The sequence below is a fragment of the Flavicella sediminum genome (assembly GCF_006381105.1).
In the GTDB taxonomy this organism is placed as follows: Bacteria; Bacteroidota; Bacteroidia; order Flavobacteriales; family Flavobacteriaceae; genus Flavicella; species Flavicella sediminum.
Map to the genome: position 1 here is coordinate 346029 of NZ_VDET01000002.1, position 57671 is coordinate 403699.

Genomic DNA, 57671 nt, shown 5'->3' on the forward strand with positions numbered 1-57671 from the left:
GTGCTTTGGCATTTTCTCTATTATCATCCGACAATAAGTCAAATGCTAATGCTAACAAATAGGAAGTTTGAGTTGCTGTAACTTCTTTCACTTTTCCTTTGTTAAAAAATGTATTTTCAAAGGCTTGCGCTACATTTTGATACAAAGCTTCGTATTTTTCTTGATCTTCCTTTTTTCCTAAAACGGCAGCCGTTTTTGCTGTTAACTTGGCTGAATGTGCAAAAAATGCAGTCCCTATTAAATCATGAGATGTGTCTCCTTTATTTTTTCCGTTTTTAGGATACGGTTGTAACCAATCGGCAAACGAATTCATATGAGAAATATATTTTTTTGACGTTTCCTGATGATGTTGTACCCATTTTTTCATCATGTCATAATTTTCTTCTAAAACACTTATATCTCCCGATCTAAAATAAATTTTCCAAGGAATAATTGTACAAACATCTCCCCAACCTGAGCTCACTTTTTTATTATTCAAAACGTCAGGTACAACCCAAGGTATTCCACCATTATCATATTGAGATTCGCGAACACTTTGCAACCAACTTGCCCAAAAATTATGAACTTTGGCATTAAACATGGATGTAGGTCCAAAAACCTGCGCATCACCCGTCCATCCCATACGTTCATCTCGTTGCGGACAATCTGTTGGAATGTCGAAAAAATTACCTCTTAGTCCCCAAACGATATTACTTTGCAACTGGTTTAATTTTTCATGCGACGATGTAAACGTCCCGTTATCTTCAAAATTAGAATACTGAACCAGACCTGTTACCCATTCTTTTGTTGGCTTTTTAGATGTATCAAACCCACTTAATTCTACATAACGAAATCCGTGGAAAGTAAATTTAGGCATCCATTCTACAAGGCCATCTTCAGCCGCCGTATAATAATTTGTAGACTGAGCGCTTCTATAATTTTTTGTATAAAAAGAACCATCAGGAGCTAACATTTCTGCAAATCTAATTTTCAATGTTTCCCCTTTTTTCATCGGTACTTTTACTAAGGGCACACCTACCATATTTTGTTTTAAATCGAAAATAACAGTTTTGCCTTTTTCAATTATTTCTTTGGAGGTTACTCTAATTTTTGTTTTTACAGTGGCATGCCTTTTTGGCTCAAGTTTAATTTTATCGGTCACCACATAAGTATTTACCGATGCCCAATTTTTGTCATCAAAATTATTTGTTGTCCATTCTGGCATTTCAAAATTGGCATCATAGGTTTCTCCATCATAAATTTCTGAAAGTCTAATTGGTCCCTTTGTGCTTCCCTTCCAAGTATCATCAGAAAGAATCAATTCTTTAGCACCATCTTTCATCGTCAACTCTAGCTGACAAAGTACTTTTGGCGATTCTGTATCACTCCAATAAGACTTCATCCATCCCAACCTTCCTGAGTGCCAAGCAGCGGCTAACTCTATTCCAATTGTATTTTGTCCAGATTCTATCAAATCGGTCACATCATAAGTAATGGTTTCTATTCGTTTTTTATAGGGTGTATATCCAGGTGGCATTACATCATCACTTACATCTTCTCCATTAATAGTTACATCAAAAGCACCTTTAGCAGTTATGTACAACCTTGCTAAAATCACATCATCAGACAATTCAAAACCTTTTCTTAGGTACTGGGGTCTGTGAATAATATTATCTTGACTTCCTAAAACCTTTTCTTCTTTAGTTGGCAGGCCTATCCATTTTGCCTTCCAATCACTATTGTTTAACAAACCTAATTCAAAATGATTGACATCACTCCATTTAGAAGCCTCATTATCTTGATTCCAGTATTTTACTTGCCAATATACCTTTTGGCGAGACGTTAATTTCTTTCCATTGTATTTTACCCAAGATGATTGATTAGAACTCTGCTTCTTAGAGTCCCACAAGTCAGCATTATTTGGTAAAAGTTTCGGATTACTTGCTACGATGATTTGATATGACTGTTGATCTTTAACGTTTTTAGAAACTGGCAATTTCCAAGAAAATGTTGGTTTAGAATCGTAAAATCCTAACGGATTTTTAAACCCTTCAGAGACGGTTAAATCTTCAGCTTGTTTTAGTATTTCTTTTTCTTTGCAGGAAACAAAACTAAAAAAAGTAAAGCACCCAACGGCGAATAAGATATATCTGAAATTTATTTTTTTAAACATGTTTTAAAATTTAGTTTGAAATTTATAGGTACCAGGCTCTGCTACTATTTTGTTTGATTGATCAGATTTTATCATTTTTAAATTTACTGTTTTCTTGAAAGCATTTCCGTTTACCAATAAATCATCTAATTTACCAAATGGTATATAGATTTCTGCAGATGTATTTGGTGGAATTACCACTTCTAAATAAAAGATACCTTCTTCTATTTTCCAGGATGATAAAGCCTCACCAAAAGATGTTTCAACACTTGCTGAAGCCGATGTTAATCTTTCATTTAGAACAGGTGCAATTTTAATTTTTTTATACCCAGGCGAAAGTGGTGAGAGTCCAGCGATACGTTCATACATCCACTGCCCTATTGCTCCATAAGCATAATGATTCAAGCTATTCATACTTTGCGGATTGAAACCATCTTTTTTACTAAAACTATTCCAACGTTCCCACATAGTTGTAGCCCCTTGATTGATCGAATAAAACCAGGACGGGTAAGTTTCCTTAAATAAAATTTTATACATTAAATCAATTTCTCCCATCGCATCTAAAACCTTTGGCAATATAGGCGTTCCTAAAAAGCCTGTTCCTAAATGATAATTTGCTTTCTTAATTTCGGCAAGTAAATGTTTTTGTGCTTTTCGTTTTGTTTCTGGTTTTAATAAATCAAAATGTATCGCAAGTAAATAGCTAGTTTGAGTTTGTATTTTATTTTTGAATTTTCCATTTTCATCAAAAAACTTATTTTCAAAAGCAGACGCAATAGACTCGTATAGGTTTTGGTATTTTTTTTGATCTTCCGTTTTGCCAAGTACTTTTGCTATTTTAGAAACCAAATGTGCAGAATGTGCAAAATAAGCTGTATTGATTAGTGGTTTTGGCGTATCTCCTCTATTTCCAATTTTCCCGTCTTTCTCAGGATAAGGCTGTAACCAATCGGCAAAGGAATACATGTTAGGAATATAATTTTTAGACTTGGATTGGTAATAAGCAACCCATTTTTTTGCCATTTCATAATTTTCTTCCAAGACATTTATATCACCCGTAATATTGTAAAGATCCCAAGGAATGATTACACAGGCATCACCCCAACCCGAACTTGCATTGTTGTTTTGAAGTACATCGGGTATAATAAAAGGAACTAAACCATTACTATGTTCCGATTGTGTTTCACGCATACTTTGCAACCAAGCTGTCCAAAAAGAATGGGTATCATAATTAAACATAGCTGTTGGTGAAATTACTTGTGCATCACCAGTCCAACCCAAACGCTCATCACGTTGTGGGCAATCAGTAGGCACATCGAAAAAATTATCTCTTAGGCCCCAAGTAATATTGCTTTGTAATTGATTTAACTTTTGATGAGACGATGTAAAAGCCCCATTTTTCTCAAAATTAGAATGTTGCACCAAACCTTTTACCCATGTTCCGTCTGGGGTAGCCTTTTTATCATAGCCACTCAACTCAACAAATTGAAACCCATGAAATGTAAATTTAGGTGTATACTCAATAATACCATTTTTAGCGGCGATATAATAATCTGTAGATTTTGCAGAACGGTAATTTTTTGTATAAAAAGTTCCATCGGATAATAACATTTCAGAAAAGCGAATTTTTAAAGTGTCTCCTTTTTTCATTGGTACGCTTACTTTTGGCACCCCCACCATATTCTGTTTTAAATTAAAAACAGCTGCAGTATTCGTTACTGAAACTACTTCTGCGTGCTCAATAATTGCTTTTACTTTAACTGTATTATGCCGCTTTGGCCTTAGCTCAACAGCAGCTTCAATAGCCTCAACCTCCACATTTTCCCATGTTGTATCGTCAAAATTAGAAGTCGCCCAATTTGGCATTTCAAAATTTGCATCATAGGTTTCTCCATCATAAATTCCCGAAAATCTTATAGGACCAGAAGTACTTCCTTTCCAACTTTCATCAGAAACAATTGTTTGTTTAGAACCATCATTCAGAACTACTTCCAATTGGCATAATATTTTTGGTGATGCAAAATTTTGATACAAAGCCTTCCCTCTACTAATTCTACCAGAATGCCAACCAGAAGCCAATTCCACGGCTAAAACATTTTTTTTTGAAGTTAGCAAATGAGTTACATCATAGGTCATCGTTTCAATCCGATGATTGTAGGGCGTCCAGCCTGGGGTCATTACATCATCACTAACATCTTTTCCGTTTAAATGCACGTCAAAAACACCTTTAGCCGTGATGTATAATCTTGCCGAGGCCACATCAGCAGACAGGTCAAATCCTTTTCTTAAATACTGAGGTTTGTGTATTAAAAACTTCCGAACACCTTTGATACTATCTTTAGCCGTATCTAATCCAGTCCATTTGGCTTTCCAATCGCTATTATGAAGCAAGCCTAATTCAAAAGTATTTACTGTGCTCCATGTTGAAACATTTTTATCCTGATTCCAATACCGAACTTGCCAAAATACTTTTTGTTTTGACTCTAATGCTTTTCCTTTATATTTTACAAAAGTAGATTGTGGACTTTCTTGTTTACCCGAATCCCATAAATCGGCCTTATTTGGTAATAATGCTAAAGAACTAGCCACAACGATTTGATACGCTGTTTGCTTTTTAATATCATTAGAAACAGGTAGTTTCCATGAAAATGTTGGTTTAGCATTGTAAAATCCGATCGGATTTTTAAAATTTTCTGAAACAGTTAGTTCTTCTGGTTTTAATTGTTCATTTATGGAGCAAGCGCTTAAAACTGATAAAGCAAGAATACTAAATGTTAAAAAAAAATATTGAATCTTCATGGTATGGATAACTTAAATTTCTATTCTCTTGTAATATTGGTTACGGTATTACTTAAATTCTTTATCATTTTATTATTGGAATATACTCCCCATCTAAAATGATAAAGTGCCGCTGTGTTTCCTTTTGTACTTTCTTCAGAAATCCCAGTAAACTTTAGTTCATCATTGAAATACACCTCCATTTCTTTTCCGTTACTCCTTATTTTTATTTTGAAACTTTTATTACCTGTTGCCCAATCTTCATCCGTAGAAATTCGACTATTACCATTGGCCCTAGACCCAACATTGATTCTTCCATTGGTTCTAACTTCCACTCTAAGTTGTGGTCCACAACAGCCTGCAAATAATTGTGCAATAGTATAAGTCTCATCTAGCTTACCACTTGGTTTCATTGTAGCTTCTAAAATATGCCACTCTGCTCCTTCTTTCCATTTTAAGCCCTGACCTGCTTCCGTTCTAGCATGTTTTCGTTCTCCAATATATTCATCACCATCAAAAAGTTTGAATATTTGTTTATTTGCTTCTTCTTCGTACCATTTTGCAACTTTATTAAAGTTTTTTCGCTCAACATCATCATCTATAACAGTAAATAAATTGAAAGGGTTGGGAATACCTTCATTTGGAATGAGTGGAATTGTATTTCCTTCTTCTTGCACTTGTTCTTCTTCTAAAATAACATGATCACTGTTACCTGAACAACTGAAAAGCACAAAACAACCATAAATATAAAACACGATTTTTTTCATAAGAAAAAGTTTAAAATAGAAAAGCAAGATTCCTTTTTTTTATAGAAAAACAATCCTGCTCTGTACTGATAAATATGATTAATCAAATTATTTGTAGCGTACAAATAACTTCTTTGTAATTTTTTGGAAAGTCCACCATTACTGGAAGTGCTTCCATTCCTGGCACCTGATTAAAAACCCTAGCTTTTTCAGATTCTTTTATTCGCAATGGCACACTTGTTTCTACCACTACAACTCCTTCTTTTTTATGAATTTCTATAATTTTAGAGGAGACCTGAACCACCTTTTCTCCTGTTGATGAAATTATTGGCAATACTAAGACATCTCCATTGTCTTTTTTTGAAGTTCTTTTTGCCCTTATTATGGTTTTTTCTGTATCAAAAATATAGTTCAACTTAAAATTAGCCTCCTCATTTAAGGCTTTCTTTTCTCTATTTGTTAAAGTGGTGTCAATTTCAAAATTAATCCTATCATTTATATCCTTGTAGCTTACTTTCGCTTTTAAATCATAGATATTCGTAAACCACTCCCCCTCAACAATACGCTCAACTCTTGGTGTCAAACAAAAATCTTCACCCGGTTGTGGTTGCTGATTATTAGGCTCAACCAATAAATACTCAGCCATACTCGCAGTAAATATAGGCCCTACTTTTTCATGCCATAATACATTTAACGCACCTCCTGTTCCTGCTACAGAATATTTTTTCTTCCATATTTGATCGTAAGAAGACACAGTACTTTTCCATGGCCCCCTTGCACCCAACCAAACATCTAATTCCGGAAAATGCTTTACGCCATTATTGGAACTTCTAGGCAACGACTGCTCTTTATTTACACTCATTATTTTTTCACTGTTATCTAATACAAAAGCTAAATTTTTTGCATGAGAAAAAGTGTGATGTATACATGGTTTTTCTCCATGTGTTTCATAATGCAATCCTCCTGACAAAAGTCCATTTACGGTACAACGTGCTAACAACTCCGTATTCATAACTGCAGCCGTACCAAAAGTAGGGTTTCTATCTGCCATTAATGAAAACGCAGGCTGACAACCATCCGTAGTTCTACTTCCCCAATAAGTCCATTTATTTTGCCTAGTTCCCCAGCTATTGTCCCATGCTCCATCTGGCAACATAAACTCCAAATGTCCATTCATAGACTCCGTAAGCAATTGCAATAATGCTTCATCTTTTTCTATAAGAGCATACTGAACCACTCCATTTAATGTTTCTTCTACATTATAGCCCAAATCTATAGGATACAAACCTTTAATGCTTTTATCATTATCTGGCTTATCTTCACCAAAAATGAGTTTATTTGGCTCAGTCAAATATTCTGGAATAAGTGCCGCAAATTCTTTACTTCTTACAATATATTTTTCTTCATTAAAGTATGCTCCTAAAAAACGAAGTGCATAAATAGCTGTAAATCTATAATTAATATGACTAAAATGCATGTCAAATTTCCGATAAACAAATTCTATTCCAGATTTCAAACGTTCTTCCCACTTCTTTTTCATTTTCTTAGTCAAAAGATGACCATGATGATGCAAGGCTTCACCCAAGGCAATTGCCGTAAAAACGGTAATACCATTCCATGATTTAGGGTTTATATCATTTGTCCAACTTCCGCTTCCGTCTGGTTTGTCAACATTTTTAGACCAATCCATTAATTTGATTGCTGCATCTAAATATTTTTGATCTCCCGTTGCATCAGCCATATACATTAAAGGGTAAATAGCATCATTGCAACGTCCATGAATTGTACTACATGCATGGCAATACAAAGCGCCATCTTCTACAGACTTGCTTTTATCATGAATTTGATCGCGTAGCATTGCATCGCACCAAACTTTTAAAAGTTGGAAGGATTGCTTTTGAAATGCTGTCATATCATTAAGAGATACAACTTTATACTTATTGCCTGCCCCGACACAAGCATGCATAGGTAATAGTAAACCTAAACTTCCAATTGCCGAAATATTTATAAACGAACGTCTTTTCATTTTTATTTTGATTTTTGAATTGTTTTATAAAAAGCGGTTAGAAGCCTCAGGAACTCAGTAATTGTTCAGATATACTGTGGCCACCTGATATGGTTCTTATTATTTAATTTCTGTAGTTTTTATTGATATGGCCGCTAAAAACTTCCAGTAATCTTAAACAAATGATTATTTATTATAAACCAACCTAAGTATTGATATATGCCATACACTGTTTCTAAAACTCAACCATTCTAGAAACATTTTAAAATTATAAAAATGTAACTGCTTTTTAATAAATACTCACATTACAAACACCATCCTCCTCTTTAAGGTAAAAAGTAGGAAACATGAATTTAATTCGTTCAAAAAAAAACTTTTTTTAGAAGTAGTTTTTCAGCTTTAATCAATTTTTAACAACTTTTATAAATGTAGGTAGCATTGAATTTAATTTAACAAAATAGATTCCATTAGGTTGGTCTGACATATCCATAAAAACTTTACCACGATTCACGGAATATTCATTAGCAGTTATTAGCTGAGATTGAACATTGTAAATTTCTATAAAAATACTTTTCAAATTTTCAGGAACAAACAATTCAAAATTACCATTTGAAGGATTTGGATATGCGGTAATCTCTTCATACAAATTAATAGATTTAGTCATAACACCTTGACAAGCACTTTTACTTTTCACTTCAACCTCATCCCCATGATGTACAGCAACTGAGAAATTTATATCATAGGTTTCCAAAACTTCTTCTCCGTTTTTGAAAACTCTAAAAGGACCATTCCCTGTAGCTACAGAAACAATTGCAGATTGTTCCGAAATTTGTATCCCTCCACTTAAACTTACGTATCCATCAATAACAACTTCATAGCATTGCTCATGATCCTCTCCAATAACTTCTATACACAGATTATAGGTCCCTGGATTAAGATTTTCAATTGTTTTATTTTTTGTGAAATCATAATCTACCCCATTAATTGTAGCCACATAATCATGAGTGGCCTTTGCATTGATAATTAATATGCCATTATTCTTGTTTTCACAAGTTTCTCCTATAGCTTGTATCGTAAAATTATTTTCCTCTTTAGGATCTTCATCAACAATTCCTAAGTCAATTATCTGTAGATAAATAGGTTGCGAATTACCCGTTTTTTTCTCCATTAAATAGTAATAAAGTTTCCCTTTATTAATATGCACCCTACCGTGATCAAATACTCTACCCGATGTTGCTTCATAAACCCGTGTAAATTTATTGGTTCCACCAACAGCTTTATCTACAAAAACACGTCTACTACTTGTTAACCCAATAATATAAACATTCTCTCCAGAAGTATAAATTGATGTTCCTCCAGCAAAGTCTTCCGATGTTATAAATTCCGTAGCTCCTGCAGGTTTATAGGTGTGTAAAGATTTTGTTACATTATTTTCATTGTCTTTTACTTTGCTTATAATATGTACATCACCTTTAGCTGTAACTGTCCAATCAAAATCGGCTACAATATATACTTTATCTGTTTGAGTGGTTTGCACATAATCACCAGGCTCCATCACTTTTATGAAATCGGCGTCGTAAAGTGGTAAACTAAACGATGTTCCTGAATGACTTTTCCAACTATCTGTTCCATTTTGATTGTCTGAATATGCATAATACACACCATTTTGGTATTGATATTTGTCTAAATGATTTTCTCTGCGCTGAAAACCTATTCTAATTTTCCCATCAATATATTTCATGTTCCCATAAAGTCCCCAATTATAGGAAACCGAAGCATGATTCTTAGCATTTAAAACATTAAAGTGCGTGAAATTTGACCAAGACGAAGAACTAGCATTGTACTTAGAAAATTTATACGCGCCATTATTATTCCCCCCTTCTCGCATGTACATAAATAAGTCACCGGCATCATTCAAGAAAAACTGAGGATAGGTTAACCCTTGAAAATTTGAATATTCAACTCCTCCATTTAAACTCAAATGCTTATAGCCTCCAGAACTATTTTTCACAAATTTATCCAAGGTAAATTCAGAATCAGGTACTATTGTAAGATTCTTAACAGAGTGAGAATATCTAAAATAGTCGTTTGCTAGACTGCCATCTGTAGGCCGTGTTTTATGATAGGCGTGCATATCATATAATAAATGAATTGTACCGTCTAATGGACTAATTCCAATACCTATCGTATTATGAGATTCTCCGATCCACCATTGATTATTAAACCCTGTATGTCTATGCGGAAATTCTATTGTAGCCATAGAACCCGTTAACGTATTGTAGCGTGTCAACATCACATGACGATCGTCTTTACCTCCTCGATACCATGTCATAAAGACATAATCTCCATAAGTTTTAATACAATCTCCATGCGCCGATATATTACGTCCATAAAAATAATCAAACGGTGAATTTACGTCTTTACTCCCACCTGCATCGGCCACTTTAGCCCCATCAAAATGCAATCCAAAATCAGTGATTTTTACTTCTTTTTCAAAGGCTACTTCCTGTGCATAAGTCGAAAGAAAACTCCCTAAGAATATAGATATTAGTATAACTAATTGTTTATTTACGAACGAATTACATTTCATGTTAAAATTGTTTATTTCTATGAATAAGCAATTTCTAAATTTCCCTACCAAACAGCATCATGCACTGTCCTGTATTATTTATATTTACTATTAAAACAATAAACTCGTGATAACTAAGAGAAAAACCTATTTATTTTTTTTAAAATAATTAATCCATATAAAACACTTCCTCCAATGGAATTGACACCGGTGAATTATCTGGATGAACCTCCATAAGATCTGCCATAAAATCCCACCATTTTTTCACAATTTCATTGTTTGCTAGATCTTGAGAACCACCTTCACCTGATACTTTTTGAAAAGCAAAAAGAATACTGGTTTCTTCGTCAAAAAATATCGAATACTCACTCACACCATTCTCTTTTAGCAGCTTTTTAAGCTCTGGCCACAATTCATTATGGCGTTTTGTATAAGCTTCCTTTTGCCCTTTGTTTAATTTCATTTTAAAAGCAAGTCTTTGCATGAGGTTTTTTATTTAAGGTATGTATTGATGAAAAAAGCAAAAATAGTAGACACTAAAAAGTGGGGAACTAGAACGCTCATCTTCAATAGTACAAAAGAGAAAAATCTAATCCATCCTGTTCTGTCATGATTAACAGATAAACTAGAGGCGCTACAATTATTACAACAGCACCGGGTTACTAAAAAGGATAAAACGAAAAATCGTTTTATCTTTATCTAAAAAAACAAAACGATTTTAAATACTCTAAAAAATTCTTACTAAAGTATCGTTAGTAAAACTCCTAGTCCACTAATTAGGATTGCTAAATTTATCGGCATACTCCGTTGGTGACAAACCATATTTTTTTCGAAAACATTGGCTAAAATACTTCGGTCTTTTAAACCCTACTCTATAACCAACTTCTGCCACGCTTAATTTATCTAACTCCAATAATTTTGCAGCTCTTTTCAATCGAATTTCCTGAATAAAATCTTTAGGTGTATGATTAGTCCATGCCTTTATTTTTGTAAAAAGCATGGAGCGACTCACCCCTATTTCTTCACAAAACAGATCAATACCAAAATCTTCATTAGATAAATTAGCCTCAACTACTTTGTATGCTTTTTTAAGTAATTCTTCATCTAAGGATGTAAGGGAGACGTCAAATGCCGCATAATGATCCTCTGAAGAAAACTTTTCTTTTATGCGCTCTTTCGATTCTAATAAGTTTTTAATTTTCAGCTTAAACTCTTTTATATTAAAAGGTTTGCTAATATAATCATCCGCGCCACTTTCCAACCCTTCAAACTTATATACTAAAGACGTTCGTGATGTTAGCAGTATTACGGGTATGTGACTGGTTTTTATATTTGTTTTTATCTTTGAGCAAAGTTCAGTCCCCACCATTTCTGGCATAATAACATCACTGATTATTAAATCTGGTAAATGTTTCTTAGCTAATTGCAAGGCCACTCTTCCATTCTCTGCTTGAACAATATTATAATCAGGTTTTAGGGTTTCCTTAATAAAAGAACGCAATACAGGGTTATCTTCAACAATAAGAAGGGTGTATTTCTTTTCTTCCTTCAATAAATCTTCTACATCATTTGTTATTTCAATTTTTGGCGCGTTAATTTGAGAAACATATTGAGAAACATCATCACTCATTTTAAAGTTTTTCATTATTTCAACTTCTGAAAGATGTTCTTTTCCTAACTTTAATCGAACTGTAAACTCAGCACCATGAGGTTTTACGTTTTCTACCGAAATGGTTCCATGATGCAACTTAACAATATTACTAGCTATTGAAAGTCCAATTCCAGTCCCTTTATTATAATTTTCTTTTGCTTTATTATGAATTGGAACTTCAAAAAAACGATCGAATATTTTTTCTAAAAACTCGTCGGCGATTCCAACGCCTGAATCTTTAATTTTTACAACTAGTTCTCCATCTTCTGTAGTTATTGAAATAGCAATACTTCCACCTTTTTCGGTATATCTAAATGCATTCGAAATTAAATTGTAAAAAACACGCTCTAGTTTATATCGATCATAATACATGCTTATTTTATTTTGAGAGGTAGAAAATGTATACTCATAGGCTCCTAGTTTGGCATATTCCGAAAAAGAGAGAAAAATTTCTCTTAAAAATTTCACAATATTTCCTTCAGCTGCCTCTAGCTCAAATTGGTCACTTTCCAATTTTCTAAAATCCATTAATCTATTTATCAGTCTTAATAAATGATCGGCACTACCTTCAATAATTTTTAGTCTTTTATAAATTGCATTTGTCCCGGTGTAGTTATTCAAAATCTGTTGTAACGGTCCTAGAATAAGAGTTAACGGAGTTCTAAACTCATGTGATATATTGGTAAAAAACTGTAATTTTGCATTGTTCAATTCCTTATTTCGTTTACTTTCTACATATTCTAAGGCCAATTTATGTTGCAACCTTGCTTTGGATTGTAATATCCAATAGATAGCGTAAAAAGCGCCACATATACATATAAAATATGTTGTATAGGCCCACCAAGTTTTCCAAGGTGCTGGTGTAACAATAATTTCTAAGGAAGTGGAATTTTCATTCCAAACGCCATCATTATTAGCGCCTTTTACTTCAAAAACATAGCTTCCGGAAGTTTGCAATGTGAAAAACGCTTCTTTTTGTTCAGTATACGTCCAAGTATCATCTAATCCTCTTAAGCGATACGCATAACTATTTCCACTCGGATTTACATAACTAGGTAGTGAATAACTAATGGAAAAATTAGCATTGTCATAAGCAAGTTTAATTTTAGTTGTATAAATAATGCTTTTTGATAAAATTTCATTGTCATCTCCTACCTTAACGGTCTCATTTTTTAATTTTAAATCTGATAATAAAACTTTAGGCGCATATTCGTTTTTAATAATTTTATCTGAATTAAAAGTTGTTATACCTTGAAGTCCGCCAAAGTAAAATTGATTATTCTTTAATTTCAAGCCAGAGTTCGGACTAAAATCATTTTTACTTTCGATACTTTTTTGCTTGTAAACAATAGATTCTTTCGTTCGCGCATCGAATTTAACAATTCCTTTATCTGTACTCAACCATAAAAAATGTTGATCATCTTCTAAAATTGTATTTACTGTAGAAATTGGATTTTCAGCAGCAACCACCACTTTTTCAAAATCGTTACCATTAAACTTATAAAGCCCTCTAGAATTTGTTCCTACCCAAATGTTTTTGTTTTTATCTTTAAATATTGTTTTTACATTATAAGATAAAAAACGGCCACCTACCAAATACCTAGCAACATCGTAACTCCCTACCTCATTAAGAGACAATACATTGACACTCCCTAAACCTCCTGTCCAAATCTTCCCATCATCATCCAGAAATATGGTTTTTATAATATTCGTTCGAATCGTGGGTCTTCTAATTTTTGTGATTTTTTTTGTCGTAACATTGTACTTTACAATACCTTTTCCGAAGGTACCAATCCAAAAATCACCATGACTCCCTTCCTTTATTGCAAAAACACCTGTATTTTTCAAATACTTTTTCAGTTCCTTTGAAATAATATCTTTACGCTGTTTTTTTGTTTTTAAGTCGTACACAAAAACCCCATGATTTAACACCCCTACCCATAATAAATTTGGTTTTGTATACAACATGGTTTGCACGGCATAGGCAACTTTACTATTAGGATATGGAACTTTTAATACATGTGAAATCTTCCCATCCTTATCCAAAGTACTTATAACGCCACCTTCTGTACCAAAATACACATTAGATTTATCATCATACACAATAGAGTTAACAACATTATTAAAAACTTTATTATCTTTAATATGAATAAAATTCTCATTCGTTTTACTCCATATATTTGCACCACCCGTATAAGTTCCCAACCAAATAGAACCACTTTGATCTTTAAAAATTGATTTTATAAAATTTTGACTGATGCCAGAATTCTCTACGTTATTCTCCTTTAAATGGATAACTTTTTTTGCAGAAGTAATAACAAATACACCTCCAGTTGTTCCTAACCACAAATTCCCCTCATCGTCTTTTTGCAAAACACGAACATCAATATCATTGTGAATTTCTGTATAACTAGTTCTACTAAATTTTTGCGTTTCAATATGAAACAGAAAAAAACCATTGTATTTTGTAGCAATACCTAAAACCCCAGGCGATACTTCAATAATATCTTGAATAAACAACTTCGCCTCTTCTTCATTCCTATTAAATTCTTTAAAAACAAATTTCCCTTTGCTTCTCGATTCAAGTTTGGCTAAACCTTTAGTTGTTCCTACCCAAATTTGTTTGTTTTGATCAAGAAAAATACTTTGAATGTTTTTATAGGCAAAGGCCTCCTTTTTCACATCGCCATAAAAGGTATTCGTAAAATTATTTCGTTTTTTATTATAAATAGAAATTCCGTTTGCCGTACCAAACCAAAGCTCTCCGTTTTGCATTTCTTTACTGCAAATAACAACACCGTTAACTATTGAATTTTTGTCTTTGGTATTCTGGTAATAGCGTTCAAAAGCGTTTTTTTTGGGATCAAATCTATTTAATCCATTATAGGTTCCTACCCATATGTTCCCATCTCGGTCTTCTAAAACATCTAATATATCAGAGTTACTGATACTCGTTACATCTTTTGGATCATTCCTATAGGCTACAAATTCATTACCGTTAAACTTGTTCAGTCCATTTCTTGTTCCAAACCACATATGTCCTTTCGAATCCTGCTCAATTGCTATAATTGAGTTATTTGACAAACCCTCAGTTGTAGAAAAATATTTGAAGTGAAATCCGCCATCTTGACCATATAAAAAAAGGAACTTAAGTGTAAAAAGAAAAAACACTAATTTACGAGTCATATAGGGATTTGTTTTATTGAATTATAAAATTAAACTTCTTATTGGTTTATCCAAAAAAACACCTTGTTTATTTTAAGAACCTTAAATGCAAAAAGACCTTCTGTCATTCAACAAATGGTCTTTTCTAACTAAAACTAACTACAAAACTAAAGACCTCAAGTCTAGACTTATAATCCTATAAATATAGTCTTGAATAACGACACAACAGTCATGAACTGTGATGACGCATTTAAAGATTTTATATTATTCACCCTTAAAATTAAATTTAATTGGCGTTGAATAGATTCCGGGTCTATTAAATTCATCCCACACACGTAACTTCCAAAAATAATCATGGTTAGATACGTAGGCATCACGATTATAAAAAACACTTTGAGTGCTTTTACTGTGAATTTTTTTACTATCCCAAACATCACCAATTCCATTTATGCACTTTTCTTTTGAAGAAGACACTACTATTTGGTATGCTGATTGCTCATTTGGTTCTTTTGAATAGAACCAATCAAAAACCGTATTTTCATTTATTTTTAAACTGCAATTTTTCGGAACCAACACCGTTGAATCTTTGTATTTCTCAATTAAGCTATTGCACTTTTGTCGTAATTTTTTTAAAGTATCTTGATAGTCTGGATTTTCAGCAAGATTCTGAAGCTCATTCTGATCCTTTTCTAAATGATATAATTCTTCTATTGTTTTATCTTCAACATATCTAAAATATTTCCACTTATCGGTTCGTACTCCCTCACTCGCCGCTATATTTTCAAACTCCCAAATATGTTCTATTAAAACGGTATCCCTAAGCTTGCTAGTTACCTGTTTACTTTCAATCAGTTTTTTTAAACTTTTACCATGCCAGGTTTTTGGTTGTTCCAAACCAGCATAGTCTAGTATTGTTGAAGGAATATCGATATTCAAAGCCATATCCTCAATATCCTTATGCTCCTTATTTCGTGGATCAAAAATAACAAGTGGGACTTTGATGGAATTTTCATACATCAGCCATTTCCCTGCAATTTGTCTTTCACCTAGAAAAAAACCATTATCTCCCATTAATACAATAATAGTATTATCTGCTATGCCTTTCTTTACTAGTTCTTTTCTTATTTTTCCTATTTCATTGTCTACTCCAGCAATCATTCTATAATAGCCTTTCACACTGTGTTGATATTTTTCAGCTGTGTCGTACCTCCAAAACCATCTTAACCGATTGAATCCATTTTTAACAATTTGTGGTAATTTATCATAATATGTGTCACTAGAATTTCTTGCAGGTGGAATCGTCGCATTTGCTAAAACATGGTCATTTTCCTTTTGCCAAAAATATTGTTCTTTTGAATTATCACTTGCATGTGGTGCACTAAAACTCAATTGTAAACAAAAAGGCTTATCCGTTGGAGCTTCTTTAATAAACGTTATTCCTTTTTCTCCAGTATACCTTGTTAAATGAACTGTATCCTTGCCTAATGTTTTGTAATAATAACTGGTAATATCTTTTCGATCATAGCGTAAATCATAGTTTTCATATTTATGATATAACGAATCTAACCCATTATATTTTACACCAAATTTCCCATACATTCCTGTATAATAGCCCGACTCTTTTAATAGTTTAGGAAAGGCATTTTTCATAAATGCTCCTTTTATGCTATTTGAACTAAAACTATATCGATGCGTGCGTTCATACAAGCCCGTAAAAATACTTGCTCTACTAGCGGAACAAATTGGAGTAGTAGCAATGGCATTTTTAAAAAAAACTCCCTGCTTGGCCAACTTATCCATTTCTGGTGTATACGCTAAATTATTACCTGTGTATCCAAGAGCATCAGAGCGTTGATCATCTGTTAGTATAAAAATAATGTTAGGCTTGCTAGCAACTATTTGTTTGGCATTTGGAGTTTTATTACAACTAAGAACTACCAAGAATATACAAATAGAAACTGCAAACTTATATAGCTTAAAATATTTTAACAGGATGTATTTCATTGATGCTCGTATTAATTAAAAAACAACGATAAGTCGTTCCTAACAAAGTAAATTAATAGTCGCGTAATAACTCTCCTGAACAGTACTGACAGATTAAGAAAACACTTATAATCCCATGGATAAAACGGTATTTATTAAGCAGATTCTCTATCAATATAATTAAAAGGTGCTCTAATCTTCTTCTTGGTTTTATTGAAAATCATACTAGCAGCTTCTTTGCCCATTGCATCAAAATCTGCCGAGACAACAGTAATTCCTAAGAGTTGCTTTAAAGAAGTATCGTTATAAGAAATTACCCCTATATTTTGACCCATTTGATAATCAGATCCTCTAATCTGCTTCACTAGCGTAACCAAGTCACTTTCTTCAATAGTGATATACAAACTACCTTCTTCCAAAACCATGTCGTCTGAAGCTTCATTACGAACTTCAAAATCAAAGCCATTACATCCACAAAACTTCATAAAACCTTTTAAAATTCCAGCTGGGTATGGATAAAAAGCGGTTTTAGGATAAAATAGCACCAACTTTTTGTATTTTGATATTTTACACAATGCCGATTCTAAGGACGCATATATATCTTTTTCAAAATCTTGATACACTTCAATAAAATCACCATTTAATTCATGCTGATTATTATCTAATAACACCAAATTATCCTGTGGAATTTTACTAATAGCAAGCCTTGCTTTTTCTGTTAAATTCATATGCGATAAATTTTCAGATCTAAAATGAGGCATGATGACATAATAGTCATATTCCGATTTGTATTTATTTATTAGCTCTAAAAACAAAGCTTCATCACAATGATAACTATGCAAATCAATATGCGCATTGTCTCCCAATTCCTTTAAAAAAGAATTATAGATTTGCATTTTATACGTGCTAAATTTATTGACTAAAAACAAAACATTTAGCTTACTAACCGTATGTGTTTTTGCCACATAGGTTCCTTTCCCGTGGATAGAAACAATAACCTTTCGTTTCTTCAAAACATTATAGGCTCTTTCCACCGTATCTCTAGAAAGATAAAATTCTTCACTTAATCTGTTTATGGATGGGATTTTATCACCTATACGAGTGTTTCCATTAGAAATATTATGCATGATCGAGTCAATAATCTGTATGTACTTTGGCACCCTAGAATTTACATCCAATCTAATTTGGTCTATCATAATAGTTAAGTTTTAGTTTCAAACAAATATAGAAGAAGTGCTCAAACCAAAAGTCTTAAATAGGGTAACGAAAAATTCAAATCCAGTAAAAACAAGGCCTTTAGACTTATAAAACAAGAACTTAAACAAAACAAAAGACTACTTATTCCTAAATCCCCCCCCCCTGTACAGAAACCTAGACAAGCCTTTTTAAAGAGGGAATTTATAATTTAAGTACTAAAACTAAGTCGTAAATTTAAAGAGCATAAAGCAATCCCAAACAATATATTTAGAATTTTAAATCTATATTTTTTTTATTTTCCGAAAACAGCATTACTTATTAGCGCCTTATAAATTCACAATTTTGAATTCATATTTTTCAAATGAAAACGAAGAAACTAACGTATTCATTTTGATTACGCTCCCCTTTTTCCCATCCATTCGGGCGGTACTTTTTAACTCAAACCAGCCTGTGTATTTATGTGGATTTGGATTTGTATACTTACCGTAAGCCTCTACACCCACTTTGGTTAGCGTTCGTTTAGGATCTCCTTTTAAATCACTTCCTTTTTTAACCCAATCAGACGGGACACCGTTAAGCAAGAAGTTCTGTAGCTTATTATGTGATTTTCCATATTTTAGTTTTCTGTATTTAACGACCGTACCGACTGGATACTCCGATTTAAACAAGATGGTTACAGGCTCAGCTTCAATATAATCAAGAGATTTTACGCTATAATTGTATAGTAAAACATCAAATTTATTTTCAAATTCATTTTTCGCAAAAACAGCATCAAGTATGTTGTTTGAAGCGTTCGCACTACCCTTACTCAAAGTCTTATAATGCTGCATTCCTTGCATAGTATTTAAAGTCGAAATTGCTGGAGAATTCTTAGACCCAATTCTATTTCCCCATCTATAAAAGGAATCAAGTCCTTTCTCTTTATTTTTATAAAACAAATTGGAATAAGCCAACTCTACAATTTCTTTATGTGAAGTAGCGCAATTAATAAACCCTCTCATATCCTCACCACTCATGGTTGTAACAGTTGCGTACTCCATTATATCTATCGTTGCATTTGCATTCCATTTTGGATGCTCTACAAGAGGAGCAAAAAACTGATCAAATTTTCCTAACATATCTCTATGCATAGCATTGTTAATAATTACATAATCTGATATCCCCCAAAAATCGTAGCTGAGATTATTATCGTAGCTATACGTAATAAGGTCGTTTGCAAAGGAAGCAAAAGACTCACCTTTATAATTTAACACAGTTCCTTTTTTGTACAAAAAACCAGGAGCTCTTGTATGAACTCCTATTTTTGCAGTAGGTAGAATTGCACGAACTGCTTTTTCCGTATTGGCAAAGTGCTCAATAAAATCTTGTTTTGTACCATACCAATGGTCAGGGGTTTCTATTTCTGACCCTACTCTAAATCTCCATGACAAAACTTTTTGTTTTCCATAGGTATCAACTAGTTTTTTTATCAATGCTTTTATAAAATCATGGTATGCTTGTTTATCCGCTGGAGGTAATGAATTCCCATAATGCGAAATTTCTTCATTCTCTCTAAAATGTACCTTATCACAAGTACCCTCTGGAATAAAAGTATAGCCATATTGAAAAGCCCAAGGTGGCTGATCTAATGCTATTTGAAGAATTTCCGTTTGAGAGTGGACTATTTTATTTAGTCTATTAATAAGCGGCTCCCAATTATAAACATAGGTACTTTTAATGGAATCATAATGACAAGGGTCAAAATCTAAATCTTTTTGAGCAACACCGTTGACCGTTTTTTTTATGCCACCAATCATTCTTACAATATTCATTTTCATCCCTGAACGAATATTGGATCCATTTTCAGGACTGATCCGATTTGCTACGACCCATATATTTTGTAAGCTTGACTTCTTCAAGTCATCATTCGTAAAATCAGTTGAAAGTGTTACTTGCGCCTTGACACTAAGGAAACTTAAACAACAACATAAAATGAATACCTTATAAATAGTATTATAATTCTGTTTTATCAATTGAGAGCTATTTTTTAGTTCGCAAATAAAATTCTTCTAACTGTTTTTTAGTAGGAATAAATTCTTTGCTTTTGACAATAGCTCCAAACATAAGGAAACCTGAGTAATGAAAAGTATGATATAGGGGCACCAAAAATCCTAAAAAACATAAACCACTGGTTTAAAAACACCTAAATCACTATGACTCGAACTTAAACCAATCTAATGCTAGCATTGCTTTATTTGAACCTTTATAAACAAGGAATATATCTTTCACTCCTTTGGAAACAACTATTTTAGATTCCATTTTTTGAAAATGCCCCGAACTATTGGCCTTGCTTAAATCTATCGCACCTAAAAGTTCTCCTTTTACGCTATCCCTTCTTATTTCAAGTACTCCTTTTTCCCCTTTAAAAGAAATATTTGACACAAACTTACTATATGCTTTATCAAAAGTCATATTTGCGAATCGAATTCCATTTTCATTCTTAAAATTTGACAAAGCAAATTCCTTTTCTTGGATCAATTCCTTTTTTAAATCCCCAAATACTTCATAATACCATTCTGCTTCAATTTTATCCCATGACGCATTGTATTGCCCAACCCCATTCTTAAAATGTTGATCTAGAAAAGCTGTATCTGTATGTATTTTTCCATTTGTATCGATATGGCAGTATGAAATAATTGATTCTCTATATTTATACCCAGGCCTAATATAGTAGCACCAAATATGATAAAACTGACCTTTCCAATTAAAAAAACTTCCGTGGGCAAATTCATTTAAATGATGGCCATTTCCTAAAGCTCCGACACATTTATAGGGCCCATATATATTTTTCGACGTAGCATAATCTCTTCCCCAACTTAAATAATAAGTATCCTTATTTTTAAACAGATAACTTTTATCCATCCATTCTGGAGCACTGTTCCATTCTTCTCCAACAATAGAAATTGTTTTTGCTTGCTCAGATAAAGACATCATATCATCCTGTAACTTAGCCAAACGAAAACCACCTCCTTCTTTGTCTCCATACAAAATATAGGCTGTCTTATTTTTATCCGAATCTATAAAAACAGTTGGATCATGCATTGGAGAAACGAGTGCTTTGCCTAATTTATCAACAAAAGGTCCAACAGGAGATGTAGCTGACATCACTCCAACGCCTCTTTTCTTATCTGAAAAATAAAAATAATATTTCCCGTTTTTACTAGCAGCATCACTTGCCCAACAATCAGAACTACTCGCATCCATATAATTATCTTTTGGACGAATGGTCGTTCTATGTTTCCAATCAATCAAGTCTGTTGTTGAAAACACACGCCAATCCTTCATTATCCATAACTTATCGTTTGGCGAAGCATCATGACCACTATACAAATAAATAGTATCCTTAAAAACTCTTATATGTGGATCTGAAATACCACTGTTATCAATAATAGGATTTTGTCCGATGGCACAAAAAACAAAAACATGAACTAGAAGAAATGTTACAATTTTTTTTGGTGTCTTTTTCATGAATTAATTTTTGTTAAATAAAACAAGCTTGCTGTTCATATGATTGAATAAACGAGTTTCAATAATACAAAAAGAAATCTTTGTTTTCATCAGTATCTTATCGCCATAAAAAGTTATGCAGCCTTAAAATAAAAACTTACTTCTCTAAGGATTTTAACAATATTGATTTCACATCCTTAACTTCACCTTGCCGCAAACCTCCATTAGTTGCCCCTGTAATCCAATAAAGAACCATACCAGCATCTGAACAATCCCATTTTCCTTTTTGAAACTTAACAACATTATCAATTTCTGCCATTTTCCCCATCAACCAAATAAATTGAATACGGGAATCTGAATGATCCATTGCCCAATTCCATTGAGACTCCTCAACCTTAAGTTTGATATTCTGATCAGGAATTCGAACTTCTTCTATTCCAAAATCTAAAATATCTTGCCATTTATAAAAATCTCCAGCATTGTCATTTGCTGGATGATGTGTGATTATTTTCACATATTTACGTTTCTCTTCAGAACTTGCTGCCAAGGCAAAACCGATAATATCAGGTTCTCCTGCTTCTACAATCCATAGTGGATCCTTTTCAGTAGACATTTCAATAGCCTTTCTCAAATCTTTAATGGTTTGATCTGTTTGCCATTTGGCATCTAAAAAGGTTATATGCTCAAACCCTCCCCATCTTCTTGCAGTCCCATCACAGGCAGTCTGCATCATCGCATGTCTTTCTTTCTCAGCTGCTGCTGAAATTCTATGCAACACCACCAAATCACAACTATGAGAATAGTGAACCAAACGGTCTTCTAACCCCGCTGCTCTTAATAAAGCTAGCGAAACAGCTGTTCCTCCCAAATCATCTGGATCTGGCGAATTCCCATCAGCTACAATAGCAATTCTTCCCAAAGGAGCTTTGATAGCTTGTGAATGAATAGCAAAGGAAATCGTGAATGCAATTGCTAAAAATAAAGTATGTTTTCTCATCTCAAATTTTTTATTATTTATTTGTATTTACAAAAGGACGCAGCTACTAAAACCATTCGTCATTCTCTCAATTCGGCGACTTTAATTTCTATCGTTTTACATGACTTATACCCAATTCGATGACATTTCACCAGTACAATCATTTCCTCATTTGCAGAAAATGGCTCTTGGTAAACACTCCACGTCTTAGGAAATTGACCTTCTTTGGATTTTATTTTGTATCCTATAGAAGCTCCTTCCGTAGTACATTTTATTGAAATTTCACCATTTAAATAGGCTATATGCGGTTCTGAAGTAACCGGCTTGTTTTCGTGCCCATCCCAAAGCTTACTTATAAGTTTGTCTTCGGGATAATTAGGAACATCCTCTATCGATGTTAACCAACGATCCATTTCTTCTCTTAACTCTTTAAGCTTACCAAAATATTCAGGATGATCCGCTAAATTATGTAACTCAAAAGGGTCCTTCTCACAATCAAACAATTCCTCTTTCGGTTTCTTTGCTCTAAACCATTGCATTTGAATCGCATTTAATTTTCTAGCATCACGTAAGCGCAATAATTCTTGCATAGAAGGGATTTTTTCTCTGTACGCAAGCGGTAAATAATAGCCTTGTTCTGGTCTGTAGTTTCTAATATATTTAAATCTATCATCTCTAACAGCTCTAATCGCATCTGTCACTTCATCAAAACGATCTGCAGCCGCATGAATATATTTCCGATTCGTTTTTGCAGTATATTCTCCAAGAAAGGCTTGCCCTTGCATATACTTAGGAGCTTCCACTCCTATTAAAGAAAGTAAGCTTGGGGCAAAATCTATAAAACTAATGAGCTGCTCATCTTTTTTACCGGCTTCAAGTTTATTTGGATATCTTACAATCATTGGTGTATTTAACCCTGAGTCATATATTAAACGTTTTTCTCTAGGAAGCGGACCTCCATGATCTCCATAAAAGAAAATAATGGTATTCTCTAACAAACCATCCTCTTCCAATTGCCTTAACACCATACCAAGTTGTTTGTCCATTTCACAAATATTGTTGTATAATTTCCACATGTCTCGCTGGGTTATCTCATTGTCTATAAGATAGGGTGGAATTTCAAATTTTGTGGTTTTAGGTATATGAATCGGTGTTTCCGCTTCTAAAGTTCTGTTTTTAGCATCAGGTAATCCATTCTGTTTCCAGTTGTAATTTCTATCACCCGCATGATAATATCTAGTTTCTATTTGTCTAAACCCATAAGGCTCAAACAAACCAGATTCGTGTGTTTCCGTAAAATTAAAAACAGAGAAAAACGGCTGCCCCTCTTTTCTATTGCGCCAATGTGCATACGGACTACTTTCGTCCCAAGCCGTAACTGGGGCTTTAAACTGATAATCTTCCTTATAATTATTTGAACAGTAGTAACCATGCATTCGTAATAATTCACTAATCATTTTTACATTGGATGGCGGCACTGCTTCGTAACTTTTTAAACCAGTTTGTTTTGTATTGGAAGTAGTTCTCATATGATTTGCCCCAAAACTTGAAGGATACATACCTGTAGCTATGGCTGCTCTACTTGGAGAACACACCCCAGATGTTGAATACAAATTTGGATAAATTACCCCTTCACGGGCTAATCGACTTAAATTTGGCGTTTTTACTGTTTTATCGCCAAAAGGAGGTATATAGGCCCCCATGTCTTCAGTAACCAACCATAAAATATTAGGCCTTTTTGGTAGTTCCAAAGAAACCTTATCAAATGCCGGCTTATTTTTACAAGCAACTACTAGGAAGCAAGCTGATAAAATTATGGATCTTCTGACCATTACTTTTATATTTATTTTCATCTTTTGGGCTTTTTATTTAAAACGATACTTCTGTTTTGAAATACTTCTTATTCCTTTTTTTTAGCAATGACTACATACATTCTAGCAGCCTCAGGAGCATCTCCATCACAATTTCCTGCCATAACAACACTTTCTCCTTCCGAAACCTCTCGCTTAAACAAAGACATAGTCACATTCCCTAATTTAAAATCATCACCTGTATCAACATATGCCTCTCTTAAAAATTCTGGACGAGGAACTCGATCATCATGCCCAACATACAAAGTCATGTTGGCACCTGCAATAAATTGCAAAAGATCTCTGGCCCAATATTTACTATCTGAATTAGGAACTCTTACATATTCTGAACCTGTTAAATATCGAGGAATAACGGTATAATTATAATTCATATCGGTATAGGCTTTCTTTCCCCAAAACACATTCTTTCTTAAGGTTGCTGGAGCATCTCCAGTATAACTAAATTTCTTAAAAAGCTTGCTTGTATTTGTTACTCCTGGCACATATGGTGGTATGTAGGGCGTATGAGCTGGCAATGGTTCTTCCTTTGCTATTACCTGAAAAGTTTGTGGCATTTCAGTTGTCAATCCCCCTTCTAAACTTACCATATTCGAATTTAAACGAATCGTCGCTTGCTCTATCCCTGGTCGATTTGCCGTAATTGTTACTTGACCAGATTGTAAAAGAGAACGTATAGCAACTCGATTAATACCACATTCGGTATCTAGATACAAATTATTCGTAGAATGCTCTTTTCCACTATTGTATCCTCCACGCCAAATGGCAGGCCCGGAAATAGTAAAATCCACTCTTCCATTATCTAACGGACAGCGTTGTCCGTCTTTGTCTACTACTTCAACATCTATCAATGCGATGTCTGAACCGTCTGCTCGCCATCCTTTAGGCCCTGTTATTGGCGTTAATTTTATTGCAACCGGTTTTCCAATCGTTTTTTTAATTTGAGAAACACGCAAATTATCATCTATCAATCCTTCAGCCTTTAGTTCGCCAGATTTCCATTTCACTTTATCAAATTTATAAACATAACCATTAACGGGTTCTGCATTTACACCTAGCAATTCATTGTTTAAAAACAATTTTACAGAGGAACAATTTGAAATCACATAAACTGACTTTTGTGTATCGTCATCATAATTCCAATGCCCTACTATATGAACTTGAGGCTCTGGTCTCCACATAGATTTTAAGGCATAAAAAGCTTCTTTTGGTAAACGAACACCATCAACCTCTCCACTGGCTCTTGTCACTTCTGTCGGACATCGACCACCATGAGGACCATCGGAAAACACCCAATTAGCCCCACCACTATGGTAAGGTTTTTTTCCCATTTTATTCCACCAATGATCTGCTTGTCGAACCGCAAATTCTTCTGACGTTAATTTATAAGTATTGCGTTTGATATTTGGATGCTTGAAAAAATTAGCATCAGGAGAACTTTTATCCCAAGCTCTACGAGGAGCTTCATCTCTACAATACTCACTTTCTATTATTGGTAAATTTGGATATTCTCCTTCCCATCCTTCTGTACCAATCTCTATGCTCACATATCTCTCAGAACAAGCGGAATTATCAGCTCGCCTATTCCCCATCAATCTTTTCCCATTGGGATCGTAAGTATTAATTACATTCAATATTTCTTCATAATGCGCAGCAGACTCAGCCCAATTACCACCTTCCCAAATAAAAATGGAAGGATGGTTACGGTAATAGACAATCATATCTCTAAAAGCCGCAATACGAATATCCCAAGTTTCGCCTTCATCTTCAGATTCTCCTGCTACACCAGGCATTAAAGTTACAAAACCATACTTATCCCCCATGGCAATCTCAGAAGGAGATCCAGCACAATGTCCCCATCGAATAAAATTCCCACCTGCTTCATCCATTAAATTATAAGTAAAATCTCTTAACCAATCTGGCAAAGCAGCACCAAGGCCTGCCCAACTGTTTGTTGGTTTTTGCCCCCATCCATGTAATTTTGCATATTCTCCATTTATGTGAAAACCTGTATCTTTATTAAATTCAAAACTTCTTATCCCTAAAGGAGTTTCTTGACTATCTAAAACTATATTGTTTTGTTTTACAACCGATACTACCTTATACATATAAGGATAACGCGTATACCAAAGTTTAGGATTGCTTATGGTTATTTGAGTTTCAAAAACAAATTTTTCATTTGCTCCTATGTTATGTGCATCCATTCCTTTTTGTACGATATTCCCTTCACTGTCTACTATAAAAGATTCAAAAACAACATTTTTAATGTCTTTGTACTCATTGTACACTTCTGACTTTACCGTTATAGTTGCACTTTTTTTACTAACATTCTCTGCATATGCATAAGTTCCAACCGTTTTTAAATTATCATACAAGGGTAAAGTTATATGAAGTGGATCCATGGTGTGTAAAAATACATTTCTATAAATCCCACCATGCGTTGGATGCCAATGTTCATGATTCCAAACTAGTGGAAAATTTTTTCTAAAATGATCTGCTCTGTCGTTCTTTACTTTTACGGCAATCACATTTTCTTCTCCAAACTTTATATGAGGAGTTAAATCAAAACCAAACGGTATAAAACCTGTCTGATTTTGGCCTAAGAAAACACCATTTACGTAAACATCCGCTATCTGTCGTACCGATTCAAATTCGATAAAAATTTTCTTTCCATTGGCTGTTTTTGGCAAGGTAAAATGTTTTCTATACCAAACAGTCCCTCTCCATTGATTCGACTCTCCGTCATGATGCCCTAAACTAAAATCATCAAAAGTATCAATATCATTGTAAGTATGTGGACAACTAATAGTAGACCATGCAGCATCGTCGTAATCTTTAACTTGTGCTTTATCTGGATTGTCTTTTACAAATTTCCAATCCAAATTAAAATTATAACGAACTCGATTGCTACTTAAAACCGCTTTATTAGTTTTATTTGTACCACAAGCTATAAAACCTAAACTAAGGACAACTAAATAAAATATATTTGCTATTACTTTACACATACCATTCATCTATAAATTCTTAAAGTGCTATTTATTTTAACACCTTTAAAGTGCTCGTTTTTAAATCTTCTTTTTTAGAGGATGTTCCCAAAGAAATTGTAAACGTGCCAGGTTCCACTACTTTCTTCATTTCTTGATTTAAAATATTTAGTTCGTTAAATCCTAAATTAAAAGTTACTGTTTTTGTTTCGCCTGGATGTAATGTAATACGTTCAAAACCTTTTAGCATTTTAAGGTAACGTCCTACAGAAGCATAATCATCACGTACATACATTTGTACAACCTCATCACCAACTCTGTTTCCTGTGTTCGTTACATCAATAGAAATAGTTGTCGTTCCATTTTTAGCAATCGTTTTGTTTTTCAATTTGGGTGTTCCCAATGAAAACGTTGTATAACTCAATCCGTATCCAAAAGGAAACAGGGCAGATTTATTCGCTTCTTTATACAATCCCTTTCCAGAACCTATGAAATCTGGTCGTTCTAAATAAGTGACAGGAAGCTGACCTACAGATCTTGGAAAAGAAACCGTTAATTTACCACCAGGATTCACATCTCCAAAAATTGCATCTGCGATAGCATCACCAGATCGCATACCCAAATACCAAGTTTCCAATACAGAAGGAATATTTTCAGCAATATAATTAATCGCTAACGGACGTCCGTTAATTAAAACTACGACCACTGGCTTTCCTGTTTTATGAATAGCTTCGACCAAATCATTTTGAACTCCAAATAAATTAAGATCAGAGCGATCTACACCTTCTCCTCCAGTTCTTCTAGAACCACCTACGACTAATACCACGGCATCTGATTTTTTTGCAGCAGAAATAGCCGCAGAGAAACCTGCTTTTGAATTACTTAACAGATCGCATCCTTTTGCATAATTAATTTGAACTTTTCCAGCAAGCTTTTTTGTAATTCCTTCCAAGGCCGAAACATAATAAGGAGGCAATCCTGAATATCCGCCTAATAAGGAATAGGTTCCTTTTTTAGGCTGCTTCTCATGTGCATTGGGCCCTATAATAGCTAATGATTTTATTTTAGACATATCCAACGGCAATAAATTATTGTCATTTTTCAACAAAACCATTGCCTTTTTCGCCATTTCGTAGGCATATTCTTGATGCTCTTTTGTACTTACAACCGTATCTTTTTTAACCGCTTTCAATTCCGAACCAAAAAGCCCTAATTTATGTTTTGCCGTAAGAATTCTGGCTGTTGCTTGATTTACATACTTAACAAGTGCTGGATTTTTTTCTAATGTATCTTTTAATACTGTTGCATGGTAGGTATATAATTCTAAAGGCTTTCCTAAAACCAAATCCATATCTACACCCGCTTTTAATCCTAAAATTGCAGCCTCCGCTCTTGTTTCAGGAATAAAATGCATGGTTTGCAATCGCCCTACATCATTATTATCCGATACTAAAAAACCATCAAAACCGAGTTCTCCTCGTAAAACATCGTTTAACAACCATGAATTCATATGACAAGGCACACCGTTAAAATCCTGATGTCCTGGCATAATACAACCTACTTGAGCTTCTTTTACAGCAGCTTCAAAAGGAGGTAAGAATATTTCTCTTAAACGACGTTCAGACATATCGCTAAAACCTCCATTTATACCTCTTCTATTTTCTGGATACCCAATAAAATGTTTTGCTGTTGTTAAAATATGGTTTTTATCTAAACGCTCAGCACCCATACCTTGCATTCCTTGTATGAATGCCACTCCCATTCTAGAAACCAAATAAGGATCTTCTCCATAAGATTCTTCAACTCTACCATATCTAGCGTCACCTGCAATAACATCTAGGTTAGGCGAATAACAATGTGTAATATTCAACGCACGAGCTTCCAATGCTGTTTGAGCAGCCATTTTTTTTATCAATTCAGGTTCCCATGTAGACCCACATGCTATTGCCTGCGGATACACCGTTACTCCATCATACCACAAGCCATGTAACCCTTCACCAAACTTCATAAAAGGAATTCCCAACCTATCGTTAGCAGGAGCATCTTGCGTCATTTCAGCTATTTTTTCCTCTAAAGTCATCTGTGAAATAAGTCCGTCTACTTTTTTGGCTATCTCAGTGTCTTCTTGACTTTTTACTATTGTATTTCCTTTTTTTGAATTACAACTTAAAATTGAAAAAACAAAAATTCCAATAACTACTAATTTATTCATAAACTTAACTTTAACGATTTCCTAATTTACTTTACTTCAAAATTCCTGATACCCGGAGCAATTTTTATTTTTAAAATGGCTGTATCCTTGGGCCATTTTAATACTATTAATTTTTGCTGCATCTCATCCCAAACAAAACTTGAAGGATCCACATCTTTCGGGCATTTATACACTTCCAATCCTACCTTCTTAATTGGATTGTAAAACAAGACCAAATCTTCATTTATTAGCACGGAAAAACCATCAGGATAATGCCTATTAGCTCCGATAAATATTTTTGACATTCCTTTCGCTTTATCCGTCTTTATCTTTAAATCCAAAGTCCGAGTAGCATGGTTGAATAAAAAAGAATGAATATCTCCGGCAATGGCTTGCGGAAAAGGCCTGGCAATAATGTCTGTAATATATTTTCTCTCTACAGTTCCCGCCGCTTTTTCATCACTAAAAACAGACCAAGTTGAAGGGCCTCCTGGCAAAAAATTTTGCATGCTTCGGTTTCCCAAAAACCAAGCTTTAATTGACCCTACCCCCATTCTATCAAAAACTTCAGCCGTTTTAATATAAAGTTCTCTGTATTCTAATTGACCTAACTTCCCACTGATCAAGGTATCGGTTTTAGCGAAGGTTGGAAACCCCCATTCTCCAATAAGAATTGGAGCTTTTAATATATCGGATTCTTTATCAAAACGATCCATAACGGTTTTTACAAGTTCTTTTTTATCTTGATAAATATGAGGTGCAAACACGATATTTTTTCTATATATTGGCTTTTTTATTTCCGCATATTGATTGTTATCAATGGCTTCCCCTTTGTTCATAAAAACAGACTGAAAGAGTATCAATTTGTTTGGGTTTATTTTTTGACTTTCGTCTATAATTTTTTGATATAAAGGAATAAGGTATTTATTAGTTAACGCTGTATATGAAATTTTCTTGGTTAATTTTCTTGGCTCATTGACTACGTCATATCCTAAAACTGATCTTGTATCAGCATATCTTTTCCAAATAACTTTCCAAGCGTCTATATAGGTTTCGTGCTCTTGTTTTTTATTTTCCCAAAAATCTTCCCAAATAAATTTATCTACCCCATAAACAGTCATTTTAAAAACTGTTTTAATTCCTGCATTTTTCCCTAACGCCACTAGTGAATCTAGTTTTAAAAGATAATTTGATTCTAATTTTCCTCCAGGAAAATAACTTAGCTTACCTAATTCTAAGCGCACAACTTGTGTGTTAGCACCCATCCTAACCATTCTCATATAATCATCGCTATTAAAGAATACTTCTCCTCTTCCATCATTTGTATTCACAACAAACCCTCGGGGAACAATATGCCGACCTACTTCGTCTCTAAGTCCGTGTTTAATTTGGGAAAACCCCATAAAACAGGTACCTAAAAACAGAAAACAAACAATGGTATATTTCATAACAGAATAAATTAAAGAAAACTACTGCAAGATATATTTCGCAACCTTATTCTGTAACCTGTACTGTACCGATAAGTCCTAAAAAAAGAAAAGACCGAAATAAAAATATCTCGATCTTTTCTGAACTACTAAAACAAAACTAACTATTATCTATATCCATTATTTGTTGGATCTGATTCTAATAAGATAGGATTATTTATCAATTCTTGTAAAGGAATAGGCAATTTGACATGCCACGGTTTGATGTTAGCGGCAGGGGTCCAAAATCGATATTCTAAATTAGAAACGACATCTGTTAAAATCCCCCATCTTATCAAGTCATATCTTCTCCAAGCTTCACCAGCTAATTCCCATTTACGTTCATCGTAAATAGCTTCCCTAAACTCCTGTTGTGTTAGTCCTTTAATTGCTTCTGCCTCAACAACGGTAGCATAAGATCGTTCTCTAATTTCTTTGATGTATTCGTAAGCAGCAGTTGGATTACCACCTGGGCGTTCATTTTCACATTCAGCCGCCATTAAATGCACATCTGCTAATCGAAAAACCATTCTATTGTCAGAGTGATTGAAACGAGGAGAAGTATCCAGTGATAAGTTCATAATCTTAGCCATATAAGGAAAATTCAAATCATACCCTAAATAACTATCCATGATATTTAAGGGTCTTCTTAAATCATTTACTGGAAATTTCTCTGCAAAATCCATTGATGCTATTTGCAAACCTGTACCGTTAAACGACTCTCCTCTTGCTGTTAGAGCATCTTTCAATGCGTTTCTATCTGCGGTGTTTTTGGGTTCATCACGTAATCTAGGATTAAACATACTTGGCCTCCAATTTCCATTTCCAAAAACAGGGTTTAAATTACCATCTGCATCAGCTACCCCTTCTTCAAACTGTCCTCTAATATCTTTTGCAAAATCTAAAGACCAAATTATTTCAGAATTGTATTCATTATTAGGATCAAATACAGCTGCATAGGTGGACTGTAAACTATGTGGTGATTGATTGATAATTTCCAAACACTTTGTTAAAGCTTCGTCCCATTTTTTCTGTTGCATTAAAATTTTTGCTTCAATTAATGCTGCTGCCCATTTAGAACCTCTACCGGCTTCACTCCCCGTATATGCCCCTTTTAAATTGGCTTGTGCAAATTGTAAATCTTCTAAAACGGCATCAATTATAATTGCTTCATCAACTCTTCCTAGCGAACTTATTTCTTCAAGAGTAAGCACTTCCGTATAAAAAGGAGCAGCTCCCCATAAATTTGTAATGTGCCAATAACACAATGCTCTTACAAATCTAGCATCAGCAATTATATCGGTTTGTGATACTTGTGAAATAGCTTCATTACCAGTTACTCTTTCAATTATAACATTTGTATTTAAGATTACTCTGTATAAATCTTTCCAAGTATCAGATACACTCATTTTTTGAGTTGACACATCTGCTGAAGCTTCTGTTAACGAATAATTCCCCATTGGCTCGAAGAAATTAGCCGAACGATTTGGTTCAATAATATCGGCTCCATTGTCATAAAAAACATCAAGGCCTACCTGACCATAAATTGAATTGTTTTTTAAAATCGCATAATACCCATTCATAAACTGTCTGGCATCACTTTCTGAAGCAAAAAATGTTTCAGGTGCGATTAAGGCTCTTGGGTCTTCTTCTAAAAAATCTTCACAAGCAAAACAGGTGAAAATTATGAAGGCGTATAAAAATATGTTTTTTGTTCTCATATCTATTCTTTAATTTATAGTTGTTAAAAAGTTACATTTAACCCAAGTGTTAAAACTCTAGGATTTGGATAGGATCCATTATGATAACCTTGTGCAATATTTCCTAAACCTGTTCTTCCAAAATTACTTGCTTCTGGATCAATTAATCTAAAGTTTGAGAATAGTAACAAATTATTACCTGAGAAATAAATTGTGGCATTTTTAATAGAGTCTAAGCCCCATTTATCAACAGGAACGTTGTAAGCCAATTTCAATGTTTTAAGACGAATATGAGATCCATCCTCCACATATTCTGAATTTGGAGGTGTTCCAGTTACGGAATCTCCACCTGCCCTAGGAATGTTTGAAGTTGGATTTTCAGGAGTCCAACGATTTGCTACATCTCCAAATTTGGTTGTTTCACCACGATTAAAATAATGGTTCCGGGTTCTTAAATTAAACACTTCATTCCCTGTAGTTCCTTGAAAGTAGAATGAAAAATCCCAATTTTTATACCGAAGTGTATTTTCAAAACCGAAAATCAAATCTGGTGTGGGGTCGCCTAAAACCACATAATCTTCACTTGAAATAATCCCATCTCCGTTAATATCATCATAGCGTGCTCCTCCGACAACAGTAGGATCTGTAATTCCAGAAGCATCAATTTCATCTTGACTTTTCCATGTTCCTAAATATCGTGCACCTGTAAACACGGGTACTGACTCTCCAACAATTAAGCGAGTATTCCCAGAACCTAAAATCTCATCAACAGTAACGTCTATAAAATCTACATCTCCTAAATCTAAAATCTTATTTTTATTCGCCGATAATGTCAAAGTAGATTTCCATGTGAAATGATCATTGGTCACATTGGTAGAATTTACAAGAAATTCCCATCCTTTATTTTCCAATGAACCTATGTTTTGTAACTGACTTGTAAAGCCTGTTTGTCTAGGAATTGTTACATCTAATAATAAATCTTCCGTTTTTTTGTAGTAGTAATTCAATTCTGTAAATACTCTACCTCCTAAAAATGAAGCTTCCAAAGCAATATCTAAAGAATTTGTAGTTTCCCATTTCAAATTAGGATTTGCCGGTCTACCTAAAGTTAACCCAGGATTTTCAGCCCCACCTAATGTCGTATTCGCTTCTGTCAACAAACCCAATGTTCTATAAGCTCCAATTGCTTGGTTCCCTGATTTACCAAAACTAGCCCTTAGCTTCAAGTCTTTAAATACATCTTGATCTTGCATAAAAGATTCTTCGCTAACCTTCCAAGCCGCTGCTACAGATGGATAAAACTCGAATTTATTTCCTTCTGCAAAAACAGAACTACCGTCACTTCTTCCCACCAAAGTAAATAGATATTTATCTTTAAAAGTATAGTTCAATCTTCCAAAGAATGAAGCAACCTGAAAACCAGAATAATCACTTGATACAACAGATCTACTTGGCTCAGAAAAACCCAAATTATTATACCCCGCAGCATCACTTGTGATACCATAGGCTTCTGCCATGGCACTTTCTGTGTATACTTTTTGAAAAGAAGCACCTGCAAGTGCAGTAATGCTATGATTCTTATTTATATCTGTTTCATACTGAATTGTATTTTCATTGTTCCAACCATTAGTAGCAACAGTTCTAACACTTGCACTACCTCCATCGGTAACGCCAATAGACAGGAAATTTGGTGACTGACTTGAAGTAAACCTGTTCTGTTTGATATTGTTAATTTCCGGACTAAAAGTTGATCTAACAGTCCATTTTGGTGAAGGACTATATTCTAAATAAACCGTTGCCAACAAATTATTAGAAAATGTTTGATTGGTATTTAAGGCAATGTTAGCAATTGGGTTTGAAAACGGAGCTCCAATCACATCATCGAAACCATTATAAGAACCATCTGCATTGTAAATAGGTTGCGTTGGTAAAGTTGCAAAGGCATTTCCAAAACTAGCCAAACCATTGTCTTGCATAATTCTTGAATAATTAACTCTAAATCCTGTTTTTAATTGATCACTAAGTTTATAATCTAAATTGGATCTGAAAATAAATTTTTCAATACCAGAACTTTTCACAAGTCCGTCTTGGTTAAAATAACTTAGTGAATTATAATAATTCACATCATCCGTAGATCCTGATATGGAAACATCCGCATTGTATATTGGTGATGCATCCAATAATAAGTCATACCAATTGTTATTTGGGTAATCTGAAGGATTTCCCGGAAAGGGTTCAGCTGCCGATCTAAAACGAGCACTTTCGTTCGTAAAAGCAATTTGCTCTACCTGTGAAAGCATGTGTGGTAATTCTGGAACCAATTGCATACTTGTATAAAGATTTACGCTTACTTCAGGTTTTCCTGAACCGGCACTTCTACCGTTTTTTGTGGTAACCAAAACCACACCATTGGCACCTCGAGAACCATATATCGCAATAGAAGAGGCATCTTTTAAAATCTCAATAGATTTGATATCATTTGAATTGATATTGTTCAAATTGAAATTTGTCCCTACTACAATACCGTCTATAACCCAAAGAGGCTCATTACTACCAGTAATAGAGTTCCCACCCCTTACTCTTATAACCGTACCTGCTCCAGGTGCACCACTAACTTGAGTTACTTGAACTCCAGAAGCTCTACCTTGCAATGCTTGATCAACTCTGGCTACTGGACTTGATGTAATGTCTTTGGCGCTAACAGAAGATACCGAACCTGTCAAATCAGATTTTTTCTGGGTTCCATAACCAATTACAACAACTTCGTCTAATTGATTATCTGATTCTAATAAAACTCTTAATTTTGATTGGTTTCCTACCAATACTTCCTTTGTTGCGTAACCAACATAGCTAATGACAAGCACACTTTGTGCATTTGCCTTAATTGTAAAATTTCCATCAAAATCGGTACTCGTACCAACAGAAGTTCCTTTTAATTGAACCGTTGCTGCCGGCAGTGGTTGGCCATCGGCAAATACGGTTCCTGAAACCGATTGAGCATTTGAAATTGACACGCATGCCAATACAAAAACAGCATATATCCAAGTTTTCCTAAAACTCAGAAAGGTTTTAATTGTGGTTTTTAATTTCATAAATGTTTAGATATTTAATTGTTAGATATTAAAACTATAGCAAGACCTTTTCAATACCATCCTGCTCTAGCCTGCTCTATCCTGTACTGTCATGACCCAAAGACAAAACACTATATAACAACTATTTTAAAAAAAACATAAAGTAAAAAAGGAGAAAATTCACCTAAACAAATTTCTAGACATCAATTAAAACCAATACATGCTCACTTATTTTTTATAAAATGAAGTGACAAACAATTATTTTTAGTCACTCTAAAACAAAACTCCTGTTCCTTTTCTAAACCTTTTTTAAGATTTAGAAAAAGAACAGGAGTACATTTATTTAAAGAACAATACTTGCAGAACAAACACAAATATTTGCTCTTAGACACTTACTTTAAACTTGATTTTGAAAATTACTATTGCGGTATTAGTTCAATAAGTTTTACACTGTGCGGCTCAAGTTCTACTTTTAAAGTAATTTTAGTATCCCTGACTTCAATAAGTGTACCATCAATAGTCTTGGGCAACTTTGCCAAGTTTTCATATTTAGTCTTATTAGCGTCAAATACACTATTCCAGCCATCTTCAAAATAATCATCTGGTCTATTTCCATATATACGAGCACTACTGGTTGTTTTATTTGCAACTCCTGCGGCTCTTACATCTTTATACAACTCATTCATAAAAACACCATGCGTCTTATCAATCGTCCATTCGTTCATCTTCCATGTACTAGTACTCGATACTTCACCTCCTTCAATTACCGGATACATAACTTTACTTGCAGTACTACTTCTTGTTGTATTGTGATTGTATGCCAATATGTAAATTCTACCATTTTTTACAACTGGAATTACACCTGTAAATCCACTAAAATTATGTTCTGCAACAAGTCGATTACCCCCTTCCATTTTCAAGAACATCTCTGTAACATTTCTTCTTCCTGTAGCTAATCCATCTGTAGATTCCTGCCCCCAATCATATATTTCTGAAATCCTATATTGATATGCCATTTCTGCTATGGTAGCATACCAACTTGCCCCAACTTCAGTAGCATCACTTAAACTTAGTCCTCTTTTTCCATTATCACCTTTTAATATCCCAAATTCCTGAATATCAAAAGGAATATCTTTAAACTGCGGATAACTATTTAATTTAGCTCTATAGGGCGCTATTTTTTCTTCTAGTTTTATTGTTTTCTGATCTAATTTCTCATAGTACGACAAACAGAAAAAGCTCATCTTTGTTCCTTTGGTTCCCGTAGCATAATTGGTTCCTGTAGCACAGTGATCAATAATATCAGTCGTCCAGGTAGCAGCACCTTCTGTCAACAAGTTTCCTGGTCCAATGATAGCATCAGGAATTACTTTTAAAACTTCATCCACCGTTATGTCATAATGTTTGAAATATTCATCCCTTGTTCCTCTCCAATGGTGTGGTGTATAATTAGGTTCTGTGGCAACACGAAAACGCCAAGTTTTCACTGTATTCTGACCAAATTCTGTGATTAGTGTTTGTAAAAAAGCATTTATATATTGTCTCCAAAGATCATAATTAATTGGCGGCTTAGAATTCCCATAAGTATCAACTACTCGATCTCCGCTCATATCCCAAGGCACATTGTCTAATACGATCCTAGGTTTAAATCCGGTTTTCATAAAAGCTCTCATACTAGTAAGTAGGTCGCTGAAATCTGTAATAATTTTGCCAGAAGCATCAACTCCTTTATAAAAATTATTTTTATCATCAGTTCTTCCTCCTAAGACACGAACCAAATTATAGCTTTTTACATAGGGCTTAATACCAACTAGACTAGAAGTAAATCCAGTTCCCGTAAATCGTGTTTGATTAATCATTGGTCGTGTAGACCAAAAGTTATACAATTCTCCGACTACAGCACCTGTATTTATAGCAACCACTTTATCAGGATCAACGGTAACAGGACCTTCTGGCTCAGGCTCTTCTGGTTTTGGTGTTACAACTATTTCTTCTTCAACCGGGTCACTTGAGCACGAAAAGAACAAGGCACTTGTGATGCAAAAAGCTACACTAAAAAGTATTTTTCTATTGATTACGAACATCTATAATATATTTAATTTCAGCTGTCTATAATTTAACAGCCTTACAAATTTCATTAATTAAAATAAAAAAAGTGTCCTGAGGTGTTAGGAGTTAGAAAAAACTCAAATTTAAAGGCTTATTTTGTTTCGCTCATTGCCCACAATTCAATAAGAAAAACTATTCGTACTTTATAATTTTTTTGAAGAAGTGCACATCTCGATCTGTACTTGAAATAAAATAGATACCATTAGGAAAGTTAGTCATATCGATTGTTTCTGATGCGTTCGAAGTAGTAAGTTTTTTTAGAACAGCCCCATAGGCATTTGAAATTATCAAATTTGAATTAAGAGGTAGGTTTGCTAAAGCAAGTTTAGCTTTTGTCGGATTGGGAAATATTTTTATTTCTTTTATTTTCTGGGCATCAACAGATAAAGCTTCGTAGCAACTAGATGCTTCATTGTCTAAATCGAAAGCAGAACTATCGGAAATGCCATTTTTTCTTAAAACCATTTTATCTATAAATAAATTTGAAGACCTTGCATCTACCGTGATTGTGTATTCTTTAGCTTCATTAAAAGTTACAAATACTCTGTGTGCAACGTGGTCATTTGTATTGGTTACAAATACCCAATCCAAGGTATTCCCAAAAGCCTTTATAAAATTATCTGTGGAAGTTCCAGCAGCACAGGTCAAATCATCACTTGAGTTACAGTAAGGTTTAGGATACACTTTTGCTCCATTTTTCACCCCATAAAAATCTTCCGCATCAATTTTTAACCAGGCATCATTATGTTCTCCTTTGGAGATCCCTAGGCCTACTTTCATTCTCCATGCAAAACGATAAGTCCCAGGATTGTTTATTTTAACATTGTAAACAATTGGCGCATTAGAAAGACTATTAAATGACTCAGAACCGGACCAATACAAATAATTTGTATCTCTATTTTCTCCATTTATAGTTTCCGTTTCCGTACCAATTTTCCATCTGTTATCATTGATAACTCCTGATTCCATCTCAATAGTTAACAAGCCTTCTTTTTCTTCGAAAGGAAGTAAACCATTACAAGTAGCTTCTTGAGATAACATGGGCATTAATGGTATCAAGACTAAATAAATTACTGTTTTTCTAAGCTGTTTTAACATAACTATTTTTTACAAGTTAACTTCGAAAATAATTTGTTAGTTCAAAGATAGCATCCTGTACAATCACGATTAGAAAACATTTAATTTGTCATTTTTTAAACTCACGTAACTTTCCTTCAAGACTTGCTATGAATTCTCTAGGAAAACGAGCATCTTTAGCGGTATTTATAGTCTTTTGAAGATAATAAAGAGCTTTATCCTTTTCATTTAATTGAAAATAAGCCATCGCTAACGACTGCCCAGCTACGACCTGAGTTCGCATATCAGACCTATAATTTATCAATGCTCTTTCACTAAATTCTTTTGCTTGCTTAGGGTTTCGTATATGCTCATTTGGACAATTAATTAAAAAAGAACCATATGCCTCTTGAATGAAAGGATTGTTAGGGGAAAATTTTAAAGCCGTTTTATATACATCAGCTAGTTCAGTCCACATTTTATTATTTCTATAATAATCGGTAAGGTAATTTATTATAAATACTTGGTCTGGAGTTTCTTTAAATGCCGATTCATAATATTTTATTGCCCCTTTTACATCTCCAGCATTTTTTGCTAAAATTCCATTAAAAATATTAATTCTCGGGTTTTTAGAATCCAGTTTTTCTAATCTCAATAAATACTTTTTTGCATTTATCAAATCTCCTTGTTGTATAGCTAAAAATGTGGCTCCTCCTATTACAGCAGGATCATTTGGGTACTGCGCTACTAATTCATTCATTAAAGCTACACCTTTCTCTTTCATACCTAACCTATCGAAAAAAAATCCTGCTAATCTAGATTTCGTTTCAGGTTTTTGATTTTCACTTTTTTCAGCTACTAAGAAATATTTTTTAGCGGCACTTTTAAGCCCCGAATTTGACAAACCTTTTCCTACACCAATAATCTCATTATAGTCATTTTTAAAAGCTTCCAAATGTACATCTAAATAAGGGAGTGCTTTTCTTCCCATGTTCATAGAAAGATATAGTCGAATGGCTTTAGAAACTATATATTTATTTTCGGGAATTTTTTTCAAACTAAAATCCACCAACTCCATTGCCCAAAGTAAATTATTACTTCTAATGGCATCTTCAATTTGTTTTAATAAATACGTTTCAGTTCTAGAATGGAAGCTTAACTTATCTAACCAAGGATCCACCGGAGATCTATAGTCCTCTAAATCTTTTGATCGCTCTGAATAATACTCACTCAACTTTCTGTTCCCTTTTTCAGCATACATGATACTTAATTGTTTATACGCTGGGCCAAATGAATTCTCACTAGCAATCAATTTTTTTAGTTGATTTTCTGCCAATAAAACTTTACCGCTACTATGATAAGACTTTGCCAATTCTAAACTAGCATAAGCTGATAGCGGAAAATAAGACGTTCTTTTAGTATTCTTTAAAACAAAATATTTCTTATCCATTCCTACTAAGCTTTCAAGTAACTCTTCAAATTGAGTCGTCTCACCTATTTGGTTGTGAGCTTCAGCTTTGTAATACCATGCCAAGTATATATTAGGTTGAATTTCTAAAACATTATTAAAATTCTTAATTGCATCTACAGAATCACTAAGTTCTCTTTTTAAACATCCCAAATAATAACTCCAAATCCACTCTTTAGGAGCTCGTTCAATAGCCAATAGATAGCATACTTCTGCTTGTTCAAAATAATTATTAGCATGATATATCATTCCTAACTTACCAAGGTTGGTAACAGAAGGTTTGCTAATCGTCTTTGCATTGACATTTACAATATATTTTTGAAATGAAATTGAAGTATCGTTTAAATCTGGAATTTCAGGTAATCGATTTGCATATTGATTTTCAATATTTTTATTGATTAAAAAATAGGACAACCCCATACAAAAAACAACTATAGACGAAATAGTCAGTAATATTTTTTTTCTATTCATTTCAATTAAATTAATTAGCTAAAATAACAAAAACCAAGGTGAACATCAATAAAACTAAGAAAATTACACACCTGATTTTTTTAATTTATGTACTTTCGTTTTAGTATTTTTAAAATGAAATTCAATAATGTATCCCTCAAAAAGAAATAACACAAAAACAGTGTATTTTGTATTTTTATTTGTTTCATCTTTATTTTTTGGATGTAAAAATTCGGAAGAAAAAATCAATTTTAAAAAAGCACAAAAAGGACAAGAATTATTTACTTCAGTTGGCTGTGCAACCTGCCACTCTTTATCTGGAGCCAAATTTTACGGACCTTCATTAAATAAAATCTTAGGAACTAAGACTAAAGTAATTCGAAATCATAAAGAATATACCGTTTTCTTTGATGAAAATTATATTAAAAAATCAATTATAGATCCAGATTTCGAAAAACCAATTTTGTTTAAAAGTAAAAAAATGCCAAAGCCAAGTCTTACAACTTTTGAAGTAGATTGCCTTACTAACTACCTTGTAAGCATCAACAAAACATCAACAAAACACTAACTATGCAAAAAAAACATACAGTTCTTTTTTTGTTTTTCTTTTCCGTTTTACTAATCAATTGTAAAAACAAAGAGCGTGAAGAAAACACGAATGAACAAGCAAAAGCTAAAATCCAAAATGAAAATAAATCATTAAAAAATATTTTAACTAAATTTACGCCTATTGCAATTGGAAACAAATTTGAAGATCCTCCACAAATTTCAAATCTTGCTATTGGTGACATCAACAAAGATGAGTTATTAGATGTTGTCGTATGTGACATTAAGAACAATACGATTTCTATAATTAGTCAACATCCTAAAGATACATTTACAGAAAAAATAGTTGCAGACAGTATTGAAGCACCTGCACATGTTCAAATTTTTGATTTTGACAAAGACGGTGATCAGGATTTAATTGTTGCGTTACTGGGCATGCTTTTTCCAAACAATGACAGAATCGGATCAATTATTGTTCTTGAAAATGATGGAGAAAATAATTTTTCTAAAAGAATTGTCCTCGAAAACATAGCTCGTGTTGCCGATGTAAGAGCGGGTGATATAGATGGCGATGGAGATATAGATTTAGCTACTGCCCAATTTGGTTATGATGATGGAGAAACTTCTTGGATCGAAAACTTAGGAAATTGGGCCTTTAAAAATCATAGCTTACAAAATCTTTCTGGCCCCATAAATGTAGAATTAATAGATATTGATTTAGATAATGATTTAGATATTATTTCTTTAGTAACCCAAGAATGGGAAACCATATATTGCTTTGAAAATGATGGCAAAGGCAACTTCAAATCTAAAAAAATATGGGGTGCTAGTAACCAAGATTATGGATCTAGTGGTATTTCAATCACAGATATAAACAAAGACGGAAAGCTAGATATTCTTTACACTAACGGAGATGCTTTCGACTACCTACCTCCGCTTCCAAGACCTTGGCATGGAGTACAATGGCTTAAGAATTTAGGCCATTTAAAATTTAAACATTACCCTATTACTAATTTCCCAGGTGCTTTTAGTGCAAGAACTACTGATATTGACAAAGATAATGACGAAGATATTTTTGTTGTTAGTGGCTTTAATTATTGGGACAAAGCATCTGCCGAAAGTTTAATATTACTGGAAAACAATGGTAACAATACTTTTAAAAAACATACCATAGCAAAATCTCCAACACACTTAATTACATTAGAACTAGGTGATTTTAATAAAGATGGGCTTATGGATATGGTCACAGGTGGTGTATATATTTATCCTCCTTTTGACAAATTAGAGCGTGTTACACTTTGGATGAATACAGGAAAATAACACTTACCATCTCTTACATCAAAAAAATCGAATTCTTGCAACTACAAGCTACTACCTTCAATCAATTAGACAATTGAATACAAATATTGCAGTTAATAATAAGTCTAGTACTTTATTCTAATGTTTTTATACTGCACTTTCATTGGTGGCCCTATATGAACTTGAACACCAAGAAAACCTTTGTTTACTCTATTGATGGTATCTAAATCTAAAACATCACTCATTAAAACACCATTGACATAATGCTGCATACGATTGCCTTTAACAATAAGGTGAACTTTATTCCAATCGTTTGATTTAATGTGCGATTTCAATTGTAATCTACTACCCAAAGTATCAAGTATTGTTCTAGTTTGCCAACAATTCTTGTTTACGTTGTTACGCAATCTGTTCTTAGAAATATTCCTAGGCATTGGTGGGATACTTACTTTTTCACCAACATAAGCTAAAGTTGTTCGTTTTTTTTCCTCGTAGTTTTGCCCCGTGTATCTATTTTTCCCATCAATATCGCATTGATAACCGCTTAGAGCAAAAGGAATCGTATCCATAAGTTTACTTCTATAGTTGATTCCACTGTTACCCGTTTCCGATATTTTATATTCTAATTTTAACTCAAAATCTTTGGGTTGTACTTTTTGATAAATAATAAAAGAATTGCGTTTTAAAATTGTTTCAGGTGTTACCTCTCCAATTAAACGACCTTCTTTAACACTCCAATAAGTAGAATCTCCATGCCAACCATCTAAATTTTCGCCATTAAAAACAGACCTAAAGTCATCCTTTTTAACAGCTTTTTTTTTACCAATACAAGCCGATAAGCAAACACTTAAAAATAGAATTGTTAGCTGTTTCATTATTCTTTTTTTGCTTTTGGACCATCATAATCATACCTAAACCAATCTACATCAATATGACCAGCATCTTCTTTTTCGTTCCAAGAAAAGAAACCTAATCTATCTCCCGTCCATTTTCCAAAGGCAATTGTAAATTTGGGACCAAATGGTTTAAATTCTGCCCCATTTAAGCTATACTCATAGATGGCTTGATTCACAATATTTGAAGTTCTAATATACAATTCATTGCCTGTTATTTTTGGCCCTTTTGTTTTTTCTGACATTGGATTCATATAAAACAAATTCTTCTTTCCATTTTCATCAACCTCAACACCTAATAAATTATATACACCACCATATCTCACAAAACCTGCCAATTGATGTGGTTTCATTCCTGATATATCAAATTTAGCGACAGCGGTACCTGTTGTAATTCCCATTATACGTTGACTTAATGTATTACAAGCTCTCCAAAAATCCGAATCTGACCCATCATTATTCGTCCACTGATTTATATTGGGGCCAAAACCTTTTTTATGAGGTAAAACTTTGCTCGCTTTTAAACGCAGCCAACCCGGTTTTTCTGTCAATGACCAATGTGTATTTCTTGGATTGTGATTCCATTCCCATTGAAAACCTAGTTTCTCTTTAGAAAAATCATCGTCAGAACTCGGAGCAGCGATTGGATAGCCCATAATTGGTTTTTTATACTTTTTGACTGGCTCTCCAATACCATCATTATCTTCATCAACTCCAATAATTGGCCAACCGCCTACCCAAGTAACAGGAGCCAAACATTGTGGTCTTCCCTGAAACGGGATATCATCATTTTGAATTAATTGATGCATATACCACCAAGATTTATCTGGAGCTTGCATCAATCCACCTTGACTGCAACTCCTATCGTTAAATGCCGTCCCTTTTTCCATCACAGTTTTTACTTCATAAGGACCATAAATACTTTCTTTAGAACGCAATACAATTTGTTTCCTATCATTTTTCGGATTTTTAACACCCGGTTTTGTTGAGTTGTCACCAATAGTCCATTGCGCTAAGAAAATGTACCATGTACCTTCAATCTTATAAATTTTAGCAGCCTCTGCTCCCATACCTGTATACACCAATTTACCCTCGTCTAGGATTTTAGTACCATCCCAACTCATTTCATAAATTCTGTTTTCGTTCCCTTCAATCTTGTTGGTTGAACTTTTTTGTTTTCCTGCAGTATTAATAATTATATAAGCTTTATGCGCCTCTTCATCCCAAAACACCCCAGGATCATCCAATACTTCTGATTTTGGAAGCATCATTTTAGGCTTACTCCATGGCCCTTTAATATCCTTCGCAGTAGTTACCATTAAACCATGCTGATAATCTATTTGATAACAAAACCAAGTACCTTCATGATATGCTAAATCACCAGCCCAAACACCAAAAGAATAACCATTCATTCTATCCCAATTGTATTCAGGCCCCCAAGACAAGTCATTAAAAACGTGTCCAACATTTGTCCAATTCACCATGTCCTTAGATTCCAAAATTGGCATTCCAGGAGACATGTGTTGCTTAGAGGTAATCATATAATACGTATCACCAACTTGCTCAATATCCGAGTCTGGATAATCTGCATTCAATATGGGATTTACGTAAGTACCATCACCTTGATCTCCCCAACTTCCTGTAGTAGACTTAGCCAACACATTTGCCTGTGTACTTCCTTTTTTTTCTGATTTTGAATTGCATGCGAAAAAAGTAATTACGAGTAGGTAACCAAATAATTTGCTAAATGTTGAATTGTATATTTTCATAAGTTCATTGTTTATTTATGATAATTTCAAATATAAGTAAGCATTGCATAAATATTATCCTGACCTATCATGCATTCTTGAAAAAACTACCTTTACAGAAGTGTTAATACCGTAGTTAACTTAACGATTCTCTAAGAATATTTTATACTTAAGTATTATTACTTATTAATTTATTTTTAAATCGACAACTCGTAAGACGCTTGGCTTTCTAATAGCAATTGGTTCATCTTGAAGCATAATAGACAAAACACCTTCGTTTTTCCAACGATAAATATCGCCTAACATATCATTCATAAACGGACCTTTTACCGAATGTGCAATATGCCAATCTTGCCAATTATTTTTAGCGGTCGCCACTGCTACAATTAAATCTTCTCCATCGGCATCATTACTTCTTCCTTTGATTGACGTATTTGTTGTACCACAGTAAATCATTACCAGATTGTCGTTTTTGTCTGAAAAAATTTTAGGTCGATTCCCAACTGCCATTGGCAATTCTAAGCTATTCCATTTTCCTTTTTTAGTGCGCCAATAATGAAAATACCGTTGCGCTGCTTTTGGTCCCCAGCGACTTGCTCCTAATTTGCCGCCTGCTGCTTCAATTGTTTCTTTAGTTCCATGAAACATGACCACATGAACCCGTCCTTTTGAGTCTATTACCTGACCATGATCATTCATTAAACCGAATACCCTTGGAATAGAGTGCACCACTATGCCCGGTGAATTAACATTTGGAATTTCTGCAAACAACTTTCCTTTATTGTTCTTCCATGTAACTCCTTGATCATCGCTATAAACATACATTAAATCGTGATTTGCCCCTTGACTATTTTCTCGCCATACAAAAGTTACATGAAGCCTTCCGCTAGGATCATAGTCATAACCATTGGGATAAGAACAACGTGTTTCACTTTTCCCCAACTGATCTTCAAACTCCCCTAAAGCCGAGTCTATTTGTCTAGTATTTTCCCATCTCCCAATTTGGGCATTGTAATCAACCAACATACGATCTCCATTTCCGGACCCTCCTCTTCGATAGTTCATTTGAAGATTACCTTCAGGAGTTTGCCAAAATTTTGGATACGTTATTCTGATAGGTTTATTTTCTTCTAACTCTCCCTTAATGGGACCAAATGAAGCCGCATTCCACTCCATAGTTTCAGGATTTGTAGCTAAACCTTTTTTTGAAACTCGATAATGCAAAGGGTACACATGATGGTCAAATGCCAAGTGAATAGTACCATCATTAGGACAAATACCTAAGGAAACAATATTATGTGAATCGTCACTTTTAAAATCGTAATCTAAAAACTGTATGGTTTTCCAAGGCCCTGAAGGAAGTCTTCTTCTGGAAATACAGACACGTCGGTTTTGATTATAATAAGTAATATATTGATACCCTTTATGCGAGGCCAATGCATCTTTTTGATACGTTCTGCCATTTATGGCTTGTCCAAATCTACCTTTTATTGTCAGCGCTTTTGAATCTACAATAGAAATACTTTTTTCCTCGATTGTAATTTGTGCATTTACAAAAGTAACAAACAACATAAAAAAGCAACATGCATATCGCATGTTTATTATCATGAACTTCCCCATAAACATTAAATTCTTTTTTATTTTAAATACTCAAAATGATAGACACCTGAACCCAATAGTATTCCTGAATCGTCAACAATTTCTACCTTATTTTCTTTTTGATATGTTTGAAAGCTTTCGCCGTTAATTTTTAAAGTTTCTAACTCCTTATTCGTTAGTACAACTTGTGCTTTTGTATTAAAAGGAACTTCTAAATTCATTGAAAAAATGTTTTCCTTTACTTCCCATGAATTATGAATAGTTCCATAGGGTGTGGGTATTGAAACATTCGTACTTGTTATTTTTGCTGAAAACTCTGGATTCACGGTAAATAATTTATAACCTGTTGCTTTATTTGAAGATTTCACACCACCTAAAGACTCAAAGAAATATGCTGCGAAACCACTGTGCATAGGATGATTTAACGAATTCGTTGGTCCTTCCATTTTCTCCCATTCAAACTGACGCTCTGGCCAAGTAGTAAATCCATTATTCATCACATAGGTTTGACTTGGAAAATCGGGCGTTGTTAAAATTTCATAGGCTAAATCTGCTTTTCCATGTTTTGCTAAAACAGTATAAATATATCTATTTCCATGAATGCCCGTTGAATGATGCCCACCCTTAACGTCAACAATGTCATGAACCAATCCATTCACTACATTTTCTAAATCAGCTTCTGGCACCATACCAAACTGCAAGGCCTGAACCGTAGCTGTTTGACTTTGATACCACTTGTGATTTGTTCCTGAAACCTCAACCAAAAAAGCTTTGTTAAAAGCTGCTTTTAACTCCTGCTTTTCTTTTTTCATTTTAGCTTCATAGGCCTTATCGTTGTTCACTTTAGCAAAACGTTCCATAATGCCTAAGACATCATAGAAATAAGCATTTGCCGAGATAATAGGATTACATTCCATAGCTCCTGGGTTTTTTCTTCTATCCCAACTTGGCGGACACCAATCTCCCATTCCATCTTGCATGATGCCATTGTTATTTTTATATGACAAATAAAAATTCGTCAAGCTTTTCATCTCTTTGTAATATTCTTTTACAATTGAATCATCTCCATAATGCAAATAATTATACCAAGGCAAATACATGGTTGCCACACCCCAATCAATTTTTGCATAGCTTGACGTACGTTTTCCAGGAGCGATCATTGTTGGTACCTGAAATTTAATTTCAGGATTATTATGTCCTTTAGTTGGTCTCATTTGAGTACGAATATCTTCCATGTATTTTTTATAGAAATCATACATGTCATAATTATATAATGCATATTCACAAAACGCGTGTGCATCTCCTAACCAACCACATTTTTCGCGATGCGGACAATCCTCTGGAATTCCATGAACATTATCAACTATGGTCCACTTACTAATACGATGCATTTTATTTAACAAGGCATCTGAAGAAGAAAAACTTCCTGTTTCTTGAATATCTGTAGCTACTAAAACAGCTTTAATCATTTTGCTGTCTGGTTTTGTAGACACCCCTTTTATTTTTGCATATCGAAAACCGTGATAACTAAATTTTGGCTCCCAAGATTCTATTTCACCTCCTTTACAGATATATTTATAAACCTGAGCCATACCATTTGCTCCACCACCTGTAGAACCTTGAAAAATATCTTTTCCATTTCTTAACAAGGCTTCTGTTGTTGTAATTTCTATAAGTTGGCCTTCTTTTTCTTTTACATTTATTTTTACCCAACCAGCAATATTCTGTCCAAAATCTACAATCCAATCTCCATTTGGAGCTTTAAATACCTTTTTCGGCTTAAATTCTTTTAATTTTTTAATTGCAGGAATTTGTTGTGCACTTATTTTTTTGACTTTAGGTGCTACTTCTTTTGCGGTCCCCCATGAACTGTCGTCATATTTAACAGTAGTCCAATTACCTAATTCATAATTGGCGTCATAGGTATCACCTCCATAAATATTATTGAAAACTATTGGCCCCGTTGATTCTTTCCATGTTTCATCTGTATAAAATGTAGTTTTAGTTCCATCTACATATGTTACATTCACCAAAAACCGAACTGCTGGAGAGCCATAAGACATATCTTTTTCCGATTCTGGATCTCTTTTCCAAGAAATATCTTGGCCATAAAAACCATTTCCTAAAATAATTCCAAAAGCATTTTTCCCTGATTTTAGTTGTTCCGAAATATCATAATTTACATAATAAGCTTGCTTATCGTAATTAGAAGGAGCAGGATCTAAAACATGATCGCCTACTTTAGCACCATTCAAATAAAGCTCATAATACCCCAATCCACAAATATAAGCTTGTGCATTTTCTATTTCTTTTTCTGTATTAATAACATTTCTAAAATAAGATGCTGCTTGCCCATTAACCATGATAGACGCTTTCATTGGTCCTGTTTTGTATTCACGAAAACTATGTTCTGATGTTCTTGTGTCTTTATTTAGGCTTATCCATTTTGAGTCTCCCCAATTTGCTTCATCTATCAACCCCGTTTGAAAACTTTGAGTTTCAGACCAATCTGATTCTTGTTTTTTCTCGTCCCAAATTTTTACTTTCCAGTAATACGCAGTTACTGCATTAAGTTTTGTTCCTTTATATTTTATAAAAGTAGATTTTGCATCTTCCGTTTTACCAGAATTCCATAAATCTCCCTGATTGTTATTTAATTTTTCTAAACTAGATGCTACTAATATTTGATAAGCTGATTGCGACTTATTAAATCCTTCAGCATTTACAAGCCATGAAAAAAGAGGTTCTTCACTTTCTATAGCTGTTGGATTCTCTTTTGAATTGACTACCAATTTATCAAAAGCAATGGCTGTATTTGAAATTGTGACATCCTTACAAGAAATGAAAATTAATGCCATCCATACAATAGACAATAACGGTTGTTTTTTTATCATTTTAATGGAATTTGATTTTAAGATAGATTTAAAAAGTATACATTTTAAGAGTTACTACTTCCAATTCTTTGACGAATTAAAAATAAAAAATCATGGTGTGTAAAGTTATCCCTACCACCCGTTGTAATTATCCTGTACTGTCATGTTACTATTTAAGTAATACAAGCGCTAAATAGAATTCCCTATTCCCACTAAAACTACAGATAAAAGAATCACTAAAATTCCACCTGTAATGGTATATTTTGTTTTTTTAGCAACACCAGTCCATTCTTTACGATACACTCCCCAAAGGTTTGCTGTTAAGATAATAGTAGACATGTGTAAAATCCAAGAACTAGCACCATTCCCTAATTTACTTTCTCCCATACCGTAGAAAAAGAATTGCATAAACCAGATGGTTCCTGCTAATACAGAAAACATAATATTTTTTGATATTGGTGTGCTTTTATTTGTAAAATCTTTATAAGATTTATTTTTGATACTTAACAAAGTAGTCCACACTAAATTAGACACCAATCCGCCCCAAAGAATGACAACAAATGTGACATTGTTTGAGTACAAATGATCGTAACCAGCTTCGACCGCAGCATCTGCTAAAGGTTTTCCTGCTTCTATACCAAAGCTAAAAAAAGAACTTAAAATACCAGAAAGTACAGCTACTATTAGCCCTTTTACCAAATTAAATTCTGATACACTTTTCTTTTTTTCTTCATCGGATAGTTCTTTTTCTTTTAGAACTCCTGCTTTTCCACAAATTGCAATTCCTAACACACACACTAAAACACCAAGTAATACAACTTGTCCGCCAGAATCGGCCAACATATCTGTAAAAGATGTTTTTCCTGCTTCAGGATTAATATTGTAATAAATGGAAGGTACTATAGCACCAAAAGCAGCACAAAAACCAAGTACTACAGAATTACCCAAAGACATCCCTAAGTAACGTACACCAAGCCCGTAAGACAAACCTCCAACACCCCAAAGTAATCCCATTAAAAAGGTAAAACTTAAAATAGTACTAGAACTTGCTGTGATTATACCTACGAAACCAGGGACAGTTAAATATGCCGCAATTGGCGGTACTATCAACCACGACATGACACCACCAACCATCCAATAAGTTTCCCAAGACCAACCTTTTACCTTGTTGTACGGCATATAAAAACTACCTGCGGCTACGCCTCCTAATGAATGAAATAGCACTCCTAATATTGCTTGCATAATATTTTAAATATGAAATTTATTTACACTAAATTTTATTAACATACTCCGGGTTTTGAATTTTTGGAATAGGTGCATTTGTTTTTTCCCACCATTTCTTCAAAAGCTTTAATAACTCTTCTACTTTTTCAGGATTTGCTTCTGCAAGATTATATCTTTCTCCAATATCTTGGGATAAATTATATAGCTCAACACCATCATCTTCAAAATAATAATGAAGCTTCCAATTTCCTTTTCTTATGACAGATCCTGGGCGTGTTCTAAATAATGGATCTCGATTTTCATTATCATTTACATTATAAGCTTGTAAATAAATTGGGAAATGCCAATATAAAGGACGTTCAAAAACCTGTACTTCTTCTTCTAAAACAGGTGATAAATTATTACCATCCAATTGAAACGAGCTAGCATCAATACCTGCATATTCCAATACCGTTGGGAAAATATCTAAATTCGTTATCGGAATGCCACTCTTCGTATTCGGTTGAATCTTACCATTTAATACAAAGAAAAAAGGCTCTCTAATACCACCTTCATAATAGCTACCTTTTCCAGCTCTTAATGGTTTTTGTTTGGTTATTCCATACAAACCGCCGTTATCCGAAGTAAAAACAATTAAGGTATTATCAAAAAGATTTCTTTCTTTTAATTTATTGATGAGTAACCCAATATTTCTATCTAAATTGTCTACCATAGAAGCGTATTCTGGATTTCCCTGACCTTTCCAAGGTGATTTTTTCTCATACTTAGGCACAATACTATCTACTGCCATTATAGGTACATGAACCGCATAGGGCGAATAATTCAAATAAAATGGTTTTTGAACGGTATCTACAAACTTTAAAGCATTTTCCATAACCAAATCGGTCAAATACTGGCTATTACCTTTTTCGATATTAACATTTTTATAGGGTGGGTAATAACTCTTAGGTAGCCCATTATGCCCTCCTGCGATATTAACATCAAAACCATATTCTAAAGGATTGTCACTTAAATGCCACTTGCCAGCATGACAGGTTATATAACCGTTTTTATGCAAAACCTCTGGTAAAATAATATGCTTTGGAGATAAAGTATGTGTGTTTTTAGTTGGAATTAGTTTTCTGTTTTCAGATTTTCCTCGTGTTGAGGGACTAACTGTATAAATGCCATGGCGCTGTGCCCATTGCCCTGTCATTAAATTGGCTCTACTGGGCGCACAATTAGCTGCTGATGCATAACCATTTGTAAACACCATACCTAAACTAGAAAGATAATCTATGTTTGGTGTTTCATAATATTTACTTCCCATAAAACCAACATCCTTCCAACCCATATCATCAACATTTATGATGACTATGTTTGGAACTTTCGATTTCGGTTCATTATCACAAGACCAATAAAGTAATACTACTAAAAATACAGCTATTAGTTTTTTCATTCTTTCAATAAAATTAAAAGAACGAAAATAGTACAGATATACCCTTTCTATATCCTGATGTGTCATGTTTCAAAATACATCCAACTAACAAATACAAACTACCCTTAAATTTAAAAGTCTACCAAGTTTTCCTAATTTATTTCCTATGTGCCCTACGCCAATAGCACAATGATGCGATGGTCCTTGTTTAGACCATTCGTTCATAAACCCTCTTGCACCTATAGAAAAACGATAACGACTATTTGTATTTCCTATTTGTAACACAGGCCCTTCTACAGATTCACCTTCGGCAACCAATAAAAACACATCGTCTTTACCTTCTACTACAGATAATAAGGTTACTGGGCCATGTTTTACAGTCATTTGAATAGATAATCCTTTACCTGGTTTACCGTGGTATACAGGAAGCGGAACCAATTGTACATTGCCTTCTGCTATAGCTAAATGTGCTGGTCCATCATGCCCGAGCATCACAATATCATCGTTAAAATCCATAGCATAAAACTCAGAAAAAGAACCACCAACACCAAAGGCATCCATAATTTTCATGGCTTGTGCATTTTTGACTTCATACTCGCCAGCTACAGGTATATTTCTCCCTGTTAATAAGGTGTTTCCTGCAATAACAGAGGTTACAATATTTTCATATTCATTTCCTGAATCTCCTTCATAATAATAGGCTAAAGATCCTAAATTATGTACTTCAACTAATTTATCTAACGCTACAGATGTTTTAGCTGCACGTTTTATTTCGTCTTCCTCACAAGCCTCAACCACTTCAAACGTGGTATGAAATTCTTTAATTTTTTCATTTACCTCCGTATCTGTAGCTTCATCTCTATACCTTTTAAGCTCACACATTTCTACAATTTCTATATGCGTGCCAAATGCTGCCGATTGCTTCGTTAAATCTGAATATACATCTAGCATACCACAGTAATAATGTCCTAAAATACCTAAACGATTGTTATTCATTACTGAAGCCACGTTAGCTGCATCTATCCAATCTTGAATCTCGTCCCAAACCGCTTGCTCATCTAAATACCCTGTAACAAATTCATAATCTATCCCCGAACGGTTAAATACATTTGCTAATTCTGGCACTGAACACGCTTGACAATGTGCCAACCACTCGCCTGTCATTTTTCCTCTATCTCCTAGTTTGTTAAAACTTTCGTAGTCTATCGCAGCTACAGGCTGTATATTTAAAATTATAATTGGGCAACCTAGTTTTTGAACGACAGGTAAAACTGTAGATGATAAGGCATAGGTAGACACATATAAAAAAAGGATATCTACATCCTCAGTTTTCAAAACTTGAGCCTTTTCTCGTGCTTTTACAGGCGAATCCACCAAGCCTACATTAATTACCTCTGCCCCAAAACTTTGCATTTTGTCTGCAACTTGCTTTTGATAGCCTTCTAATCGTTCTAACAAACCTTCAAATTGTGGCCAATAGGTATCTAAACCGACACCAAATAATCCTACTTTTATCATTGTTATATCTTTTTCTTAATCTTATTATTAATAGTTTAAAAGCTTTACAGGTCCTTGTATACCTGTTGGTACTAAATCTTTATATCGTCTAGTCCAACCATTTGTCATTTTATTATTTTTAAGCGATTTGGCGTAGTTTGCCAATACTGTGGTATAATGAATTTCTATTTCGTTATCTCCTTTCTTAAGATAATTTGCTATATCATAAAGTGCTTTTCCGTACCAACGTTTCCCTACTTTTTGTCCATTTATGTACAACTCTGTAACTCCTTCGTTTACATCGCCTAAATCTAAATGTGTAAAACCTGCTGTGTTACTTACCGTTGTTTTATAAATTATTTTTCCACCAAAACCACTTTGTGTGCTATCATTAGATTTGCTAAAATCGATAAGTTCTTTCATTTGCCACGTAAAAGTTTGCTTATCTATTTGATTTCCTGTTACGGTCCAATTAACATCTAATACTTTAGAATCTTTTATTTTAGTGCTTACAGGAACAGCTTTTACAGATGGTTTTTCATCTTCAAAAATTAATAATAAAGACTCTAAAGGTTTTAAACTGATGCTTAACTCATTTGTTTTAGAAGCGTAATAATACGGTGTTCTTTCTCCTGTTTCAGGATTCCAAACCCAAGGGTATTTCCCTTCAACAGGAAATTTAGCATCAAAATTGGTGGTTTCGAACCTGTGTATATTCGTAAAGAAGTAAATATCTTTATCAGCAGTAAACTGATGTAATTGATACACCTTTTTTGTTGGATTGCTAATGACAACATCTGCAGCAATTTTAGATTCTTTTAAGATCTGTTCTGTCCATGGCAATAAGTCATCTAAAGATTTTGGTTCTTTTACCTGAATGAAAGATTTAGGATTTTCTGCCAACAACTTATCTAAAGTACTTTTTACAATGTTATCATTTTTTTCAAAATCTTTAAAATGTAATGATTTTGTTGGCATTTGATCTACAACCACTACTTTTCCTCCAGATTCTACATAGTTTTTTATAATGATTGCAGCCTCTGGACTAATCGATTTTAAGCTTGCTAAAACAAGTAAATCATAAGTCATATCACCAAAAGAAATAGTCCCATCTTTAATTACAGATCCTTCTAAAACTCTTTGATTGATATATTCACACGAATACCCTAACTGACTGATAGGCTCCCATAATTTATACAAATACCCTAAGTTATCTTGCAGTTTCCCTCTATTTAATCCGTAATCACCCCAAACATCTGCAGTTGGGCCAACAATAGCCACCGATTTTTCTGCTTGCGAATTTTGAAATACATGAGATAAACGTGCATTATAACCTGTCCAATGGTTTAAATGCTCCCACCATGTATTATGTTCACTAAAATAAGTTCCAAAACGTACCCATCCTGGAAACTCAACTTCAGGTGGCGAATAGTTATAACCATGCACTACAGTATGATTAATTCCTGTAATAAAATTCATATCATCATGCTGCTTTATCTCTTCTAGAGTTGCTTTAAAAACCCCATGTAAATTGGTAAATGCTTCACTACTTGTAATTTTCTTTCCTGTTAAGTGTGCCCCTGCTGATGCATGCATATTCCAAAGCATATACCCATGATCTTCTTTCCATTTCCAGATAGAATCTTTCATTTCTACGGTATAAATCCAGTTATTACTTTCAGGAATATCTGGTATCATATTACCATCTAACAGCCCCATTAAAAATGGTGTTCCGTATGCTTGGTAACGGCATAACACATTATTTTCTATACAAAAATCTTTATAAGTTTGGGTAAAGTTTTTTAAGAATGTTTCTACCAATAATTTATTATAATCATAACGTACACGCTTTAATTGATCTTTAAACTCTGGAGTGAAATTTTTAGAATATTTATCTTTTGAATAATCATCATAGGCTAAATAAAACACAAAAGGCATCCAATTATCTAATTTATAACCATAGGTTTTATAAAAAATATCAGCAAAACCATCGGTCCAGTTTGCTCCAGAAACTTCTATACTATCGCAAAACAAGGCTCTTATTAAATCGCTTAAAGGATAACCCGATCGTTCAGAAATTTTCTTTAATCTATTTAAATATGCTAAGGTCATTTCTTTTTTGTAATGATCCATTACAGGGCCTGCACCACCTGGTGCACCTAATGTTACATCTCTAAAATTTTGTTGTACTAAGCCGTAACTTAAAAAGTAATCTCCTTCTTTTTCTATCTTGTAAGATAATTTTCCGTTGCTATCTAAATGCTTATTAAGATCAATCACCTCATTTGCATTCTCGCAATTTTCTGGCACTAAGGTTACATGCGATAGTTTATAAGTTGTACGTTTACTAATGTGTTTTTGAGCACGGTAGTTTTTATATTTTTCTTTATATAAATTGATAAGAAAAGGCTCGTCTACAGAAATAGTTTCGCCACCTTTGTAAGCCACATTATCGGAAACCATTCGCTGGCAAGTTTCATCGTCTTTAAGAAACTCTCCACCAAATGGCCAACCCGTTCCCGCAATCATATCGGTAATCATGCCTAAATCTTTGGCTTTTATACAAGCATGTACTACCATATCAATCCATTCGTCACTCATCCAAACTAAGGACTTATCTCCATTATCAGGAGCTGCAGGCATACCAATAGGGTTAATTTCTACACCGCCAAAACCTACACTATGCAGCGACTCCAATTCTCGATCTAATTCTTTCGCTTTAATTTTATCTCCGTTCCACCACCAACGAACAAATGGACGTGCTTGGGCTGGTGGATTTTGGAAACTACTGTAAAAATCTTTATGTGTTTTTTCTGCATTATCAGTATTGCAACTACCTACAATAATAAAGAGAAATACATAAACCGATAATGTTCTAAAAATTCTCTTAGTAGTTAATATTCTTTTATTTTTCATTTTATACTTTTTTATTTTTTTCTGTGTAAAAGATTTATCGGTGGATACCTTAAAGCATCAAGTGGCTTCAAATTAGTATAAGTTTTAAATTTAGAATCTATTAATATGGTGTCCAAAGCAGTAGATGCCATAGAAAACACTGGTACCATATACTTATTAATTGCTTTTTCTGGTCCGCCTTCGGTAATTTGTCTCTGAGGCCATTTTTCAGTACCTAACACAAAAGGAGTTAAATACGAATAAGCCTTCTTGAGGCTTCTGCCATCTTCAGTTTCAAAACCCCATAAATCTATACCTAATTTTCGCCCCATAAGCGTTAACTCGGTTAAAGACCATAAATTTAAAGTGGCATATTGAACAGATTTGGTTCTTCCCATTTCTCTAGGCTGACTTCCATCTGGCATAATTTGATCTGCAATTCGAGCTTGTTTAGCTTCTTCAACCACCTGTTTAGCTTCTTCATTTTTACCGAGATACATCATTAACCCGACTACTTGATAATTATAATGATTTGCATGGTTCTGCCTAGTTAAACCCGCTTCTATTGCCATAGGGTTGGTTATAAGCCAATGGAGATAATCATTAAACCAAATATCCATGCCTTGTTTT

32 protein-coding genes (2 of these 32 cut by a window edge) are annotated in these 57671 nt (G+C 33.9%); 2 read left to right on the forward strand and 30 right to left on the reverse strand.

The features are described 5' to 3' along the window. From FGM02_RS02250 to FGM02_RS02350, 21 genes are all read right to left on the reverse strand, one after another. Nucleotides 1-2152, reverse strand: the 5' portion of a protein-coding gene (locus FGM02_RS02250; RefSeq protein ID WP_139956523.1) for an alpha-L-rhamnosidase. 623 nt of this gene lie to the left of the window's left edge; 2152 of the gene's 2775 nt are visible here — the first part of the coding sequence; the start codon lies at nt 2150-2152; its stop codon lies off the left edge, out of view. 3 nt (nt 2153-2155) lie between these two features. After that, complete coding sequence (locus FGM02_RS02255; RefSeq protein ID WP_139956525.1) at nt 2156-4930, reverse strand: glycoside hydrolase family 78 protein; 2775 nt, start codon at nt 4928-4930, stop codon at nt 2156-2158. A 20-nt stretch (nt 4931-4950) separates the two neighbouring features. After that, entirely contained in the window at nt 4951-5676 is a 726-nt protein-coding gene (locus FGM02_RS02260) for a polysaccharide lyase family 7 protein (protein WP_139956527.1), read from the reverse strand. Nucleotides 5677-5758: 82 nt separating this feature from the next. Then, a complete protein-coding gene (locus FGM02_RS02265; RefSeq protein WP_139956529.1) occupies nt 5759-7681 on the reverse strand; it encodes a hypothetical protein in 1923 nt (640 codons plus the stop codon). 382 nt (nt 7682-8063) lie between these two features. After that, nucleotides 8064-10250, reverse strand: a complete 2187-nt coding sequence (locus FGM02_RS02270; RefSeq protein ID WP_139956531.1) for a BNR-4 repeat-containing protein — start codon at nt 10248-10250, stop codon at nt 8064-8066. A 148-nt stretch (nt 10251-10398) separates the two neighbouring features. Further along, complete coding sequence (gene rhaM / locus FGM02_RS02275; protein ID WP_139956533.1) at nt 10399-10713, reverse strand: L-rhamnose mutarotase; 315 nt, start codon at nt 10711-10713, stop codon at nt 10399-10401. A 288-nt stretch (nt 10714-11001) separates the two neighbouring features. Next, the gene (locus FGM02_RS02280) at nt 11002-14964 is read right to left on the reverse strand and encodes a hybrid sensor histidine kinase/response regulator transcription factor (RefSeq protein WP_243739336.1); all 3963 of its coding nucleotides are present in this window, start codon (nt 14962-14964) and stop codon (nt 11002-11004) included. A 345-nt stretch (nt 14965-15309) separates the two neighbouring features. Continuing rightward, nucleotides 15310-17049, reverse strand: a complete 1740-nt coding sequence (locus FGM02_RS02285; RefSeq protein WP_139956537.1) for a sulfatase family protein — start codon at nt 17047-17049, stop codon at nt 15310-15312. A 134-nt stretch (nt 17050-17183) separates the two neighbouring features. After that, nucleotides 17184-18224 carry a GntR family transcriptional regulator gene (locus tag FGM02_RS02290; RefSeq protein ID WP_139956539.1) on the reverse strand — a complete coding sequence of 347 codons (1041 nt, stop codon included), beginning with the start codon at nt 18222-18224 and terminating at the stop codon, nt 17184-17186. A gap of 327 nt (nt 18225-18551) precedes the next feature. Continuing rightward, on the reverse strand, nt 18552-20123 hold the full coding sequence (locus FGM02_RS02295) for a GH39 family glycosyl hydrolase (RefSeq protein WP_139956541.1): 1572 nt from the start codon (nt 20121-20123) through the stop codon (nt 18552-18554). Between the two features lie 292 nt (nt 20124-20415). Further along, the gene (locus tag FGM02_RS02300; RefSeq protein ID WP_139956543.1) at nt 20416-21732 is read right to left on the reverse strand and encodes a family 43 glycosylhydrolase; all 1317 of its coding nucleotides are present in this window, start codon (nt 21730-21732) and stop codon (nt 20416-20418) included. A gap of 136 nt (nt 21733-21868) precedes the next feature. After that, nucleotides 21869-22708, reverse strand: a complete 840-nt coding sequence (locus FGM02_RS02305; RefSeq protein ID WP_139956545.1) for a hypothetical protein — start codon at nt 22706-22708, stop codon at nt 21869-21871. A 59-nt stretch (nt 22709-22767) separates the two neighbouring features. Then, a complete protein-coding gene (locus FGM02_RS02310; RefSeq protein ID WP_243739337.1) occupies nt 22768-24540 on the reverse strand; it encodes a sulfatase family protein in 1773 nt (590 codons plus the stop codon). 47 nt (nt 24541-24587) lie between these two features. Further along, nucleotides 24588-27560, reverse strand: coding sequence for a sugar-binding domain-containing protein (locus tag FGM02_RS02315; RefSeq protein ID WP_166461116.1), 2973 nt, complete (start codon nt 27558-27560; stop codon nt 24588-24590). A gap of 31 nt (nt 27561-27591) precedes the next feature. Continuing rightward, nucleotides 27592-29751 carry a beta-xylosidase gene (locus tag FGM02_RS02320; protein WP_139956549.1) on the reverse strand — a complete coding sequence of 720 codons (2160 nt, stop codon included), beginning with the start codon at nt 29749-29751 and terminating at the stop codon, nt 27592-27594. A 26-nt stretch (nt 29752-29777) separates the two neighbouring features. After that, nucleotides 29778-31178, reverse strand: a complete 1401-nt coding sequence (locus tag FGM02_RS02325; RefSeq protein WP_139956551.1) for a cellulase family glycosylhydrolase — start codon at nt 31176-31178, stop codon at nt 29778-29780. Nucleotides 31179-31324: 146 nt separating this feature from the next. Next, nucleotides 31325-32917 (reverse strand): RagB/SusD family nutrient uptake outer membrane protein, encoded by a 1593-nt coding sequence (locus FGM02_RS02330; RefSeq protein ID WP_139956553.1) that lies wholly within the window; start codon nt 32915-32917, stop codon nt 31325-31327. A gap of 23 nt (nt 32918-32940) precedes the next feature. Continuing rightward, the gene (locus FGM02_RS02335; protein ID WP_243739338.1) at nt 32941-35988 is read right to left on the reverse strand and encodes a SusC/RagA family TonB-linked outer membrane protein; all 3048 of its coding nucleotides are present in this window, start codon (nt 35986-35988) and stop codon (nt 32941-32943) included. 398 nt (nt 35989-36386) lie between these two features. Continuing rightward, nucleotides 36387-38051, reverse strand: a complete 1665-nt coding sequence (locus FGM02_RS02340; protein WP_139956555.1) for a GH39 family glycosyl hydrolase — start codon at nt 38049-38051, stop codon at nt 36387-36389. Nucleotides 38052-38208: 157 nt separating this feature from the next. Further along, nucleotides 38209-39174 (reverse strand): T9SS type A sorting domain-containing protein, encoded by a 966-nt coding sequence (locus FGM02_RS02345; RefSeq protein ID WP_139956557.1) that lies wholly within the window; start codon nt 39172-39174, stop codon nt 38209-38211. Nucleotides 39175-39262: 88 nt separating this feature from the next. After that, complete coding sequence (locus FGM02_RS02350; protein ID WP_139956559.1) at nt 39263-41071, reverse strand: tetratricopeptide repeat protein; 1809 nt, start codon at nt 41069-41071, stop codon at nt 39263-39265. Between the two features lie 127 nt (nt 41072-41198). Between FGM02_RS02350 and FGM02_RS02355 the strand changes: the two genes are divergently transcribed. Together FGM02_RS02355 and FGM02_RS02360 are read left to right on the forward strand one after the other, a co-directional pair. Continuing rightward, nucleotides 41199-41618: a c-type cytochrome gene (locus FGM02_RS02355; protein ID WP_139956561.1), complete on the forward strand. Its 420-nt coding sequence runs from the start codon at nt 41199-41201 to the stop codon at nt 41616-41618. A gap of 2 nt (nt 41619-41620) precedes the next feature. After that, nucleotides 41621-42916, forward strand: coding sequence for an FG-GAP repeat domain-containing protein (locus tag FGM02_RS02360; RefSeq protein WP_139956563.1), 1296 nt, complete (start codon nt 41621-41623; stop codon nt 42914-42916). Between the two features lie 104 nt (nt 42917-43020). Here the strand turns inward: FGM02_RS02360 and FGM02_RS02365 are convergent, their stop codons facing one another. The 9 genes from FGM02_RS02365 to FGM02_RS02405 form a co-directional block, all read right to left on the reverse strand. After that, nucleotides 43021-43770, reverse strand: a complete 750-nt coding sequence (locus FGM02_RS02365) for a 3-keto-disaccharide hydrolase (protein ID WP_139956565.1) — start codon at nt 43768-43770, stop codon at nt 43021-43023. Continuing rightward, entirely contained in the window at nt 43770-45557 is a 1788-nt protein-coding gene (locus FGM02_RS02370) for a glycoside hydrolase family 43 protein (RefSeq protein WP_139956568.1), read from the reverse strand. Before FGM02_RS02370 ends, FGM02_RS02365 begins: the two co-directional genes overlap by 1 nt. Nucleotides 45558-45722: 165 nt before the next feature. After that, nucleotides 45723-47156 carry a BNR repeat-containing protein gene (locus tag FGM02_RS02375; protein WP_166461117.1) on the reverse strand — a complete coding sequence of 478 codons (1434 nt, stop codon included), beginning with the start codon at nt 47154-47156 and terminating at the stop codon, nt 45723-45725. Nucleotides 47157-47173: 17 nt separating this feature from the next. Further along, a complete protein-coding gene (locus FGM02_RS02380; RefSeq protein WP_139956572.1) occupies nt 47174-50029 on the reverse strand; it encodes an alpha-L-rhamnosidase in 2856 nt (951 codons plus the stop codon). Between the two features lie 168 nt (nt 50030-50197). Then, entirely contained in the window at nt 50198-51250 is a 1053-nt protein-coding gene (rhaT, locus tag FGM02_RS02385) for an L-rhamnose/proton symporter RhaT (RefSeq protein ID WP_139956574.1), read from the reverse strand. 28 nt (nt 51251-51278) lie between these two features. Next, nucleotides 51279-52670 (reverse strand): sulfatase, encoded by a 1392-nt coding sequence (locus FGM02_RS02390; RefSeq protein WP_139956576.1) that lies wholly within the window; start codon nt 52668-52670, stop codon nt 51279-51281. An 84-nt stretch (nt 52671-52754) separates the two neighbouring features. Next, entirely contained in the window at nt 52755-54167 is a 1413-nt protein-coding gene (locus FGM02_RS02395) for an L-fucose/L-arabinose isomerase family protein (RefSeq protein ID WP_139956578.1), read from the reverse strand. A 27-nt stretch (nt 54168-54194) separates the two neighbouring features. Then, nucleotides 54195-57062, reverse strand: coding sequence for a glycosyl hydrolase (locus FGM02_RS02400; RefSeq protein WP_139956580.1), 2868 nt, complete (start codon nt 57060-57062; stop codon nt 54195-54197). 11 nt (nt 57063-57073) lie between these two features. Then, nucleotides 57074-57671, reverse strand: the final stretch of a protein-coding gene (locus tag FGM02_RS02405; protein WP_166461118.1) for an alginate lyase family protein. It continues 656 nt past the right edge of the window; 598 of the gene's 1254 nt are visible here — the last part of the coding sequence; its start codon lies off the right edge, out of view — the gene reads right to left on this strand; its stop codon occupies nt 57074-57076.

Coding starts and splice junctions, on each gene's coding strand:
- FGM02_RS02305 (WP_139956545.1), bottom strand. CDS start 22,708: ATGAGAAAACATACTTTATTTTTAGCAATTGCATTCACGATTTCCTTT.
- FGM02_RS02310 (WP_243739337.1), bottom strand. CDS start 24,540: ATGAAAATAAATATAAAAGTAATGGTCAGAAGATCCATAATTTTATCA.
- FGM02_RS02380 (WP_139956572.1), bottom strand. CDS start 50,029: ATGATAAAAAAACAACCGTTATTGTCTATTGTATGGATGGCATTAATT.
- FGM02_RS02355 (WP_139956561.1), top strand. CDS start 41,199: ATGTATCCCTCAAAAAGAAATAACACAAAAACAGTGTATTTTGTATTT.
- FGM02_RS02365 (WP_139956565.1), bottom strand. CDS start 43,770: ATGAAACAGCTAACAATTCTATTTTTAAGTGTTTGCTTATCGGCTTGT.
- FGM02_RS02320 (WP_139956549.1), bottom strand. CDS start 29,751: ATGAATAAATTAGTAGTTATTGGAATTTTTGTTTTTTCAATTTTAAGT.
- FGM02_RS02255 (WP_139956525.1), bottom strand. CDS start 4,930: ATGAAGATTCAATATTTTTTTTTAACATTTAGTATTCTTGCTTTATCA.
- FGM02_RS02335 (WP_243739338.1), bottom strand. CDS start 35,988: ATGAAATTAAAAACCACAATTAAAACCTTTCTGAGTTTTAGGAAAACT.
- FGM02_RS02270 (WP_139956531.1), bottom strand. CDS start 10,250: ATGAAATGTAATTCGTTCGTAAATAAACAATTAGTTATACTAATATCT.
- FGM02_RS02330 (WP_139956553.1), bottom strand. CDS start 32,917: ATGAGAACAAAAAACATATTTTTATACGCCTTCATAATTTTCACCTGT.
- FGM02_RS02285 (WP_139956537.1), bottom strand. CDS start 17,049: ATGAAATACATCCTGTTAAAATATTTTAAGCTATATAAGTTTGCAGTT.
- FGM02_RS02300 (WP_139956543.1), bottom strand. CDS start 21,732: ATGAAAAAGACACCAAAAAAAATTGTAACATTTCTTCTAGTTCATGTT.
- rhaT (WP_139956574.1), bottom strand. CDS start 51,250: ATGCAAGCAATATTAGGAGTGCTATTTCATTCATTAGGAGGCGTAGCC.
- FGM02_RS02390 (WP_139956576.1), bottom strand. CDS start 52,670: ATGAAAAAACTAATAGCTGTATTTTTAGTAGTATTACTTTATTGGTCT.
- FGM02_RS02345 (WP_139956557.1), bottom strand. CDS start 39,174: ATGTTAAAACAGCTTAGAAAAACAGTAATTTATTTAGTCTTGATACCA.
- FGM02_RS02265 (WP_139956529.1), bottom strand. CDS start 7,681: ATGAAAAGACGTTCGTTTATAAATATTTCGGCAATTGGAAGTTTAGGT.
- FGM02_RS02350 (WP_139956559.1), bottom strand. CDS start 41,071: ATGAATAGAAAAAAAATATTACTGACTATTTCGTCTATAGTTGTTTTT.
- rhaM (WP_139956533.1), bottom strand. CDS start 10,713: ATGCAAAGACTTGCTTTTAAAATGAAATTAAACAAAGGGCAAAAGGAA.
- FGM02_RS02290 (WP_139956539.1), bottom strand. CDS start 18,224: ATGATAGACCAAATTAGATTGGATGTAAATTCTAGGGTGCCAAAGTAC.
- FGM02_RS02375 (WP_166461117.1), bottom strand. CDS start 47,156: ATGGGGAAGTTCATGATAATAAACATGCGATATGCATGTTGCTTTTTT.
- FGM02_RS02395 (WP_139956578.1), bottom strand. CDS start 54,167: ATGATAAAAGTAGGATTATTTGGTGTCGGTTTAGATACCTATTGGCCA.
- FGM02_RS02400 (WP_139956580.1), bottom strand. CDS start 57,062: ATGAAAAATAAAAGAATATTAACTACTAAGAGAATTTTTAGAACATTA.
- FGM02_RS02370 (WP_139956568.1), bottom strand. CDS start 45,557: ATGAAAATATACAATTCAACATTTAGCAAATTATTTGGTTACCTACTC.
- FGM02_RS02325 (WP_139956551.1), bottom strand. CDS start 31,178: ATGAAATATACCATTGTTTGTTTTCTGTTTTTAGGTACCTGTTTTATG.
- FGM02_RS02260 (WP_139956527.1), bottom strand. CDS start 5,676: ATGAAAAAAATCGTGTTTTATATTTATGGTTGTTTTGTGCTTTTCAGT.
- FGM02_RS02360 (WP_139956563.1), top strand. CDS start 41,621: ATGCAAAAAAAACATACAGTTCTTTTTTTGTTTTTCTTTTCCGTTTTA.
- FGM02_RS02315 (WP_166461116.1), bottom strand. CDS start 27,560: ATGTGTAAAGTAATAGCAAATATATTTTATTTAGTTGTCCTTAGTTTA.
- FGM02_RS02340 (WP_139956555.1), bottom strand. CDS start 38,051: ATGTTCGTAATCAATAGAAAAATACTTTTTAGTGTAGCTTTTTGCATC.